The 57,671-nt window shown below is 37.6% G+C and carries 51 protein-coding genes and 1 pseudogene (1 of these 52 running past the window's edge); 14 read left to right on the forward strand and 38 right to left on the reverse strand.

The genetic code is table 11. The features are described 5' to 3' along the window. Positions 1-789: 789 nt before the first annotated feature. Together V7164_RS25665 and V7164_RS25670 are read left to right on the forward strand one after the other, a co-directional pair. A pseudogene (locus tag V7164_RS25665) lies at positions 790-999 on the forward strand (HAMP domain-containing protein); the annotation flags it as partial. Positions 1,000-1,083: 84 nt separating this feature from the next. Continuing rightward, positions 1,084-1,941 carry a methyl-accepting chemotaxis protein gene (locus tag V7164_RS25670; RefSeq protein ID WP_438824707.1) on the forward strand — a complete coding sequence of 286 codons (858 nt, stop codon included), beginning with the start codon at positions 1,084-1,086 and terminating at the stop codon, positions 1,939-1,941. Positions 1,942-2,055: 114 nt separating this feature from the next. Here V7164_RS25670 and V7164_RS08235 read toward each other — a convergent pair whose 3' ends face one another. The 4 genes from V7164_RS08235 to V7164_RS08250 all read right to left on the reverse strand — a co-directional run bounded on the left by V7164_RS08235 (position 2,056) and on the right by V7164_RS08250 (position 6,849). Then, entirely contained in the window at positions 2,056-2,697 is a 642-nt protein-coding gene (locus tag V7164_RS08235; RefSeq protein ID WP_335344934.1) for an NAD(P)-dependent oxidoreductase, read from the reverse strand. A gap of 138 nt (positions 2,698-2,835) precedes the next feature. Continuing rightward, on the reverse strand, positions 2,836-3,264 hold the full coding sequence (locus V7164_RS08240; RefSeq protein ID WP_335344935.1) for an Rrf2 family transcriptional regulator: 429 nt from the start codon (positions 3,262-3,264) through the stop codon (positions 2,836-2,838). A gap of 85 nt (positions 3,265-3,349) precedes the next feature. After that, positions 3,350-5,299 (reverse strand): FUSC family protein, encoded by a 1,950-nt coding sequence (locus V7164_RS08245; protein WP_335344936.1) that lies wholly within the window; start codon positions 5,297-5,299, stop codon positions 3,350-3,352. A gap of 188 nt (positions 5,300-5,487) precedes the next feature. After that, on the reverse strand, positions 5,488-6,849 hold the full coding sequence (locus V7164_RS08250) for an FAD-binding oxidoreductase (protein WP_335344937.1): 1,362 nt from the start codon (positions 6,847-6,849) through the stop codon (positions 5,488-5,490). A gap of 222 nt (positions 6,850-7,071) precedes the next feature. On the opposite strand from V7164_RS08250, the gene V7164_RS08255 reads away from it, so the two are divergent. The 6 genes from V7164_RS08255 (at position 7,072) to V7164_RS08280 (ending at position 13,511) form a co-directional block, all read left to right on the forward strand. Further along, on the forward strand, positions 7,072-7,740 hold the full coding sequence (locus tag V7164_RS08255; protein ID WP_335353859.1) for a GntR family transcriptional regulator: 669 nt from the start codon (positions 7,072-7,074) through the stop codon (positions 7,738-7,740). After that, positions 7,737-8,753, forward strand: coding sequence for a TRAP transporter substrate-binding protein (locus tag V7164_RS08260; protein WP_335344939.1), 1,017 nt, complete (start codon positions 7,737-7,739; stop codon positions 8,751-8,753). The genes V7164_RS08255 and V7164_RS08260 overlap by 4 nt, the downstream gene beginning before the upstream one ends. Positions 8,754-8,813: 60 nt before the next feature. Further along, positions 8,814-9,308: a TRAP transporter small permease gene (locus tag V7164_RS08265; RefSeq protein WP_335344940.1), complete on the forward strand. Its 495-nt coding sequence runs from the start codon at positions 8,814-8,816 to the stop codon at positions 9,306-9,308. Continuing rightward, on the forward strand, positions 9,305-10,588 hold the full coding sequence (locus tag V7164_RS08270) for a TRAP transporter large permease (protein WP_335344941.1): 1,284 nt from the start codon (positions 9,305-9,307) through the stop codon (positions 10,586-10,588). The genes V7164_RS08265 and V7164_RS08270 overlap by 4 nt, the downstream gene beginning before the upstream one ends. 67 nt (positions 10,589-10,655) lie before the next feature. Continuing rightward, positions 10,656-11,840 (forward strand): aminotransferase class I/II-fold pyridoxal phosphate-dependent enzyme, encoded by a 1,185-nt coding sequence (locus V7164_RS08275; RefSeq protein WP_335344942.1) that lies wholly within the window; start codon positions 10,656-10,658, stop codon positions 11,838-11,840. 30 nt (positions 11,841-11,870) lie between these two features. After that, entirely contained in the window at positions 11,871-13,511 is a 1,641-nt protein-coding gene (locus V7164_RS08280) for a M20/M25/M40 family metallo-hydrolase (RefSeq protein ID WP_335353860.1), read from the forward strand. Between the two features lie 68 nt (positions 13,512-13,579). Here the strand turns inward: V7164_RS08280 and V7164_RS08285 are convergent, their stop codons facing one another. The 3 genes from V7164_RS08285 to V7164_RS08295 all read right to left on the reverse strand — a co-directional run bounded on the left by V7164_RS08285 (position 13,580) and on the right by V7164_RS08295 (position 17,201). Further along, positions 13,580-15,244: a peptide ABC transporter substrate-binding protein gene (locus V7164_RS08285; protein ID WP_335344944.1), complete on the reverse strand. Its 1,665-nt coding sequence runs from the start codon at positions 15,242-15,244 to the stop codon at positions 13,580-13,582. Between the two features lie 392 nt (positions 15,245-15,636). Then, a complete protein-coding gene (locus V7164_RS08290; RefSeq protein ID WP_335344945.1) occupies positions 15,637-16,668 on the reverse strand; it encodes a S66 family peptidase in 1,032 nt (343 codons plus the stop codon). Positions 16,669-16,691: 23 nt separating this feature from the next. After that, entirely contained in the window at positions 16,692-17,201 is a 510-nt protein-coding gene (locus tag V7164_RS08295) for a DUF1648 domain-containing protein (RefSeq protein ID WP_335353861.1), read from the reverse strand. A gap of 157 nt (positions 17,202-17,358) precedes the next feature. Here V7164_RS08295 and guaD point away from each other — a divergent pair, with 157 nt between their 5' ends. Further along, a complete protein-coding gene (gene guaD / locus V7164_RS08300; RefSeq protein WP_335344947.1) occupies positions 17,359-18,729 on the forward strand; it encodes a guanine deaminase in 1,371 nt (456 codons plus the stop codon). A gap of 130 nt (positions 18,730-18,859) precedes the next feature. Here the strand turns inward: guaD and V7164_RS08305 are convergent, their stop codons facing one another. The 9 genes from V7164_RS08305 to V7164_RS08345 form a co-directional block, all read right to left on the reverse strand. Next, positions 18,860-20,017, reverse strand: coding sequence for an FAD-dependent monooxygenase (locus V7164_RS08305; RefSeq protein WP_335353862.1), 1,158 nt, complete (start codon positions 20,015-20,017; stop codon positions 18,860-18,862). Positions 20,018-20,296: 279 nt separating this feature from the next. Next, positions 20,297-22,048: an ABC transporter ATP-binding protein gene (locus tag V7164_RS08310; protein ID WP_335344949.1), complete on the reverse strand. Its 1,752-nt coding sequence runs from the start codon at positions 22,046-22,048 to the stop codon at positions 20,297-20,299. Further along, complete coding sequence (locus V7164_RS08315) at positions 22,045-23,787, reverse strand: ABC transporter ATP-binding protein (RefSeq protein WP_335344950.1); 1,743 nt, start codon at positions 23,785-23,787, stop codon at positions 22,045-22,047. Before V7164_RS08315 ends, V7164_RS08310 begins: the two co-directional genes overlap by 4 nt. 407 nt (positions 23,788-24,194) lie before the next feature. Continuing rightward, positions 24,195-25,295 carry a DUF2812 domain-containing protein gene (locus V7164_RS08320; RefSeq protein WP_335344951.1) on the reverse strand — a complete coding sequence of 367 codons (1,101 nt, stop codon included), beginning with the start codon at positions 25,293-25,295 and terminating at the stop codon, positions 24,195-24,197. Then, the gene (locus V7164_RS08325; protein WP_438824093.1) at positions 25,292-25,585 is read right to left on the reverse strand and encodes a PadR family transcriptional regulator; all 294 of its coding nucleotides are present in this window, start codon (positions 25,583-25,585) and stop codon (positions 25,292-25,294) included. The genes V7164_RS08320 and V7164_RS08325 overlap by 4 nt, the downstream gene beginning before the upstream one ends. Positions 25,586-25,978: 393 nt before the next feature. Continuing rightward, positions 25,979-27,319 carry a DUF4179 domain-containing protein gene (locus tag V7164_RS08330; protein WP_335344952.1) on the reverse strand — a complete coding sequence of 447 codons (1,341 nt, stop codon included), beginning with the start codon at positions 27,317-27,319 and terminating at the stop codon, positions 25,979-25,981. Continuing rightward, on the reverse strand, positions 27,294-27,821 hold the full coding sequence (locus V7164_RS08335) for a sigma-70 family RNA polymerase sigma factor (protein ID WP_335344953.1): 528 nt from the start codon (positions 27,819-27,821) through the stop codon (positions 27,294-27,296). Before V7164_RS08335 ends, V7164_RS08330 begins: the two co-directional genes overlap by 26 nt. Positions 27,822-28,046: 225 nt before the next feature. Next, positions 28,047-28,922 (reverse strand): DMT family transporter, encoded by an 876-nt coding sequence (locus V7164_RS08340; RefSeq protein ID WP_335344954.1) that lies wholly within the window; start codon positions 28,920-28,922, stop codon positions 28,047-28,049. Positions 28,923-29,079: 157 nt separating this feature from the next. Next, entirely contained in the window at positions 29,080-29,601 is a 522-nt protein-coding gene (locus V7164_RS08345; RefSeq protein WP_335353889.1) for a CBO0543 family protein, read from the reverse strand. 398 nt (positions 29,602-29,999) lie between these two features. On the opposite strand from V7164_RS08345, the gene V7164_RS08350 reads away from it, so the two are divergent. After that, positions 30,000-31,442: a spore germination protein gene (locus V7164_RS08350; protein ID WP_438824708.1), complete on the forward strand. Its 1,443-nt coding sequence runs from the start codon at positions 30,000-30,002 to the stop codon at positions 31,440-31,442. Positions 31,443-31,523: 81 nt separating this feature from the next. Continuing rightward, complete coding sequence (locus V7164_RS08355; RefSeq protein WP_335344955.1) at positions 31,524-32,621, forward strand: GerAB/ArcD/ProY family transporter; 1,098 nt, start codon at positions 31,524-31,526, stop codon at positions 32,619-32,621. A gap of 78 nt (positions 32,622-32,699) precedes the next feature. On the opposite strand, the gene V7164_RS08360 is transcribed toward V7164_RS08355, so the two are convergent. After that, a complete protein-coding gene (locus tag V7164_RS08360; RefSeq protein ID WP_335344956.1) occupies positions 32,700-33,794 on the reverse strand; it encodes a Ger(x)C family spore germination protein in 1,095 nt (364 codons plus the stop codon). 180 nt (positions 33,795-33,974) lie between these two features. Between V7164_RS08360 and V7164_RS08365 the strand changes: the two genes are divergently transcribed. Next, on the forward strand, positions 33,975-35,009 hold the full coding sequence (locus V7164_RS08365) for a DUF3231 family protein (RefSeq protein ID WP_335344957.1): 1,035 nt from the start codon (positions 33,975-33,977) through the stop codon (positions 35,007-35,009). 193 nt (positions 35,010-35,202) lie between these two features. Here V7164_RS08365 and V7164_RS08370 read toward each other — a convergent pair whose 3' ends face one another. Beyond that, entirely contained in the window at positions 35,203-35,859 is a 657-nt protein-coding gene (locus V7164_RS08370) for a nitroreductase family protein (RefSeq protein WP_335344958.1), read from the reverse strand. A gap of 182 nt (positions 35,860-36,041) precedes the next feature. After that, positions 36,042-36,251 carry a hypothetical protein gene (locus tag V7164_RS08375; protein ID WP_335344959.1) on the reverse strand — a complete coding sequence of 70 codons (210 nt, stop codon included), beginning with the start codon at positions 36,249-36,251 and terminating at the stop codon, positions 36,042-36,044. A gap of 292 nt (positions 36,252-36,543) precedes the next feature. Between V7164_RS08375 and V7164_RS08380 the strand changes: the two genes are divergently transcribed. Then, entirely contained in the window at positions 36,544-37,302 is a 759-nt protein-coding gene (locus V7164_RS08380; protein WP_335344960.1) for an SDR family NAD(P)-dependent oxidoreductase, read from the forward strand. A gap of 195 nt (positions 37,303-37,497) precedes the next feature. Here V7164_RS08380 and V7164_RS08385 read toward each other — a convergent pair whose 3' ends face one another. The 5 genes from V7164_RS08385 to V7164_RS08405 all read right to left on the reverse strand — a co-directional run bounded on the left by V7164_RS08385 (position 37,498) and on the right by V7164_RS08405 (position 42,651). Continuing rightward, positions 37,498-38,142: a DUF2238 domain-containing protein gene (locus V7164_RS08385; RefSeq protein WP_335344961.1), complete on the reverse strand. Its 645-nt coding sequence runs from the start codon at positions 38,140-38,142 to the stop codon at positions 37,498-37,500. Between the two features lie 244 nt (positions 38,143-38,386). Further along, a complete protein-coding gene (locus V7164_RS08390) occupies positions 38,387-39,952 on the reverse strand; it encodes a Vga family ABC-F type ribosomal protection protein (RefSeq protein ID WP_335353864.1) in 1,566 nt (521 codons plus the stop codon). Positions 39,953-40,455: 503 nt separating this feature from the next. Beyond that, the gene (locus tag V7164_RS08395; RefSeq protein WP_335344963.1) at positions 40,456-41,004 is read right to left on the reverse strand and encodes a PadR family transcriptional regulator; all 549 of its coding nucleotides are present in this window, start codon (positions 41,002-41,004) and stop codon (positions 40,456-40,458) included. An 88-nt stretch (positions 41,005-41,092) separates the two neighbouring features. Further along, complete coding sequence (locus tag V7164_RS08400; protein ID WP_335344964.1) at positions 41,093-41,698, reverse strand: L-2-amino-thiazoline-4-carboxylic acid hydrolase; 606 nt, start codon at positions 41,696-41,698, stop codon at positions 41,093-41,095. A gap of 86 nt (positions 41,699-41,784) precedes the next feature. Continuing rightward, positions 41,785-42,651 (reverse strand): LysR family transcriptional regulator, encoded by an 867-nt coding sequence (locus V7164_RS08405; RefSeq protein ID WP_335344965.1) that lies wholly within the window; start codon positions 42,649-42,651, stop codon positions 41,785-41,787. Between the two features lie 120 nt (positions 42,652-42,771). Here V7164_RS08405 and V7164_RS08410 point away from each other — a divergent pair, with 120 nt between their 5' ends. Then, positions 42,772-43,653: a DMT family transporter gene (locus V7164_RS08410; protein WP_335344966.1), complete on the forward strand. Its 882-nt coding sequence runs from the start codon at positions 42,772-42,774 to the stop codon at positions 43,651-43,653. A 116-nt stretch (positions 43,654-43,769) separates the two neighbouring features. Here V7164_RS08410 and V7164_RS08415 read toward each other — a convergent pair whose 3' ends face one another. From V7164_RS08415 to V7164_RS08480, 14 genes are all read right to left on the reverse strand, one after another. Beyond that, on the reverse strand, positions 43,770-45,104 hold the full coding sequence (locus tag V7164_RS08415; protein ID WP_335344967.1) for a DUF418 domain-containing protein: 1,335 nt from the start codon (positions 45,102-45,104) through the stop codon (positions 43,770-43,772). Positions 45,105-45,456: 352 nt separating this feature from the next. Then, complete coding sequence (locus V7164_RS08420) at positions 45,457-46,881, reverse strand: M20 family metallopeptidase (protein ID WP_335344968.1); 1,425 nt, start codon at positions 46,879-46,881, stop codon at positions 45,457-45,459. A 28-nt stretch (positions 46,882-46,909) separates the two neighbouring features. Then, positions 46,910-48,139 carry an MFS transporter gene (locus V7164_RS08425; RefSeq protein ID WP_335353865.1) on the reverse strand — a complete coding sequence of 410 codons (1,230 nt, stop codon included), beginning with the start codon at positions 48,137-48,139 and terminating at the stop codon, positions 46,910-46,912. A gap of 202 nt (positions 48,140-48,341) precedes the next feature. Further along, a complete protein-coding gene (locus V7164_RS08430; protein ID WP_335353866.1) occupies positions 48,342-49,649 on the reverse strand; it encodes a sensor domain-containing diguanylate cyclase in 1,308 nt (435 codons plus the stop codon). 79 nt (positions 49,650-49,728) lie between these two features. After that, positions 49,729-50,331 carry an alpha/beta hydrolase gene (locus V7164_RS08435; protein WP_335353867.1) on the reverse strand — a complete coding sequence of 201 codons (603 nt, stop codon included), beginning with the start codon at positions 50,329-50,331 and terminating at the stop codon, positions 49,729-49,731. 14 nt (positions 50,332-50,345) lie between these two features. Further along, positions 50,346-50,954, reverse strand: coding sequence for a flavin reductase family protein (locus V7164_RS08440; RefSeq protein WP_335353868.1), 609 nt, complete (start codon positions 50,952-50,954; stop codon positions 50,346-50,348). A 21-nt stretch (positions 50,955-50,975) separates the two neighbouring features. Continuing rightward, complete coding sequence (locus V7164_RS08445; RefSeq protein WP_335353869.1) at positions 50,976-51,914, reverse strand: ring-cleaving dioxygenase; 939 nt, start codon at positions 51,912-51,914, stop codon at positions 50,976-50,978. Positions 51,915-51,999: 85 nt separating this feature from the next. Next, entirely contained in the window at positions 52,000-52,422 is a 423-nt protein-coding gene (locus V7164_RS08450; protein ID WP_335353870.1) for a MarR family winged helix-turn-helix transcriptional regulator, read from the reverse strand. A 165-nt stretch (positions 52,423-52,587) separates the two neighbouring features. Further along, positions 52,588-53,142 carry an NADPH-dependent FMN reductase gene (locus tag V7164_RS08455; protein WP_335353871.1) on the reverse strand — a complete coding sequence of 185 codons (555 nt, stop codon included), beginning with the start codon at positions 53,140-53,142 and terminating at the stop codon, positions 52,588-52,590. A gap of 28 nt (positions 53,143-53,170) precedes the next feature. Then, positions 53,171-53,437, reverse strand: coding sequence for a hypothetical protein (locus V7164_RS08460; protein ID WP_335353872.1), 267 nt, complete (start codon positions 53,435-53,437; stop codon positions 53,171-53,173). A 1-nt stretch (position 53,438) separates the two neighbouring features. Continuing rightward, complete coding sequence (locus V7164_RS08465; RefSeq protein WP_335353873.1) at positions 53,439-54,146, reverse strand: pirin family protein; 708 nt, start codon at positions 54,144-54,146, stop codon at positions 53,439-53,441. A gap of 71 nt (positions 54,147-54,217) precedes the next feature. Continuing rightward, positions 54,218-55,507 carry a glutamyl-tRNA reductase gene (gene hemA / locus V7164_RS08470; protein WP_335353874.1) on the reverse strand — a complete coding sequence of 430 codons (1,290 nt, stop codon included), beginning with the start codon at positions 55,505-55,507 and terminating at the stop codon, positions 54,218-54,220. Positions 55,508-55,975: 468 nt separating this feature from the next. Continuing rightward, positions 55,976-57,247, reverse strand: coding sequence for a hypothetical protein (locus V7164_RS08475; RefSeq protein WP_335353875.1), 1,272 nt, complete (start codon positions 57,245-57,247; stop codon positions 55,976-55,978). Between the two features lie 170 nt (positions 57,248-57,417). Beyond that, positions 57,418-57,671 carry the 3' end of a YitT family protein gene (locus V7164_RS08480; protein WP_335353876.1) on the reverse strand. The gene runs 619 nt beyond the window's last position, so only the last 254 of its 873 coding nucleotides appear in the window; its start codon lies beyond the right edge, outside the window; the stop codon is at positions 57,418-57,420.

Genomic DNA, 57,671 nt, shown 5'->3' on the forward strand with positions numbered 1-57,671 from the left:
TGCTTGGACTTTTTAAACCAATTTCTTGGTGAAATGTCCATCCAGACTCTCGCCTTAATAGATTAATAACAAAACAGTCCCCGCCCCCATTTATATCCTATTTTTGCAAACCACATTTTTCACCAATTCTCCATAATTTGTATTAAAAATCACTGCCGAATTCAGAAAACTTGATGTAAGATAAAATATAGGTAATTTTTCCTATATGTTCATAAAAGATTAAATGAAATGGGGAATATTGTGAAAAAATCTATTCTTACAAGATTAATCTCGCTAGTTTCCATCGTAGTACTTATTAGCCTAGTGATCATCTCCTTTACTACGTATCAAATGACATATTTTAAGGTTAAAGAAGCAGCCGGTATTGAGTTAATTGGTTGTGCTAATATCACAACTGGTCTGCTGTCGAATGAGGATATTAATAGTTTGCATGCATTAAGTGATTCCGAGGTTAACGAACTTAATCAGAAAATTAGTTGGACGGTTGCTCATAAGCCAATTTTTGAGAACCAATCACTTCTATCACTTGACGGCACAGTCCTTGTTGCTGATCAAAATCTCCAAACTCAAGGTGTTAATGTTGGCGATAAAATTCCGATTGATCCCCGTATTCTTACACAATTAAAAGAGAAGGGAGATCCAATCTACTCTGATGTTTATGAATTTGCCGGAATAAAGCGCTTGACTGGATATGCTCCTATTTTTAAAAACCATGACCCTACTAATGAGTTAATTGCCATTAGTGCAATTGACTTTAATGCTGAGATTCTAGCAGATAGAACGTGGAGTATGGTGGCAACTACGATTATTGTCGGTGTCATTTCCCTTTTAATTGCAGGATTAATCATTATCCTATTTGTCAGAAAAACGATTCTCCCATTGAAAAAGCTAACTTCATACACAAAAAGGATTTCTGAAGGGGATTTGACCCTCGATATGCAAGACTTGAATGCCACAGGTGAAATACATGAACTATCTGAGAATTTTAATCAAATGGTAGAGAGCTTGAAGGCGAGCTTGCATCTTTCTTCGAACAGTTCTAAAGAAATCGCTGCGTCTTCTGAAGAGTTGACTGTCAATGTAATGGGAGTAACCCAAATTGTAGATGATGTTTCGAATACCCTGCAGAACGTTGCAGATTCAGTTAAGAATCAAGCTGCTAATCTTACAAGAGTGAAGAATACCTTTGGAAATATCACTCAAAACACAGGTTCAATGACCGAAAAAATTAGCAGAACTGCATCTCATTCTCAGCAAGTATTGCAAAAAGCAGCCGAAGGGAACACACTTATCAAAGACTCTGTTCATCATATGAAAAACATCCAAGAGAAAACGAACAATCTTAATATTGTAATGGAAGAGCTCAACCATATGTCCGCAAGAGTCAGGGAAATTCTTAAAATGATTACGAATATATCCAAGCAAACGAATCTTCTTGCCTTAAATGCATCGATTGAATCAGCAAGGGCCGGGGAACAAGGAAAGGGTTTTGCGGTTGTCGCGAATGAAATTAGAAGCTTAGCAGAAGAAACCTCTAATAGCATTTCAAATATAGCGAATATCATAGTTGAAATCGAAGGAAAAACAAATGAAGCCGTTTCTTTAACGAATGATGGGAATGAAACAGTGAAAGACGGCATGATAAAGGTGGAAAATGCCGGGCAAACATTCTTGCAAATCCATGAATCTATCAAAACGAATACACACGAGTTTGATCAAATTTTTCAGGGGATTATTAGAATTAATGATGACATTCAGAACGCCAATTTAGATGTAAAGAGCATAGAGAAGATTACCTCGGATGTTTCCGATTGCATGCAGACAGTCTCTGCTTCATCACAGCAACAGACTGCATCCATGGAAGAAATCAACTCAGCGATCCAAATATTAGCTTCCATGGCTACAGAAATGGAATCCATTGCAAACAAGTTTAAATTATAACCTTTCCTAGGGCCTGTCCTTTAATGCGCCTGGCTCCACAATAATATCAATATCTAGATATTGCATCGTGGTGCCTGGCAACTTTGCTTATTTTCTATTAAAAAAAGCCCGATTTTACTCTCCCTCAGATACAACCGTAAAACGCTCATTGATATGAGCTGGATTTTCAATTTCATCTACAATCGCAATTGCATAATCTGCATAGCTCACATAGCTATCCCCTTTTGAATTAACAATGAGATTGTCTTTTCCTTTTTGGTAAGTACCTGTTCTTTTACCTTCCGGGTTAAAAAATGCGGCTGGGCTAAGGAAAGTCCATTTAATGCCTGCTGCGTTTTGCAGATCTTCCAGATTTTTGCCTTGATTAAAGGCTGTTGCGTAATATTCTTTCGGGAATTCGGGAGTATCGATCAATCTGATTTTTTGATCTTCATCTACAAATAGGCTTCCTGCTCCGCCTACTACAATTAATCTTGTTTCTGGAGCTCCCTTCATCGCTTCTATTAATGCTTTTCCTGCCTCAACATGAAGATGCTCTTGTCCTGGTACCGCACCAAACGCATTCACGACTGCATCAAACTGACTTACATCTCCTGCCTTCAATTCGAATACATCTTTTTCAAGAACAGCTGCATTTGTATTTGTTAATTTTGAAGCGTTTCTTACAATCGCTGTAACTTCATGCCCTCTATCCAATGCTTCTTGTAAAATAAGACTTCCTGCTTTTCCTGTAGCTCCAATTACGCCAATTTTCATCTGAAAAAACCTCCTAAAATTATGTTTATTATTTTCACCACAAGGTAGGTCGGCTATGCATCCATACCAATAGATGGTTTTGCACACGTTGTAACCAAGGTAGTTACAACGTGTGTAAAAATAAAAAAATTAGATGTTTCACCCAATTTTTTCATTTAAAATCGTTACAATATCCATCATCGTTACTTCTTTTAATACTAATTCCATTGCCTCTTGAGCCTTCAATAAAATCAATTCAAGAACCAATTGAATGTTAGCCCCAACAGGACAACTTGGATTCGGACTGTCGTGGAATTGGAATAACTCGCCTTCTTCGACAACTTCGACAGCATGATACACATCAAGGAGGGTAATATCTTGTAAAGGTTTTTGAAGCTCAGCACCACCTGTACCTCGGCGAACTTGAATGAGGCCTGCTCGTTTAAGTTTCCCCATTACTCTTCGTATGACTACTGGGTTTGTATTCACACTTTCAGCAATCCATTCAGACGTACAAAGTGTACTCTTTTCAATAGATACGAGAGACAAAATATGAACAGCTACAGTAAATCGGCTGCTAATTTTCATTTCCTTCAACCTCCTGATGTAACCATTATAGTTACATCAAATATTTAATGTCAAGATATTTTTGAAAAACTGCCCTGTGTAAGGCTTATTCGGTGATTTTCGAAGGAACAGACCCTTCTGCGGAAACGCGAGAACCGTCCTTATGCTTCAAAAGCTCCAGTGATTCCTGCAAAGAAATAATTTCTTTTTGTATTTTAGAATACCCCTCGATCCATGGGACATGTTTTCTTTCTGCTATTACATCATGTTCAAGCGTATTTGCCATTGTTTCAAACACGAAAAGAAATTGAGCAAGGGATTCATCTGATAGTATAGGACGTTGTGCATTTTTTGAACATAAATCAAGTAATTGTCCTAACTGTTCCATTGAAAAAATGGCAGGTGATAGATACTCTAACCACTTTTTATTAGCTGGAATTTCACCTAATGCTGTGGAATAGACGGTCCTTAAATTGACCAAATTAGTTCGCATTTTATTTTGTTCTTTGCTCTCCACATAAATAACTTCATTGTTTTCTGAAAACAAGCTAAATAATAATTGAGACTGGCTGCGAATGGTTTTGGCCATTAAATGAAGAAGTCGACTTGAGGCAGATTGTCTGCCAATTAATAATACTCCTATCAAACCAATGGCGCATCCGATCAGAATATCAATTATTCTCACTGTAGCAAAATAGGAAAGATTATGTATATGAGACGTACTTTCAGCCATCAACAATGCGTTTGGAGTAATGAAAGTAACAGCAAACGCGTAATTTCGCACTATTAATAGCTCTGTACAAAAATGTAATAGTGCAATGAACAAAGCAACGGTCATAGGTGTTGGCTTCAATGAGAGGATGATTACTGCTGCTAAGATACCTAACGTAGTCCCAATTGATCTTTGAATGGCTCGATGGAGTGTACTTATAATTGTAGACCCTAGCATGACTGCTCCACACGATACTGGTATCCAATAGGATCGTTCAAATTCAAATGAGAAAGCAATCATTGCTGCGGCCATTAAGACAAATCCATACTTTAAAGAAGAAAGAAACACAATGGAATGTTTATCAAATGCATCTATAAGAATTCTTTTGAAGGTAGGCTTTATTATTTTTAGTTCCTGATTAATCTTTGAAATAGATTCCTTCATAATGGCATTAGCTTCACAGATTCTTGAGATTAGTTGCTCTACAGCTTGATCACTTTCTTCTGGCTGCAAAATTTCCAAAGGGTTGAGTTTCTTTTTACGATCTAATGAATCAGCCAGTGTTTTCACAGATTCTCCTAATTCTGGCAGGTATTTTGTATTTCCTTCTGCATACATTTCAAGAATATCTGACCACATAACATTCGCTAATTCTTTTAATAAATACAATCTTTTAAAGGAATTGGAGCTCCTCCATGATACATATCCTTTTAGAAGAGTTGCATCTGCGTCTTTCAATGCGGACAAGGTTCTCTCTCTCGCTTCGTTAAATGTTTCTGTATCGATAGAATGAAGAAGTGCTGCTAGTTCGAAATAAATCCGTTTAACTGCTTTTGTTTCTGGTCCATGTGGGTCGAAAAACCAGCCTATCATGGCTACTACCCATGATAGGGATCCTCCTAGTAAAACAAGACCGGCCCGTAAGGCAGCATTAGATGGATCAATGGGCATAACTGATGTCATTGCGAATACAATCACAAAAAATATGGAGGCAGGACCAGGGATTTTAAGCGCACCAAAAATAAAGGTTCCAACCGCCCCAATTCCGCCAAGCAAGATAGCAAATGCAAGTGGCGAAGATGCCGTAAGTGTACCCAATCCAATAGAAGCTGAAAGTCCTAGCAGAACAAAAAATACTTTTTTTGCTCTTTGCGGATACGGTTCATTGAGGACATAAAGATAAGAAAAACCTCCTACTCCAGCCAGTAAACCAAACTGGAAATTCCCCAATAATATTCCAATGACGACAGGCAAAGATGCACTTAGCCCAGCAGAAATAGCCCTCGTCCAAGGAAAAGGACTCTTCTTAATTGTAAACGCACCTTTTATCATGTCTTTTTTCATTCGGTTTCCTTCTTTCCACCCATCAGTTATTGCGGATTGAAATTGAATTACAGTCTTACCTAATATGCGATGAATCCTCGTCTCTCATACTCAACAAAAAACGAACCCAATACAAACTTGGATTCGTTTCTCCTAACATTCTTTATTTTTTTAAGAAAGCAGTTTTAACCTCCGATAGGTCACTACATTCAATCTAATAGGAATATCTTCCCCGGATTTAATAAACCTTCTGGATCAAGCATTTTCTTCATCTGTTTCATAATAATAACGGCATTTCCATGCTCAGCCTCTTGAAATTTCATCTTACCAAGCCCTACACCGTGTTCCCCCGTACAAGTTCCGCCAACCTCAATAGCTTTTAAAGCAAGTGCTTCATTCGTATATTCAGCCTTTTCCTTTTCACCAGATACCTTCGGATCATAAATAACCATCGTATGGAAGTTTCCATCCCCCACATGTCCCAAGATACCTCCCGTTAATCCACTTTCATCGATTAGCTGTCTAGCATACACGACAAGCTCTGGCAGCCGTGAAATTGGTACGCAGACATCCGCTCCCGTATTGGCCATTCCTTTAATATGCCGGTATGCATAAGCCATTTCATGCCTAGCCTTCCAAAGCTCCATCCGTTCCTTCGATCCGCTTGCCGCTTCCCAATTTCTACATCCGAGCTCACTCATTAATTGTTCCGTTACCTTCGCCTCTTCCTCCACCGCTCCCTTGGTGCCGGCGAATTCAAAAAACAAAGAATGGCTAACCGGGAATTGATAGCCACCATATGCATTGACCTGAGAAATACTTTCTGCATCCACCAGCTCCATACGCATGACCGGAATCCCGCTGAGTAAAACTGACTTTGCCGCTTCCGCGCATTCCTCAGGTGTGTCAAATGTACAGCGAGCAGCCAATGTGTGTTCTGGAATGCCATGGAGCCTTAATGTGATTTCCGTGATTATGCCTAAGGTTCCCTCAGACCCCGCAAACAGTCCTGTCAAATGATAACCAGAAGATGACTTTTTTGCATGAGATCCAGTATGAATGACTGCCCCATCAGCCAAGACAACCTCTAAATCTAGCAACTGATCACGCATTGAACCGTAACGAACGGCCGTTGTCCCACTCGCATTATTTGCAACCATTCCGCCTATAGTTGCATCTGCACCTGGGTCAATCGGAAACATTAATCCATGCCGGTTTACTACTTTATTTAATTCCAAACGCGTGATTCCCGGCTGAACAGTAATTAATAAATCCTCTGGTGAAAAATGAGTGACCTTATTCATATTGCTAAAGTTAATTGAAATCCCCTTTTTGATAGGGATCGCTTGACCTTCAAGTCCCGATCCAGCTCCATAAGGGGTTACAGGGATTTTATGCTCGCGGGCTATCCCTGTAATGGCCTCAACATCTTCACGGCTCTCTGGAAAACAAACTACATCAGGCTCTACTGGTGTATGAAATGATTCATCATGACTATGACGGAATAGTTCTGTTTCACTTTGGCTAACCTTTTCCCTGCCAAGACGTTCGATGAGTTTTTGGATAAACATAAGGAAAACCCCCTCTAATAATTAATTCCTCAAAAACTTTCAACTTTTCTATTAATCTATTATATGCGTAATCCCTCCTGAATTGTATCTCTTTTCAGATCATTTAGTTAACTGACCATAATAACTCTTCAAAATTATTTAAATATTTCTATTTACAAATAGATTATAATAATTTAATATTCCTGTATACAGTATACTGAATACCGAAAGGAGGAGTGATCTTTGAGAAGAATCATCCATAATGTTTCATTGGCTGACCAAGCCTACAATTTATTAAAGAAGGACATTAGCTCCGCTGTACTTGCACCAGAACAGGAATTACCAGAGGAAAAGCTGGCAGCAGACCTTGGCATTAGTCGCACCCCGCTACGGGAAGCGTTAAAGCGCCTAGCTGCAGAAGGCCTAATCGTTTTACAAAAGGGACGTCCTGCCACTGTCGCTACTTTTACAAAGGAAGATTCTTTGGAATATATGGAACTGAGGTCAGTGCTAGAAATTCATAATATCGAAAAAATTATGCCCCTTTTAGATCAACATCTATTCGATGAATTAAAGGAAAATTTAGAACATCAATTAGAAGCTGTCCAACAAAATCATTATCACAATTTCATTGATTTAGACCGTGAATTCCATTTAATTCTTGCTTCTAGAAACGGAAATTCGAAATTCCAGGAAATGATTCATCAAATGAACACAGGAGTCAACCGCGCATTCCTCTTATTATCTAACACACTTCATGTAAGCGCATACGAAGCCTACGAAGAACATGTAAAGCTAGTTGAGGCACTAGAATCTAAGAAGGTTTCATTAGCGAAGGAAAAAATGCTTGAACATCTGCAAAAAGTTGAAAAGCGATTCTTAAGTAATTTCCAAAAGGAGGAAAATAAATGAAGAAATTATTGGCATTATTACTTATCGGCTTACTCGTCATCACAGGATGTGGACGTCCAAAAGAAATCACTTCAAGCGGTGATGGTGAAAAGAAGGTTCATACTCTTCGTATTGCTTACTTAGTTTCTGAAGAGCAATCTACACATTTAGCTGCAGTTGATTTTAAAGAGAGGCTTGAGAAAGAATCTGATGGACGTTTAAAGGTTGAACTATATCCAAATGGTCAGCTTTATGGTTCTGACCGTGAAGCAATCGAAGCTGTACAGCTCGGCAATATTGAAATGACAATTCCAGCACTAGCCCCACTTGCTTCATTTAACAAAAAATTTATGGTTTTCGATTTGCCATTCCTTTTCAATGATCACGAAGCTGCCTATAAAGCTCTTGATGGTGAACTTGGACAAGAATTATTGAAGGAATTAGAGAAAAATGACTTGAAAGGTCTTGTTTTTGGAGAAAACGGCTTCCGTCATATGTCAAATAATAATGGTCCAATTGAGGCCCCTGAAGACCTAAAGGGCATTAAATTCCGTACTTTAGAAAACCCAGTTCATACGGCTACATTTTCTGCATTCGGAGCTAACGCTTCCCCGTTTGCATTTGGTGAACTTTACACTGCTCTTCAGCAAAAAACTTATGATGCAATGGAAGCACCGATCTCCTTATATTACACAAATAAATTTTACGAAGTACAAAAATACCTGACTATGAGTGGTCACGTATACGCAGCAACTATTTTACTAATGAACAACAACTTTTATAACAGCCTTCCTGAGGATCTTCAGCAATTAGTGATGAAAACATCTGAAGAATTCCGTGACGAACAGCGTCTGCTAGCACAAAAACAGGATGTAGAGTTTTTAGAAAAACTGAAAGAAAGTGGAATGGAAGTTAATGAATTAAGTTCTGAGCAGCGTGAACAATTCCGTGAAGCTGCAAAAGCGGTCTATGACAAACACGTACCTGAAATCGGTGAGGAATTAGTTAATAAGGCATTAGAAGCAAATAAGTAATAACATTCGAGGAATCAAGATTAAGTTCTTGATTCCTCATTATTAAAGGATGTGTAAAGCATGGCAAAAAAATTTGCTCGATTCGAAGAAGTTGTTTTAGTATGGACACTTGTCCTAATGGTGGCACTCATTTTCGGTCAGGTAGTCGGTCGTTATTTATTTCAATCAGCACCAAGCTGGACAGAAGAGCTCGCCCGATATATTCATATTTTCCAAGTATGGATCGGTGCAAGCTATGCTGTTAAGCTTCGCCAGCATATACGAGTGGAAGCATTTATTACACGCTTAAAAGGGACGCCTCGGAAAGTTTTCGAAGGATTAGGCGTATTAATTTGGTTTTTTATTTCGTTATTTTTAGCTGTATTTGGTACAAAGTTAGTTTTAATCAGTTTCCAGCATGGCCAGGTAACTCCAGCTTTGCAGGTACCAATTTGGATTGCCTTTCTAGCCATACCACTTGGAGGCTCCGGAATGGCAATTCGATTAATTCAGCAATTAATTGAAATTTGGAAAGGCAACTATGAGAAAGAGGAAAGTGAGGAGATTATCGGATGACGGTTGCATTATTATTCGGAACATTATTCATTTGCTTGCTCATCGGGGTGCCAATCGCTATTTCGTTAGGTGTATCAGCCCTCGTGGCCATTTATTTTGGCTCAACCTTGCCACTTGATATTATTACCCAAAAAGCATTCACATCACTCGATTCATTCCCGCTTCTTGCCATCCCCTTTTTCATGCTCGCCGGGATTCTAATGGGGAAAGGCGGGGTATCCAAACGCCTTCTTGATTTAGCTACAACTATGGTTGGCTGGATGACTGGCGGTTTATCGATGGTGACGATCGTTGCTTGTATGTTCTTTGCGGCAATTTCAGGATCTGGTCCTGCAACCGTGGCAGCAATTGGCGGATTTATGATACCAGCTATGATTGCCAAAAAGTATGATGGCGGTTATGCTGCGGCGGTTTCAGCATCTGCAGGTTCTATCGGCGTTATTATTCCACCGAGTATCCCATTTGTCCTTTACGGTGTTATTGGAAGTGTATCGGTCGGAAGCCTATTCCTAGCTGGGATTATTCCAGGTCTGCTTATTGGGATTGGATTAATGATTACATCCTATTTCATTTCGAAGAAAAAAGGCTATAAGCCTGAACAAGTGCAGAAATTTGATTTCAAAAGTGTTTTGAAGGCTACAAATGATGCGAAGTGGGCTCTATTAATCCCTGTCATCATTTTGGGAGGTATTTACGGAGGGATCTTTTCACCAACAGAAGCCGCTGTTGTAGCTGTAGTCTACGCGCTTATCATCGGAATGTTTGTTTATAAAGAATTGGATTGGAAGAGTGTTTTCGAAAGCTTTCGTGAAGCCGTGGTTATTAATGCAACAACGATGATTATCATTGGTTTATCTGTATCATTTGCCTATTTTATGACCCTTGAACAAATTCCAAATGATATTTCTACCTTTTTAACTGAATTATCAACAAACCCATATATTATTTTAATTGCCATCAACATTTTATTATTAATAGTAGGGATGTTTATTGACACAATTTCGGCATTAGTTGTATTAACACCTATTCTATTACCTATTGTTATTGCAGTAGGGGTTGACCCAATTCATTTTGGAGTTATACTTGTCGCAAACCTGGCCATTGGCTTCATCACACCTCCGCTTGGCGTCAACCTATTCGTTGCTTCAAGTGTTGGGAAAGTTAAGTTCGAACGTATTGTCCATGCCATTATCCCATTCATGGTGTCCATGATTATCTGTCTATTGGTCATTACATTTATTCCAGCCCTATCATTATGGCTGCCAGGATTATTTAAATAATATCAGTTTGCTTTAATATTTCATCTATTAAATAGAGCGATAGATTACCCCAAGAAAGGTGAAAAGCATGTCATTATCTATTAATCACAGAGCAAAGGAATTGGAGGCCCCAGGAATCCGCCAATTTGCTAACCAACTCATACATTTTCCGGAGGCTATTAACTTAACAATTGGACAGCCAGACTTCCCTACTCCAGAAGCTGTCAAAGAAGCAGGGATCAAAGCCATTACAAATAATCAAACCGCCTATTCTCATAATGCTGGACTATTGGAATTAAGACAGGCAACCGCTTCATTTTTCAAGGATAGGTATGGGTTCTCCTATGATCCAGAAACTGAAATCATTATTACTAACGGGGCAAGCGAAGGAATAGATTCTGTTTTTCGAACCATTCTTGAAGAAGGTGACGAGGTCATCATACCTGCTCCCATCTATTCTGGATATGAGCCAATTATTGAACTTTGCGGGGCTAAGGTAGTTTATTTAAATACTTCTGACACTGGATTTCTGCCCTCATTAGAACGTCTGGAGGCTTTAGTTACATCAAAAACAAAAGCCATTCTATTAAACTATCCATCAAATCCAATCGGCATTACAATTGCACCCGATTTAATGGAAAATTTAGTTAGTCTATTAGAAAGGCTTGACATTTATATCGTTTCAGATGAAATTTATAGTGAAAACACATTTGCAGGAAAGCATCGATCACTTGCATCCTATCCACAGATTCGTGAACGTTTATTCTTAATCCATGGCTTGTCAAAATCTCATTCCATGACTGGCTGGCGGATCGGTTTTGTATTAGGGCCCAAGAGGCTAATGCAGCATGTGATTAATGTACATTTATACAACTCCATTTGTGCATCATTACCAGGTCAATATGCGGGAATCGAGGCATTGACAGCCTGCCGAGAGGTTCCCTCCATTATGAATATTGAATATATAAAGCGTCGGGATTTTGTATATGAACGTCTTCTCAGTATGGGACTAGACGTTGTCAAGCCAAACGGGGCCTTCTATATTTTCCCATCGATCAAAAAGTTTGGGCTTCCCTCTTTTGAGTTTGCAACAAAATTATTGCATGAGGGCGGTGTTGCAGTTGTTCCGGGCAGCACGTTTACAGAATATGGGGAAGGCTATATTCGCATTTCCTATGCCTATGCAATGCCAATGCTAGAAAAAGGAATGCAAAGGCTCGAGGAATTTTTGGCCAAATTAGAAAGTGAACCCGCTGCCACAAAATCTTGCTAGTTTCATTATAGAACAAAAGGAGCTATTAAAATGAGTCATGTAAAATGGGGTACACCTGAATCATTACGTGCATTACTTTGCGAGCTTGTTAGCTGGCAAAGTCGAACACTTACTGAAGGAGAATGCAAATTTGCCTACAATCTAAATGCGAAGTTAATGGAGCTAGATTACTTTAAATTAAACCCTTCCTACATTGGCCTACATGATGCAGGACTAGGACGTAATGCCGTTACTGCTTTATATAAAAACCCTGAAGTATCGGAAACTATCGTTCTCATCAGTCATTTTGATACGGTCCACACGGAAGAATACGGTGATTTAGAACCATTAGCTTTCCAGCCAGAGCAACTAACAAGAGTATTAATGGATCGACTAGATGAGCTGCCGGAAGAAGCCCGTACTGATCTTGAGTCAGGAGAATACTTATTCGGCCGTGGAACAATGGACATGAAAACAGGACTTGCTCTTCATATGGCCCTAATTGAAAAAGCCAGCCTCGAAAAATGGCCAATCAATCTGTTGCTCGTGACAGCTCCGGATGAAGAGGTAAACTCAGCTGGAATGCGCGCTGCCGTTCCGGAGCTAGTACGTTTACGTGATGAACACCAATTAAACTACAAATTATTCTTGAACAGTGAGCCTTCCTTTTCCCAGGAGCCGGGAGATCCAAACTATTATATTTATTCTGGATCAATTGGGAAAATTATGCCTGCAGCTCTTTTCTACGGGAAAGAAACCCATGTTGGGGAACCGATGAGCGGGATGACTGCCAACTTTATGGCATCCTTTCTTACACAGCAGATGGAATGGAATCCAATTTTTCGTGAGTTTGACCTAAACGAAAAAACACCATTACCTGTTTCACTTCAACAAAAGGATTTGAAAATGGAGTATTCGACCCAAACTCCATACCGCGCTGCAGCTCTTTATAACGTTTTTCTCATGAAGCGCACGGCAGCTGAAGTAATGGATATTTTTACAGAGGTAGCTGAGAAGGCTGCTTTAGCCTGTACTGCCGCTTACACAGAAATATGCACGCGCGAAGGTGTAAAGCCTGTCGGAAAAGTGAAGGTAATGCGCTATGAGGAGCTGCTCCAATATGCAGAAAAGAAATTGGGGACTGAGTTAATATCGAAGATTAAATCTAATGCCCTAACGAACGCAAATTGGGATGACCGCGAAAAGTCGATTCGCATTGTCGATTCACTTATGATTCAGTGTCAAGAGCTTGGGCCAACTATCGTTCTTTTATATGCGCCGCCTTATTACCCAGCTGTTAATACTTCCCATGATCCACTCGTCATTAAAGCCGTTAATTTAATGAAAAAGACAGGCATCGAAAAGTTCAATTTAGAAGTGAATCAAATCCATTACTTTAATGGAATTTGCGACCTAAGCTATGTATCCTATCAGGATAATGCTGAGGGCTGGACTGCTTTCGAACGAAATACACCCGTATGGGGAGACACTTATAGCATTCCGTTTATTGAAATGGAGCAATTGCAGGCCCCAGTTTTAAATGTGGGCCCTTTTGGAAAAGACGCCCACAAACGAACAGAGAGACTCCATATCGAAAGTGCTTTTATACAGCTTCCGATTATGCTAGAAACACTTGTCCGCAGCCTGTTTCCAGGATTGGTAACAGATTCTAACGAAAGACAAATTGTTTAAACTTATATAGAAAAGGATTACTTCGCCAAATATTTTTGACAAAGTAATCCTTTTTCGATTAAACAAACTTATTCAAAATAAGCCCACTTGTATTGAACATCACCAAGTCCCGAAATATGAACACCTTTTAAGTTTTCAACTTGTACCCAGTTTTGAGTGTAGAAGTAGATAGGTGCGACTGCCATTTCTTCCATAAAGACTGCTTCTGCATCTTTTAATAATTGTTGACGTTTCGCAGGATCGCCTTCAAGAGCAGATTTAGCAAGTAAATCTTGGAATTCTTTATTTTCCCAACCAGTATTATTATTACCGCCATCTGCATCACGATACATTTCTAAGAAATTGATCGCATCGTTAAAGTCACCTAACCAGCCTAAACGTCCAACTTGGAAATCAAGTGAATGTAATTTATCTAAGTATACTGCCCACTCTGCATTATCAAGTGTAACTTCAACACCTAGATTTTGTTTCCACATATCTTGGACCGCCTGTGCAATCTTTTGATGTGCTTCAGATGTATTGTAAGAAAGCGTTATAGCTGGTAGCTCAGAAGCATCTTTGTATCCAAGCTCTTCTAAGCCTTTTTGTAAAAACTCTTTTGCTTTTTCAACATCATTGTCCGGGAAGTAACCCTTTTCATTTTCAGGGAACATGGATGGAGGTACAATCGCCATCGCTGGAAGCTGTTCACCTTGAGTAATGTTGTCAATGATTTCTTGACGGTTGATTGCATGAGTAAATGCTTTACGGATATTTACATTATTAAATGGTTCAACTGTTGTATTGAACTTGTAGTTGTATACACCAGCAATAGCTTGAGTCGTTAAACGCCCTTGATCTTTTAGAGCCTGCATGGCATCTGTAGGCAGATTACCTGTAGGCGATCCCGCCCAGTCAAGCTCCCCATTATCAAACATAGATAATTCCGTATTAGGATCATTAACCATGATCATTTCGATTGTTTCTAATTTTCCAGCGCCGGCATCCCAATAATTTTCATTCTTTTTCAGGATGATTTTATCACTATGAGCCCATTCAGTCATAACGAAAGGTCCGTTAGATGTATAGTTTTCACCAGCATCGTTAGCCCAATTTGGGTTAGCTTCAGCTACTTTGCTATTAATTGGATAATAAGTATAAAACGCTGTTAGCTCTGTGAAATATGGAGTCGGATTTTCCAATGTGACTTCAAGCGTTTTCTCATCTAATGCTTTAACACCAACTTCATCTAGTGATCCGCCAGCAGTATTTGCAGCTTCTGCACCTTTAACATAATAAAGCTGGTATGCATATTCAGATTGGTTATTCGGGTCTAGCGCCCATTTCCAAGCATATTCAAAGTCATTTGCTGTTACAGGATCACCATTTGTCCACTGTGCATCACGGATAGTAAAAGTATAAACCTTTTGGTCTTCTGAAACTTCAATTTTTTCTGCTGCCGCTTCTACAGGCTTTCCTTCTTGGTTAATACGTGTTAAACCTTCGAATGTTTGATTCAATACTGCACCAGAAGTCGTGTCCTTCGCTAAAGCAGGATGTAAAGAAGGTGGTTCCGTATTAATATTTATTCTTAAATTCTGCGGTACTTCAGCCTTTTCTTCTTGCTTTTCTCCACCATTTTCGTTGTTTTTTGGTGTTTCTGTGGTGGTTGTTTTCTTGTCACCGCCGCAAGCTGCTAAAAACATACTGAGAACTAGCAGCATGCTAATAAAGATTAAATTCTTCTTATTCACTGTATGACCCCCTTATGAATGTTCCACCATCACTCTTCTATAACCCCATTCTATTTTTAATCTATACTAACTTTTTTGTTTCTTAATCGGGGTAATATATCGAAAAGTCTGCGTGTTAAGATAATTATAAATTTTATAGAATAATAGAGCAAGTTATATTTTTCTGTATAATCTTCTTTTTCATTTTTAACGGACAAAAAAGCAAGCTAGTGGATTCTCACACAAACATGGGAATAATCCTGAAAGACTTCACCTAGCCTTATCATTTCTTACTCCCGAATAGATTTTCTATACTAAGGGTATATAGGACATGTCTAGTCCCTTGTCCCGCTTTTTGATAAAAAAATAACCCCCTTGAGAATGAATGAATCTCAAGGAGGTCATTTATCTTTTTACTCTGCTCCACTATCCAAAATAGCAAAAGTCCCCATCTCACAATGAATCTCCGCCATCGCACCATAAGGCAAAATAAACTTTGGTTCTGTATGCCCAAAATTCATGTTGTAGAGAATCGGCATATGCTCTAATTTAGTTTCTTTCATGACCTTAAGAATCTCAACTTTATATTCCTCGTAATATGTTTCATCTTGTGGCTTCCCAAAAATAATTCCATTTGCCCTTTGCAAAATGCCTTGTGCTGCGTAGTTACGCAGCCAGTACCTTACCAAATCTGGTTTTGGCTTATCCTCTGATGTTTCGAAAAATAGAATACTATTATCCCAATATTTCTGATCCGGCCAAATGGCAGTTCCTTTCGCAAACTCCAATACTTCCATACAGCCGCCAATTAGACGCCCCTGTACCACACCTGTCCCCTGCAGGACTTCATAACCAGAATTCGGCTGCATTTTCCGCCGCTTGTTTTTATTTGATTCCAACCACTCCAAACGCTCACTAGTCCAATTTTCCGCTGGCTGAATGTTTCCAATTACTTCATTTGAAAAGAGGATTCGTTTGACCATTTCAATGGTATATGGATCCATTTCTACATTCTCAGCAAAGTCCGTTAATATCGCAGGACCGTAATAGGAGGAAACCCCCGCCTTATGGCAGATCAAATGTGAAATCGTCACATCTGAATAACCAACAAAAATCTTTGGATTCTCCTTAATCACATCAAAGTCTATGTAAGGAAGAAGGCGAATGCTGTCTTCCCCGCCAATATTCGCGAATATCCCTTTAATGTTCTTATCCTTAAAAGCAGTCATTAAATCTTCTGCACGTGCCTGCGGATGATGGTATAAATAATCTGAACCTTTTAAACTATTAGGCATAGGAACTACCTTTAAACCAAACACTTCCTCTAATCTTTTCACACCCTGCTCATAGCGCCATTTAAGCTCGGGATCTCCTGCCCCTCCCCATGAAGGGCTGATTGTTGCTACAAGATCTCCGGGCTGTAATTTTTTTGGTTTGTTTAACATGTAAATACCTACTTTCCAAACTGTTATTTAATCTTTCTCATCCTCATAATCCCCATCACAATGGGAATACCTATCCCGAATAGCGTTATCGGTAAAATCCATTTCCCAAATCCTCCGCTTCCCCAGCCAATCGCTATTGAAATTGATTCGAATAAGATGATGGCAAAGAGCACAAGGCAAATGTTTTTTATTTGATTCACAATTTTTCGGCTTTGCAGGTAAAACTGTTCTGCATTGGATTCATTCAATCGTTCCGGATAATTATGAGATTCTGGAAATCGCTCCAAAACCTGCATCAAAACGATAATGAATACACCTATAATAGGTAACAAAAACAGTTCCCATTTTGATCCCCAACGGTCTATTTCACCAAGACCATTAAAGTGGGCAGGCACTTTTTCCGGAAGCTCACTCCAAATGGAAATAAGTAGAATAACCGAACCCAAATAGCATAAATATCCAACAACATCCCAAACCCATTCGCCCGCTGTCTTCGGAATCTTTAATTTTGGCCGTTTCCATGAATTTATCATACTCCCCCCTAACATATAGAATAAAAGCTAATACTCATGATACTTCTTCATACGTTTTATAAAACGCCTTAGTTTCATCATAAATGCGAATTAGACTTTACAAATGATATCCCTTATAATAATCGAATATTAAATCTAAACAATAGGATGTATATGAATGAATAAATATTTGCAGGTTTTCAAAGGAACTGCTTTTTCCAGCCAGTCATCTAAAGAAGTCCAAATTCTAAAAGACTATCTTTTCTGTATTAATTCAGACGGAATGATTGAAAAAATGGCTTCTCCGGAAGATGGCGATTATCAATCCTTACTGGATGAGTATCAAGGCAAAGAGAACTTCCTTTGCTTAGCTGACGGTCAGTATTTCTTGCCTGGTTTCGTTGATTTGCATGTTCACGCTCCGCAATGGGCACAGTCTGGAACAGCTTTAGACATTCCACTTTATGATTGGCTTAACACTTATACCTTCCCGGTTGAATCCAAATTTGCAGATTTAGATTTTGCAAATGAAGTGTACCAGGATGTGGTCAGTACCCTACTAGCAAACGGGACAACAACTGCACTTTATTTTGCCACTGTTCATAAAGAAGCCAGTTTCTTATTAGCAAAAATATGTGCTGAAAAAGGACAGCGCGGTTTAGTTGGGAAAGTAGTCATGGATGACCCTGAACAAAATCCTGAATATTACCGTGATGCTGATACGAAGACCGCCCTAGCTGATACAGAGGAATTTATTTTAGCAGTCAAGGAATTAGCAAAATCAACAAAACAGGGTGTTTATCCAGTTGTAACACCGCGCTTTATTCCTAGCTGCACAGATGAGGCTTTGAAAGGCTTAGGGGAATTAGCAGAAAAATATGATACCTATGTTCAATCTCACTGCAGCGAAAGTGATTGGGAGCATGGTTATGTGAAGGAACGTTATAATAAGAACGATGCGTTTGCCTTACACGACTTTGGTCTGCTGCGTGAAAAGTCTGTTATGGCGCATTGTAACTTCCTAGATGATAATGATGCTGATTTATTCGCAGAAACAGGCACGGCTATCGGCCATTGTCCAATCTCAAATGCTTATTTTGCCAATAGTGTCATTCCTATTGCTCATTTGCATTCAAAGGGCGTTGATATTGGTTTAGGCTCCGACATTTCAGGCGGTTTCTCACCTAGTCTTTTCGATAATGCCAGACAAGCTGTGATGTCATCTAGAATGTTAGAGGATGGTGTGAATACGAAGCTTCCGGCTGAAAAACGAGGTGTGCCGAACTCACGCATCACTATTAATGAAGCATTTTATCTGGCAACTGCTGGAGGCGGAGAAAGCTTAAGCTTACCAATTGGCCGCCTAGCAGAAAATTATTCTTGGGATGCGCAAATCATCGATACCTCATTACCTTCGGCAAAATTACCGATTTTCGATGCGAATGAAGATCTTATGGATGTCTTCCAGAAAATCATGTACCTGACTCGACCAGAAAACATTCGAGAAGTGTGGGTTCAAGGAGAGAAGGTTCATTCACGCAGTAAATAATGTATATCATACAATCTTGAGAAGTCCCTCGTAAATTCAGTGCACGATAAAAAAACATTTCAAATTAAAAATGATCTCATAGAAAATATAATTTCTAGAGGTCATTTTATTTTATTACAGTGTTTGTTTTTTAAACTTTATACCCAACGACCCAATTCAGGCGCTCCAAAAAATGTCTAGGTGGTATGGCTTTAAGCATTTTATTGCGAATGCTGATTATCAACGGATTTTCCAACTGCATGAGCCTTCCCATTCGTCTTGAATGATGGACGACTTTTGAGGTTCGAGTTACCCGTTTTTGTTCGTAATCTATTAATGCATTTGAAATACCTGCATTTTTCTCAAGACAACGCGCCAATACAATCGCATCCTCCATCGCTTGAGCACCACCTTGGCCAAGATTTGGCAGCATAGGATGAGCAGCATCTCCAAGGAGAGTCACTCGTCCTTTACTCCAACATGAAAGTGGCTTTTGATCAAAAATATCGTGATGAAGGATTTCTGACTCCTCCGTTGCTTCTATTACTGCTTCAACCGGCTTATACCATCCTCGAAAATGCCTTAGGGCAACTTGCTTCCTTTCTCCTATTGGGATCTGGATCTCTTGAGGAGAATTGATAGCTGCGAACCAAAATACTCGCCCTTCTCCAATTTGAGAGAACCCAAACCTTTTTCCTGATCCCCATGCTTCAAACCCTCCGCCCTGTTCGAATAAATATCGTTCATCCTCGAAGCTGCAAATCCCCCTCAGAGCTGTATATCCTGAATATCGAGGTTTTTCAAAGCCAAAAAGCTGAGCTCGAACAGTAGAGTGAATTCCGTCCGCCCCTATAAGTAAGTCTCCTTCTTCTTCAGTACCATCGGCAAATATGGCCGTCACTTTTTCATCACTTTGTTTAATTTCTAGCAACTTTTTGTTAAGCAATACATTTGTGCCTATAAGCAGACCTTTAAGCAGAATAGATTGCAGCATCGCTCGATGAATAAGATAACTGTACGTTCCATATCGCTTTGCTTGCTCATGAGTGGGCAAATTAAGTAAAAGCTTCCCGTCCCAATTACGTATTTCCGCTTTTCCCACGGGAGCTCCTAACGAACGAACCTCTTTAACTATTTCTAATTGCTCTAGTACATTCAAAGCATTGGGGGCTAAAACAATACCCGCTCCGGCTTCCGACAACTCGCTCGCCTTATCAAATATCTTTACGTGCCAGCCTACTTTTTGTAATGAAATTGCTGAACATAATCCACCAATACCGGCACCAATTATGATTGCCTTCTTCCCCATGTATCTTCACCCCAATCGGCGGACACCAGTTCCTTTATTTGTACAAAATGGGTTAATTCCTTATGTTTACGGACACAGGTACCTTTATATTGTAAAAAAGCAGTAATTACCTCGTGGTTTTTCGTAAATAGCGCACACTGTGTCCGCATAGCTCTTAAATTAGGCTCATTAAATGAAAATAACGAATTTATTGACCTCATTATTAAAATTAACGCTCAAGGTTGAGCGTTAATTTTTTGCGTTAAAGCGCATTTAATGTTTTTTCTACCTTAACGGAACCTAGCCAACACTCACTTTATTATGCAGTGACTTAGCCTGCATTTGATACATTTGGTCATAGATGCCGCCCTGTGCAAGCAGTTCATCGTGGGTGCCTTGTTCTTTAATTACGCCTCGTTCTAACACAAGAATCCGATCAGCATTTTTAATAGTTGAAAGACGGTGTGCAATAATAAATGTTGTTCGTCCTTTTTTCAGAACATCCATTGCATGTTGGATAATTTCTTCTGTTTCTGTATCGATATTCGATGTAGCTTCATCCAATATTAAAATCGCAGGGTCAAATGCGAGGGCCCGTGCAAAGGAAATGAGCTGACGCTGTCCAGAGGAAAGGGTGCTGCCTTTTTCAATAACAGGCTCATCAATCCCTTTTTCCAAATGACCTAGTACACGTTCGGCACCAACTGCTTTCAAGGCTTCTTCTACTTTTTTCCGTGTGATTTTTGGATCATTCAAGCTCACGTTTGAAGCAATTGTTCCTGTGAATAAATATGGATCCTGTAATACAATACCCATATGTTCACGGATGGTCTGTCTAGGTACAGCTGTTATGTCTACACCATCGATATAAATCTTCCCTTTTGACGGATCATAGAAGCGGAACAGCAAGTTCATTATTGAGCTTTTTCCAGATCCTGTATGACCTACAAGTGCCACCGTTTCGCCGCGCTTCGCTTCAAAAGATAATTCCTTCAGCACGTAATCTTGATCTTTATAAGCAAATGTCACATCCTCGAATACGACATGCCCTTCATATCTTGGCATCATTTCCTGAGATACTTTTTCACCCTTTATATCCAAAACTTCAAAGACCCGATTTCCTGCAACAAGCGAACGTTCTAGCTGCGAAAACTGATTCACCACATTTGTAATAGGGTTAAATAATCTCGTTAAATAATCAACGAATGCATATAAAGTTCCCGCAGACACCATTTCTGCTGCCGTAATGGATCTGGTGCCAAAATATACAATGAAAATGGTAAACATGATAAGCCGTATGACATTCACTAGGTTAAAGGATGTTGCTGAATCCAAAAACAATAATTTTCGCTGATAAGCATAATGCTCTTCATTCATTTCATCGAATTCCTTCGTCATTTGCTGCTCACGGCGAAAAGCTTGAATAATCGTCATCCCTTGAATGGATTCATTAATCATCGCATTAATGTCAGCAATCTTCGTCCGAATAACACCATTGTATTGCTTCGCATATTTTCTGTACAAAATCATCCACATATAAATAAATGGAATCATGATTAAAGCAATCATCGCCATTTTCCAATTTAAGATAAACAACGCAATATAGACACCTGCAATTGAAATAAAGCTGGTCGCGAAATTAGAAAGTACTTGCACATATAAATTTCTTACTGCCTCTGTATCATTTGTGACACGTGCGACAATTTTCCCAGCTGGCAGGTTGTCAAAATACTGTATTGGCAATGTTTGTATATGCCCAAACACATCCTTGCGCAATTTTTGGACAACCCGGTTTGCGCCCATTTGCAAATAAATATACATAAAATAGCGTAATATCGCTGTGGCGATCGCTAAACTAAGATATAAGCAAAGCAGCCAGGCAATTGGCTTTATTTCTATAATTCCCATTGTCATATGCTCATCGATAATTTTCTTAGCGATGAACGGGCCCGCAAGATCAGCAAAGACCGCAACCGATAAGAAAAATAACCCGATGAAAATGGTCCGCTTAAAAAGCATCGCATATTTCGTTAATCGTTTACTCGTACTCATGCCCCGCCTCCTTCTAGCTGTTGACGGTCAAATTGTTCCTTATACCAGCCATTTTGTCCAAGAAGCTCTTCATGTGTTCCCTGCTCAATAATTTGCCCTTCTTCTAGTACAATAATCTGATCTGCATGCTGCACGCTGGATAGACGATGTGTTGTAATAATGGTAGTCTTGCCATTTCGTTCATTTTGAATGTTTTTAATAATACTAGCTTCTGTTTTAGCATCGACTGCTGACAGAGAATCATCAAGGATTAAGATTTCAGGATCTTTAATGAGCGCACGCGCAATGGACACACGCTGCTTCTGTCCGCCAGATAAGGAAACCCCTTTTTCGCCAACTAATGTTTCAAGCCCGCTTGGCAGGTTTTCTAAGTCTTTTTTAAAGTATGCAAGGTGAATGGCCTTTTCCAAATCAGCCTCTGTTGCATCCTCTTTCCCAAATAAAATATTTTCCCGAATCGTCCGTGAAAATAAGACATGATCCTGCGGGACATACCCGATCCAATCAAGAATCTGATCTTTTGTTTGGGACGCGATGTCGATTCCGCCAATTTGTAATTGCCCTTCATCAAGTGGATATTCACGCAGTAATTGTCTTAGGAATGTTGTTTTACCCGCCCCTGTTTTTCCCACAATTCCAAGCGTTTCTCCCTTTTTAAGAGACAACGAGATTTTCTGTAAGTTTTTCACCTGGCTCGTTGGATATTGAAACATGAGGTCATCAAAGCCAATGGCACTTGGAGCCGCAACAGCTATCGGTACCTTCGTGTCTTGAACATCCGCCTCATAGTTAAGCGTCTCCTGTACACGATCAAGTGAAGCATTCCCCTGCTGCATCACATTGATTAGCTCGCCAATCGCGAAAATCGGCCAAACCGCGAGACCTAAATAAACGTTAAATGTGACGAGCTGGCCGACTGTCATTTCTCCATTTGAAACAAGAACCGCGCCATAGCCGAGTGCCACAACATAGCTAATACCTGTTCCAATTTTCGTGATTGGACCAAATAATGCGTTTATTTTCGCCGTATGCATATTTTTTTCGTATACTTCTTCACTCTTGTCGGCAAAGTAGACTTCATCTTTTGTCTCCTGCACGTAGGCACGAATGACGCGCACTCCAGCAACAGATTCTAGGACATTATCATTCAGTTCCCCAAATGCATCCTGTGCTTTCATATATCGTTCATGAACAAGCTTCCCAAAATACTGAATGAGCACCGCCATAATCGGCACTGGCAGCATGGCGAAGAGTGTTAATTTCCATGAAATCATGAAACCCATTGCCAAAATAATAGCACCTAAATATAGAGTAGAATCAATGAGTGTCATTATCCCGAAGCCAGCCGTTTGCGCCACGGAATTTAAATCATTTGTCGCACGCGCCATCAAGTCGCCTGTACGGTTTTTTTCATAAAAGGTTGGCGTCATTTTAAGAAATTGCAGCATTAACTTACGGCGCATAACTCTTTCGAGATTAATCGCCCCTTCAAATAAGCGGTACTGCCAAAAAAAGTTCAAGAAATAGCCACCAATAATAATCGCAATGAATATGAGAATATATTGTCCCAATATTGCTTTTGTCATATCACCAGCAGTCAAAATATCAATAATGGAGCCAAGTAAATATGGCGGCACCACCTCAAGGACACTAGCAATAATTAATAAGATAACGGCAATTGTATATTGTCTCCAATACTTACCGAAAAACCAACTTAACTTCCCTAAAACATCAAACATCGATCAAACCCTCTTTCTCTTTCAGGTTATGAACATGGCTACCCACTATCTAGAGATTCCTTTCTGAAAATCAGTCTTTTTTGTTTGCTTCTCATTGTCATCTACTCCTCTTTAATAGGTCACTAAAAAATTCCAACAAAAAAGATGCATACCCTAAAAAGAGCATGCATCTCCAAAAAGGTATAGAAGTTCCTCCATACCCTTCTATGCTTCAGGAATTCACAATTACACAGAGAATAGGCGTGGACAATGTATGAAATTTTTCATCTTGAAGCTCACTTTAATCATTCTCATTGTCCTTACCTCCTTCGCTAAATTGTTTAGTGTTCTTGAAGATTACCATCTTTTTCATATAATTGTCAACTGTCAGACAAGTTGATTTTTGTTATTTAAACAATCATAAGGAATCAGCCATTTAGCATTTTTAATTCTTTCCGATAACCTGCAATAATTTTTGTCAATAACACAATCCACATGACCGTTAATAATAGTAAGGCTACTTTTAAAAACCCACTAAAAGACCATTCAAAAAATGAATCTGGCTTCGAAATAACATTTACATACAAACTTTGGATGCAAATAAACAATAAGAATACACCCATACCTACATTCATTGTAAAGGCCTTCTTCATGTAGCGCCGCTTCTCCTGTAGATCATAAGTAAAAGCTGGTACCTCTTCCCAATCACTGTAGGATCTCGCCCAAATTGAATAGTTGAGCCATGTAATATTTGACGTAAACTTTAGCTTCCAGCCCATTTCCTTGTGGAGCGCGAAATAATTTGCATTCACTTTCGGTTCAAAGCTCACTTCGTAAATAATCTTTTGAGATTTCGTTTTACGGAATGTAAAAACTGCTCCGAAAACTGATTCTAACTCCAGCCCCTCACTAGCCATTTTTTCCAGCCATTCCTTCGTTTGGAACGGTTGATACATCCAACCAAGATATAATTTACGCACTCTTTGCCCCATACCTTTTTTTTCAATCGTCATATCCATTACACTTAACTCAAACCTACGATAGGCACGGAAAACAAAAACAGTTAATCCAATCAAGAAAAGTAATATGATCACTGGAACGGCAATCGATAATACCCCAATTTGCCCTTTCGTTATGCTAAAAATTGTCCCAAAAACGAGGAGTGCGGGCACCTGAATTGAAAGCATAAACATAGTTATCAGCAAAAATAGGTAGGCATGCATTCTTGTATGTTTTAAAATAGCATCCCGTGCAGGATAAGCCTCTATTTCAGAAATTTCATTTTTCAGTATTTGCCACTTTCCTGATGAGGCTGCTAATTCCCAACCTGCACTTGTAAGTCCATGTGCCAATTCTCCTCTTCCATAATGTACTGCATATGTGGCCTTCTTGCCCTGCCCCTCCTGAAATCTAAACTTTCGGGACCAATGATTAAAATTCACAAGTCGATAGCCCTCATTGGACATTTGAGTAAGCCAGCGTTCCGTCTGATCAATCCGATAACTCCAAAGCCATTTCATTTTTTTCATATGAAATCCTCCTCAAAGCGTAAAACGTTTACATGTAATTCCTTTAAACGTGCCATTTCAGCCTTCATAACCGACCTACCAAGTTGCGTCACTTCATAAACCGTTTTTCTTTTATCATCAGCAAAAACAGTAATTAATTCATCCTTTTGCATTTTTGTTAAGGTTCCATAAATGGTGCCCGATCCAAGCCTAATTCGCCCTTTTGTCAGTTCTTCAACACGCTTAATAATCCCGTAGCCATGAAGAGGTTCTGTAAGAGTCAATAATATATAAAAGGCAGTTTCGGACATTGGTACATATTTTTTGATTAGCTTTTCCACCTCTATACCTCCGTATATCGGAACTCGATATGCCACACCGTGTCATATCATATTTTGACTATATCATGTCGTGACATATTATTTCAATACTAAAAAACTCATAAAAAAAAGAATTCGCTTTGAAATAATATTCAAAATGAATTCTCAGATATGCAGCTTCCAAATAATTATTATCACTATATACTTCTCGTAGATTAGATGGTACCGTTTTGAATAAAGATTAGCCTTTTTCACCAGTCGGGGGGATCATTACAGAGTAGGTGCCTAAACCTATTTTTTAAAAATTATATGCTCAGGCACTATCTCACAACAATTAAAGATGAATCATATGAATATATAATTCATAGTGAATATCCCCAAAATTTATTCATTTAAATCAATATCAATTTGCAAATCTGAAAATACTTTATAAGCAGAATCAATCATATTGAATTCAAGTGGTTCTTCTTGACTAACTTTTGGATAGGTTACTTCTATATGGTTAGGCAGTTGTTTAAAGCTAATAGCCTCGTACAGTTGATCGGTCTTTTGATTTATGATTCTCGGGAAAACAGGCTGTAATGGGTCCATCTCATAATGGACAACGGTCCCTGCGGTATTCTCTATGATGTTTAATACTTTTATTTTTGAATCTAAGTTTAAAATGGCTCCCTTCATAAAAGGTGCTGTAACACTATCCCACATATAGGCTTTTCCATTGCTGGATGGTATCTCTTTTCCTTTATACGTTGAGATATAGGGAACAATTTTATAAGAATGGACATTAATACTTCTAGGCACTTCAACTTTCTCGTTTAAGATTCTTTCTGAAACAATTTGGTCATAAGCATTTTTATTGCTGCTTGTGCTTCTAACCGCCTTTTCTAGATACATAACCCCGTCAGGTCCAATCGCAACCAATGACAAATCAAGATAACTGTTGTCAGGCATCGCTTCCTGCAGCTTCATTTCTATTTTAGTGTTCAAAAGCAAAAAGGATGGAGTTAGTTGAACCTCTTTGACAGCAAATGAATTTCCAAGCTCATCCTCTTTTACAATTGGACTAGTCTTTTCAATGTATTCACTATCTTTCTGCAAGGTGAAAGCAAAGGACCAATCTCCCTCTACATCGTTAATCTTTTTAATACGAATTTCAAGCTCTGAAGTGATAGGGAATTCCTTCGAATTATAAAACTTTAAAATATCTCCCTTTTCTATCAGATCCTTCGTATTCATTCCGCTAAAATAAGAATTCCCATCTGAACGGTCATTCACGAATAGTTCTAATTCAATGTCAGATGTATCATATTTCTTCCTCATTTGATCACTAAACTCTACGTGGTAGGATATGGCTAATTGATGATTGTCCAAATACGCCTCTTCCAGCATGACCTTTATATTTTGATCTTCCGCTGCTAATGATAGTTTTTTTACTTTCCCCTCCTTAACCATCAGTTTTAATCCTTCATCCCCGTTGTTATATAAAATGTTTTCCGCATGTTGGCCAGTTGAAGTTCCTGTCATGAATGAATTTAATAATATACCTCCAATAGCTATAATGAGAACGGAGGCAATACTAGCTAGTATCCTCTGGCTTCTTAAAAATGACTGTTTTTTACCGCTTCTCCCCATTATTAAAGCTTCTTGGACTGTTTTGTTTAGCTGATCTGATGGCACAGGCATATTATTTACCATCTTCCTAATATCTTCTTGAAGCTTCTCCATACGTGACTCCTCCTTTTTCAAGCATTCCTTTTACCTGATAAAGTGTCCTATGTAATTGAGACTTGATGGTTCCTTCTGGTTTATCCAGTATTTCTGAAATATCCGAAATAGAATATCCGTAGTAAAAGCGAAGAAGCAACAATGTTTTTTGCTGTGGCTTTAGCATCTCAAAAACTTGTTCAATATCCATCGCCATAATGGCAGCATTCTCCTCATTTAGACCAGTTTCAACCCAGTCTGGTTCAAGCAAAATAACATCCTTAGATTTTCTAATAAAATCAATTGCCGTATTTATTAGTATCCTAGTCATCCATGTTGAAAAATAATGAATATCCTGCAATTTATGAAAGGATTTATATCCCTTAATAATGGCTTCCTGCACAATATCAAGGGCATCCTGTTCATTTTTTACATATGAATAGGCAACTTTATAAAGTTTTTCCTGCTCATGCTTAATTAATTTTTCAAAGGAATGGCTAGAGAATGATTTAAAAATGGACACAATTTCCCTCCTTTTTGTTTCATTATCAATATGACAACAGCGCGCTCAGTTTTAATTAGACGTCCTACCTATTAGACATTGACTTAAACAGAATCGTTCCATTTATTTGTAAAATAATAAAAAGAGCATGTCATATAGAAACACGCTCTTCTCTTTAAAGTGTATTATAAAATTATTTTATTGAGCAGTAGGTATACAGCTCTTAATCCTATTCTGAATAACAGGTTATTTTACCAAAGCCCGCTTTTTACGGAACACTGGCTTCACTTCAGCAAATAATATAGCGAGCATGATTAACACAGCACCGATGATCATACGGCCTGTCAGTATTTCATGTAAAAAGATAACCGATAAGACCATTCCGAAAAAGGATTCAGTCGATAGAATAATAGCCGCCTTTGTCGCCGTAGTATATTGATGGGCGATATTTTGAAAAAGGTAAGCAATCGTTGTTGAGAATATCGCTAAATACACAATTGAATATATAGCTTCATTTTCTAGCGTTGTCGGTATATCCCCATGAATGAACACTGCCACAACACTTAATAAAGATGCTGTTATGAACTGTACAATCGTTAGTGATATAGCATCTTCCTTTTGAACAAAAAGATTCGTATAAAATATATCAAAAGCAAATGCAACTGCACATGCGAGAGATAATGCATCACCAATATTAATGGTCATAGTACCTTGCAATGACAAAAATCCAATACCAACGATGGCTATACAAGAGCCGACCATTTCATAACGATCAATTCTGCGTTTATATAAGAGATAAGCAATAATTGGAACTATGACAACATTAACGGCTGTTAAAAAGGCATTTTTGGATGGGGTGGTATATTCTAAACCAACCGTTTGCAAGGCAAAGCCGATAAATAAAAAAGTTCCTAAAAGGACGCCTTTCCATATGATAGACTTCGTAAACCCTTTGAATTTATATCCAAATAAGATCATTAGAATGAGGGTTGCGATCACAAATCTGCCTGCCATCACCTGATAAGCTGTTAAATATTCTAGTGCAATCGCAGTTACAACAAACCCGCTGCCCCAGACAATCGCTGTAAAGAGCAGCATTCCATCCCCAATATATCGTTTCATCTTCTTTCTCCTCCTGACTAAAAACAATAATACCATGAGAAGAAATATATGAAGCTGATTAATTTTCTAAACTTACGAAATAATTTTTGTACGGGCTCTAAACTACCTATTGAGTCAAAATCATTTTATGTATTAAACATTGCTTGAGGAGCTTTGTTTACCTAAACACTTTACTAGGAACATCAAATACTTGCCATAGAAGGAAAATAAAAAGAAATGAAAAGAACCACGCCAATAGTGGACGGGTATGATGGATTCTAAGTATTAAAAACATAACAATAGTGAACATGGTTGACCAATATAAATTCCAGCCATTAAAGTATGTAAACTGGTTAAGCTTAACATCGATTAATTCATTTATAAAATAAATCAACACCCAGCCTATCACATATAGGAATTGTTTTATCTTATTTCTATCTGGGAATTTAGATAGGTAAATAAGGATCGTGGCTGGATATTTAATTAAAATTGCGGCTAAAGTTATATGGGTACTGGTTAAGCCGAAATATTTATCCAAACCCTGAGGAACATATTTCCACATTGGATAAAAGTCTGATAATAGATAAAGATAAAGAAAGTCACCTAAAGCATAAAATAATATGGTCGGATAATACTTCTTCCAATTCTTCATATCACCCCATTTAACCAATGCCAGAATCCACAATAAGCCATAAAACACATTCAACTCTACACACCCTCTGTACATTCAATTCCCTTTTTTTGTATAAAAAAAGACTGCCCCTAATTTTAGCCACACCCAGATGGAATGTTGCCTTTCTTTTCCTAATAATATGGACAATTTCACTATTTCTATCCTGCTTGGCTTCGTTTAAGAGGGTTTATTTTATTTAATAATGAGAAGCCTTTTTGGATATCCTTAAGCATAGTAAATATTACAAATCATGCAGAAAATTGAAGAAGACTGTCGATATCTTGATAGAAAACCTGATGAAAGCATAAGCAAAATGATGATCTTCTATAATGCGGTTTCATGGGGAGGAGCTTCATAAATTGTTTAATTGGCTAAAATGGTCAAAAAAGAAATCGCCTGATAAGCAGAACGTTAACAGATTTACTATGGAAGATTTAATTAACACCTTAAAACCATCAAAGGATTTCCAAAGGTTTGAGTTTGAAACAAAAGGCGAACGATGCTGGATAAGTTATATTAAGACAATGGTGAATCCGGATTTCATTCATCGTGATGTGTTTCCATATTTAACGGAGAATTCCTTTAATAGCCTGGATGAGATTAAAAAGCTGCTGCCAATCGAACAAATTCTCATAACGGATGATGTAAAGGAAATTCAATCGAAAATCATGAATGGCTCCATCATCATCCAGATGAATGAACATGATGCGCGCTGTCTATCGATTTCTGCTGTTACAGTGGAAAGAAGACAAGTAACAATGCCAGAGGTAGAGTTTACGGTCGTTGGGCCTAAAGAAGCCTTTGTGGAATCTCTTGATACGAATATTAACCTAATAAGAAAAAGGCTTCTGCTCCCGCAATTACAAATACGCGAAATCGAAGTCGGGAAAGTTTCAAAAACAAGAGTAGCGATCATATATATTGACGGAATCGCGAATCAGGAAAATATCAATACGATGTTACAGCGTATTTCTGATATTGAATATGACCATATTATTGACAGTTCATATATTACTCAAATGATTTCAGATAATAAAAATTCGCCTTTTCCGCAAATGCTTGATACAGAACGTCCTGATCGTGTGAGTGCAGTCCTGACTGAAGGGAAAATTGCTATTTTGGCTGATGGATCCCCGCATGCCCTTTATTCACCCATTACGATCGTTGAATTTTTTTCTGCATTCGAAGATTATTTTCAAGTTTGGTATATTGCATCGAGCTTTCGTTTAATTCGTTTGTTTGCTGTTACATTTTCGGTATTTTCAACCCCATTTTATGTTGCCATTTGTACGTATCATTATGAAATGATTCCGTTGGATTTATTGGCTACTTTAATTACATCCAGGGCAGACGTTCCTTTTCCGCCTTTTCTCGAAGTGATTATTTTGGAATTAGTCATCGAACTATTGCGTGAAGCAGGAGCAAGGCTGCCGAGCAAGGTCGGTCAAACGATCGGTATCGTTGGTGGTATTGTTATTGGAACCGCCTCCGTTGATGCTGGATTAACTAGCAGTGTATTACTGATTATTATCGCACTGGCTGCACTAGCCTCATTTACTACACCCGTTTATCAAATGAGCAACACAATCCGTTTGATCCGCTTTCCATTTCTAGTGTTTGCGCAAATCTGGGGTTTAATCGGAATCGCGGTTTTCTTTGCCTTTATGGTAGGTCACCTGCTCAATTTGACATCTTTAGGAAGGCCTTTTATTGAGCCTATTTTTCCGCCTCGACTTTCAGATTTAAAAGATGCTTTTTTCAGAATGCCTTTCAATCGCCAGGCTAAACGGCCTATGTATCAGCGACCGGAAGATCCTATGCGCGCAAATCCAACTCGTCTTAATGAAAAAAATGATAATGAAAATTAACAATTTAAGAGTGGGCCGCTGCTTTGTTTTATTTGATCGAAAGAATGGATAAGGCCCGCTCCTACAGAAACTGGTGACGTGATGCGAAATCTAATAAAAGAAAATCTTCTAGTTTCCCCCTTTCTTGTCTTCTATATCATTAATGCAATGCAATTAGGTGTAGGGGTTCTTGACTTAGCCAAAATTAGCCGCCAAGCTGAACAAGATATGTGGATTTCCATTATTCTGTCAGGGATGAGCATCCATGTCCTAGTTTGGATCTTATATAGAATCTTGAATAATGGGAAAGGCGATATCATCGCTATCCACCGGGAGCTGTTTGGAAAATGGGTTGGGGGAATACTTAGTTTGATATTTACATTGTATATATTAATGCTAGGATTAACCGTCTTACGTGTTTATGTCGAAATCATCCAATTGTGGGTGTTCCCAGAAATATCAGTATGGTTTTTTTGCCTAGTTGTTCTTTTGGTTGTAGGCTATTTTGTCATTAATGGGTTCCGAGTTATAACAGGTATTTGCTTTTTAAGTACGCTTTACATGCTCCCTCTGCTATTGTCCTTTCTTTTTCCGCTGAAATTTGCCCATTTCGGCAATTTATTTCCGATTATGGATCATAGTATTTCAGATATTTTGGTTTCAGCAAAAGTTGGGACCCTCAGCATGACCGGGTTTGAATTGTTACTAATATTCTATCCCTTTATAAAGCATCCTGAAAAATCACAAAAATGGGCTCATTTTGCTGTCATATTTACTACGTTTATTTTTGTTTACATCGCCATCATTACTATCGTTTATTATCATCAAGATCAGCTGAAGCATATTGTTTGGAGTACCATTATGTTTTGGAAAATCATTGAATTGCCAGGTATTGAACGGTTTGAACATTTTGGAATAGCAGCTTGGTTATTTATCGTTTTGCCAATTATTTGTTTGACAATATGGAGTGCACACCGAGGCCTTATTCAGATATTTCCAGTCAACAAAAGGTTCCTTTTAGTTGTCATTTTGTTCGTTTTAGTAGTAGCTGTGGGGATGATTGAAAAACGGACAAGCATTGAAAAATTAAGAAGCATAGCTGGTGACGCTGGTTTTTACTTTATTTATGGTTACATTCCTTTCCTATTTATCGCACAGAAAATTATTTATAAGCTGAAAGGGGCAAAACAAAAACAATAATATTATCCCAAGATAAACAAAAAAACAAAAGAATCACCGTTCTATCGTGCGGTTCTTTTGTTTTTTTACAATATTTTATTAATGATGATCAGATATACCTGTTTCCAGAAAATCAATTTTAATATTTAATTCAACAGGGGCATCAGAAAATAATTCCTGCCACTTTTTTAATTCCCATCCCCTTGTTTGACTTCTAGCTCTATCTGCTATTCCTAAAGGATCAATCCCCTTTTCTCTAAACTGGTTAATTAATTCTAATCCTTTCTCCTCTAAATCCTTTCCTAACAACCTCTCAAATTTTTTCACGTCCATTTCTGTCAATAACTCAATGTTCGAGTTCACTTCATCTATTAGAGCATTCATTTTTACATTAATCTTAATATTGGGGTGTGTCATTCCATTTGTAATCGTATAATCCACCTTGGATTTTAAGCTTTCCATCGAAATATACATATCCTTATCTGGAAAGGAGGCAGCATAACTTCCTCTATTCATATTCTCGTATAACATTTTAAAAACGAACAGTTTTTCGGCTCCAATTTTATCAACATATTTATCTTTTTGGAAGAAAGCAAGCCCCGATAGCTGGACATTTTCTCCATGTCTTTTTAGCATTGGCATGAAAGCATCTTGCCCTTTTGAATAATAGGCATACATAAATTCATGAAAATTCGATGTTGGTAAATTTCCTTTTTTACTATGTGTAATAAGGTCTTTGATATAACGTGAAGTCGTCTGATCCATTATTTCATATTTTCCGTCTAACAACTTTTTCGCTTCCCCTTCAACTATACAAAAGTCAACCTGCCTCCCAATGGATGGATGTCTTTTTATTCCATCCAAAGACGTGCCAATCCCTCTCTTTGCCAAATCCTCTCCGAATAAACCAATCAGGGTTTTTCCGCTTGCGACAGCTTTCGGCAATTCTCTTTCGGCATTCCAAACAGCACCATACCCAGTAAAATTTGCAGCGCTGATAGTTTTACCTGTAAAAGAGCCTTTCTCTTGCGGACTAAACATGATAACGCCTAATGTTAATTCGTATTTTTTGTCATCAGCCGCATCATATCCAATACTTTCAATGATTTGAATTTTTTCAATCGTTTTAGTCTGTATGCATCCTCCGAGAATGAAAACAAAACAGAAAATAGGGATGAAAACTTTTTTTACCATTATGTATCTCCTTATCAAGAGAGTAATTTTACAAGAGGATGGGTACAAGAATATCTTTACTTATATTATATTTTGCCAAATAAATATGAAATTATTTTTTTCCAAGATCAAGTCCACAAAATAGAATAAGGATTTAAAGCGAGAGGGAATGCTAAATAAAAAAATGGATGTGATTATGCGATGGAACCGGTCAAACAATATAAAACAGCCGAAACACCAGCAAATCAAAATGAAAAATTAACATCAGCAGAAATGGGGAAACTATGGGCAGTATATATGGGGAATAGTATGTCAAAATGTGTGATTAGCTACTTTCTTCAACATGTAGAGGATCAAGATATAAAAAAATTATTGGACAATGCATTGAACTTAGTTCATGAATTTTTAAACACGATAGAGGACATTTTTGAAAAGGATAACTTTCCGATTCCAGCTGGGTTTACTGATAAGGATGTAAACCTTGATGCACCGAGGCTTTTCGAAGATGAATTCTACGTACATTATATAAATTATGTAGGGAAAGCTGGAATGAGCATATATAATGTCGCCATTCCTTTAGTGTTCAGAAAGGATGTAAATGACTTTTTTCTCTATTGCATGAATTCTACGATTGAGTTACTCGAACAAGTTAAAAGCATATTATTGAATAAAGGCTTCATTAGGAAACCACCCTATATTCCAATACCTGAGAAAGTAAAATTTATCGATAAAGATTTTCTAAATGGCTTTTTTGGAGATATCAGACCTATGCACGCATTAGAAATTGCCCATCTTTACGATAATATCGAGAATAACGTAACTAGCAAAGCGATACTCTTAAGCTTTTGTCAAACGGCAAAATCAAAAAATGTTCGGGAATTGTTTAAGAGAGGGGAAGATATTACAAATAAAGTAATTGAACACTATATAGAAAAATTGCATAAGGAAAACTTGCCATCACCATCCTATTTGGACCATTTAGTCACTACATCAATCGTTGCTCCTTTTTCAGATAAATTAATGTTATTTCATAAAGTAGATATGTTTTCCATGAAAATTCGAGCAGTAGGAAATTCCTTAGCTGTTAATGGCAGACATGATATCGCACTGATGTACACTAAATCATTAGCAAATATCTCCTTGTTTGTAGAATCAGCCGCCAAACTTATGATTGAAAATGGATGGATGGAGCAGCCTCCAGAAGCAGCAAACAGAGAAGATTTGACCTCTAAATAAGGGCAGCCAGTAGGGGTACAGCCCTTGAAAAAAAAGCTTTTGTTACAAAAAACACCCGTAATCGTTAGTTGTGTCTAACAATTACGGGGCAGTTCATTTTGTTATGGGACATGGGGGCAGGTTTCTTATCATACATCATTTTTAATTGGAAAGTGTTCCCTCTCCACACATTCCCCTGATGATTATGTTTTGCTTATTTCGATGGCATTTCGTTAAAGAACGCAACATCCTCAACAGGAAGACGTGTTGTTGGATGTCCAGGTTTCGCTGCTTTTCCGATCGCAATCAGCATGACCGGCACATACTGTTTGGAAATTCCGAATGCTTCAACGAACTTCGCTTTATCGTATCCACCCATCGGAACCGTATCGTAGCCTTTGGATCGGGCGACAAGCATTAGCTGCATCGAGATGAGGCCGCCATCCGTATATACGATTTGACGCGCCACTTCAGGGGGCAAGGTAGAGTACATTCCGGTCGTACGCTCGATAAATGATTTAGCCGTATCCTCCGGCATATAACCTGCTTCAACAGCCTGTCCATAAATTTTTTCGGATTTCTTGTAGCTTTCCACATCTCCAAGCACAGCAATAACGGCAGAAGCCTCGACTACCTGTTGTTGGTTAAACGCGATTGGCAGAAGCTTTTCCTTTAACTCCGGCTTATCAATGACTAGAAAACGCCATGGCTGCAGGTTTGATGATGATGGAGCCAATGTTGCCAGCTCCAATATCTCCGTCATTTCTTTGCGTGAGATTCGCACTGTTGGATCATATGAACGAACAGAACGGCGTTCCTGAATAACATCGAGGAACATTTGCTGTTCGGGTACATAGATAGTTTGTGACATAATAATTCCTCCTAGTAATGATCAATTACTTCATCTCTACTACGAACGCTTCAAGAAAACTCTTATATCTTAAAGGTTTTTAACCCTTTTATGAACGTGATAAAAGATCGTTCTATTTCTATTGTTCGCATCTTACCAGTTTACATTACTAAAAAGTGAAACGAATTGTCAAAAAAAAGGTTTTAGCCATTTGCATAATCTGAACCTGCGATAAACACCCCTTCTTCTTCCCTCTGAAGTTCAGCCAGATACTCCGTTAATTGCTTCTTTTTCAACATGGCCCATGTTCGTGAGAGTGGATCGGCCATCCAGTCATGGCCTGTGCTCTCCATCACCTCGATGTCCGGAATAAATTTGCGAAGCTCTTTCTCTACCTCTGTTTGATTTTCCATATCCAGTTTCGTTGAGTCGCAGCCGAAACCAACAATGAAGGATGCTCCTTATGGCTGTAATTAATTCATAGAGTGAGGCAGGCGGGCAGATTCTTTTCTACTTAGTTGAAAAAGGGAAAATCAAAAAAACAAATAATTTATCATTTAATGAATGATTGATGACTAGAATAGAATGAAGTTATTGAAATTCTTAAAGATTTTATAAGAAATAATTGAACCCAGTATAAAAAGGTTTAATGAGTAGTGAAATATCAGCATTATTATAAAGAATAGTATTATAGGGGGTGAAAGTATGAAGACATTATTCATAACAGGCGGAAATAATGGCATTGGCTATTTCATGGCTAAACAATGGCTTGAGAATGGAAACTGTGTTGCAGTGCTTGATATTAATTGCGATAACATTGATAAACTTAAAGATACCTTTCCCAAAACCCTGTTAAGTTTTAAATGTGATGTACATGACATTGAGTCAGTAAAAATGGCGGTTTATCAAACAAAATCCCAATTTGGCAGCATAAATTATGCTGTCCATAATGCATGCTTATGTTTATTCAAAAGTTTTGAAGAGCACAATAGAGAAAATTTCGATAGAGTTATGAATGTGAATTTTCATGGTGCTATAAATTTGACAGAGGCGTTATTACCTATTATGAAAGAGCAAAGATGCGGCAGGATATGCTTTACAAGTTCAGTTGTAGGCGTTACCGGATTTTATAATATAAGTTCATACGCATGCAGTAAAGGGGCAATAGAATCCTTAGCTAAATGCTTGAGAATGGAATATGCTGATAGCGGTGTGACATTTCATATCATGCATCCGCCATTAACAAATACAAAATCATCCTCACCACTTCCAATTCCAACAGATTTTAAAGCATCACCTGAAAAAGTTGGAAAAGGTTTTATTAAACACATAGACAGTAAGAAATTCATCATTACCCCCTCCTTGGCCGATGCTGTGTCAGTAAAATTCAGTTACCTTTTTTCATTGTCAATGGGAAGAATGCTTGTAAAATTGACTAAAAAAGCCATAAAAAATGTGAGTTAATGTTATTATTAGTTATAAGAAACAGCATCTAATAAAAATACAACGCTAACAGTTATATTTTGCTTTATCATCTTCACCGTTGACCACCACTTTTCGTAAAGAGCAACTAATTAGTTTTATAGCATATAAAATTAGGATGTATTAAAATCGAGTGGAAAAGCTCGATGACCCCATTTCCACTTGTAAAGAGCACAGTCATCTTTTATTTCCGAAATTCCTTTTTTCTAACAACTTGTTATGGAGTTTTGAAAAAATAAGTAGTGCGAGTATTGAACCAACAAAAGCTAATGACATATCCCACTGCGCGTCCCAAATATCGCCCTGCATTCCCAAAAATTCCTTAGGTTCATTTCCTCTTGTTTTTATTTTTGTAGATAACCATTCGATAATTTCATATAAGGCACCGATTGCAAGTGAGAAACTTAGTACAATAGCAACTAACCACGACCCTCTCGTTAATGGAGTCTTTCTTATTAAAACTTCTCTGATCACAATAGCAAATAAACCCTTTAAGAAATGTCCCAACCGATCATAGTTATTCCGTTTTAAATCAAAGTGATCCTTTATCCAATTAAAAAGAGGAACCTCTGCGTAAGTATAATGACCTCCAATGAACGTCAAAATCGAAAGTATAGCAATAATGATATAGGATAGTGTAGTGAGACGAAACTTATTATAGGCTGCAATTACAACGATTAATACGACAAGTGCAGGTAATACTTCCATTATCCATATCAAATACCCAGCAGGCCGGATAACTGACCAAATAAAAACAGCCGTAACAATCAGCAGCAATATTATATGAATAATTGTACTTTTATCTCTTACCACTTTTACCATTCCTTACTGTCATGTAATATTAAGGCGAAAAACCCTTTCCTCCAACCGCTTATGGATAGTTTTTGCTCTTTTTAACCTTAGTATTAATAACATTTCGATATTAATGCAAAAAACTACTTCCCCTATCTCCCTTTTAAAGCGTTCTTCATACTGAAAAAATTCCATTATCGCTCCACTATAGGAAAGAGGGGCAGGCTTCTTGTCCCGATACTATTAGCGAGACGAGGAACCTAACCCCTTTTTCCTAGTTTAAATTCTGTTTTTCTTTTAAAAGTTTTTGAAACTCCATTTCTAATTCTTCCGATGGCTCGATGCTTAAGCGACTTAATACTTCAGAAATTCTCGTTTCGAGCACGAGCCGCTGATCTTCTTCGACATTTCGAAATTTTTGAGGTTCATCATGTAGATACTGTTGATAGGTTCCTTCGAACAATTCAACCTTCTCATCTCGGATCGCTAAAATTCGTGTTGCAAGATTTTCGATAAATCGCCGGTCATGGGAAACGAAAATGATCGTCCCTTCATACTCTTTTAGGAGAGATTCCAATGCTTCTACGGCTTCTGTATCAAGAAAATTAGTTGGTTCATCTAAAATTAACGTATTAATATCACTTAAAAATAACTTGGCCAGCGCAACTTTTACCCGCTCACCGCCACTTAAAACATCTACATGTTTATACACATCGTCTCTAAAGAAATGAATTCTTGCAAGGACCGTTCGAATGAGTGTTTCATCCTGTTTTGAAGTCGACTGGACATTCTCTAAAATTGACCTTTCTGCGTCTATAATATTTAAATTTTGGCTAAAGTACCCTATTTTCACAGATGGAGAAGGAGTAATGCCATTATCTAGATTGATAAGTTTTTTAACTAAGGTTGTTTTTCCACACCCGTTTGGACCAATGATTGCTACTTTTTCGCCTCCACGAACATAAAAACTTGTTTGATTCCAAAGAACACGTTCGCCGATAACGCCTGACACATCTTGTGCTCGTAAGATAATCCGGTCTTTGATCGCTTCTGCATTAGGCAGGTTCATTTTAAGTGGTGGGCGTTCCTTCACTTTTTCTACCTTTTCTAGTTTTTCTAATCTTGTTTCAATGGCTTTCGCTGTTTTTTGCAGCTTCTTTTGTTTTTTCGCAAAGTATGGCTTTGCACCAGTAATTCTTGCTTCTGATTTACTTACCTTTTTCGGAGCCTTTGTTGCTTTATCAGCCTTTTTCTCTTTTAAGAGTAGGGCCTCTTCTAATTGTTTCTTCTTTTTTTCATATTTTTCGTATGCTAATTTCTCCTGTTGTTGCTCTAATTCTTTTTCCGCCACATAATCGCTATAATTACCGCTATATTCTTTTATTTTTCCTCCATCGACTTCCCAAATCTTTGTGCAAAGAGCATCTAGAAATGCGCGGTCATGCGAAACAATGATAAATGCGCCTCGCCATTGAATTAGTTTCTTTTCTACCCATTCAATATGATCTGTATCCAAATTTGTCGTTGGTTCATCCGCAATTAAAAGATCTGGGTCTTTAAGAAAGGCTTCCTTAATATATGCTTGAGTTACTTCCCCGCCGCTTTTCGTTGTATCTGTTCGTTTTAACTGTGGGATCAGTTCACATTGCGAATAATGATGGACAGTCCCTTCCTCCGAAGATATCTTTCCAGCTAGAATTTTCAGTAAGGTCGTTTTACCACTTCCATTCCGGCCAACTAATCCGATTCGATCGTTCTGATGAATTTGCAATTGCTCAATATCTATTAATAAACGATCCTGTACAAAGTACTTTAAATTAAGAGCTTCTAATAAAAGCATATTAACATCTCCTTATGAACAAAGTCTGGAGACACAAAATGCCTCCTATTTCATTCAGAATAGGAGGCATTGGCAAACTTATAGATGCACGTCAAAAAGAGTATACAGAAGCCATTACTCTTCCGGGTCCACTATAGAAATCCAATCCTATTCTGAAAAACGACAATTGAGGGGAACAGAAATAAGCAGATAAGATCCGCTAAAAAAATACCCTTCAATTGTTTGCTTTCGTAAATAGGATTAGAACTTCATTGAGTTGGTTCACCCTTCCGTTGCTTGTAATTTAATTCCACTTTAAATGGTATTTTATGAATTGTCAACCGCTTAGATGTTTGAGTGCCAACTTTACTTGAAATGTCAGATCCTGCATTTCTGCTGGTCAAAGATAAAAAGATTGACGGGATTACCGAATTGCGTGATGAATCCGACCGTAACGGTTAAGAGCAGGAAACTCTGTTCTTGGCGTACCCTTTTCCCAGATTATTGGACAGAGCTCCTTCCTCCTAATCCTTGCTGTTCCTCATTGCCTTCAATATTTTATTTAAAAAGTCTATTTGGAGTTTGTAATGATCTAGCATATTTTGAAAAGTGATCTTCGTTAATTCACTCACTTCAATAAACTGAGACTTTGTCGTTTGCCCTGCTTCAAGTTTATCCATCTTTGAGGAGAGCTCTTCAATTTGTGCTGCTATTGCTTCAGCAATCAAATCTGGTTCTGCCTGGTGATTCGGCAAATTTAGCATAGATAGTCCCGTATATAAATGGACCGGCAGAAAAACGGAAGTCTCACGAAAAGATTCCACTAAAAGCTTCTTATATTCTTGTTCTCCATCATCCGTTATTTCATAAATAGCTTTCGAACGATGACCTGTTGTTTCAACTTTAGTTACTTTGACGAGTCCTTCCTTATCCATTTTCTTTAAGGCGTGATAAATTGAACCTGGGAGAATTCCAGCCCATTCGTCCACTGCACTCACTTGTAAAAGTTGTTGCATCTCATAGCCTGACATAGGTTTAATCCTTAGTAATCCAAGTACCATTAGTCGTGTCATAACCACCACTCCAACATTAAATATTCAACGTTAAGTATTGTGGTAAAAATATAACACTATTCAATAGTGATGTAAAGAGAAGCGCAATTTATTCATCTATTTGATCAAATTTGAAAAAGCAGTACGAATCTCCCTTAGACAGTAGCTTCGGTCGCGAAAACGTCACACCATGCTTTTTAGAATGGAGAAGGTCTCCCCAAATATCATCCATACTGCAAAAAATAGGCATTACCTCAATGGCATTATTTGAGCGGAAAAAGTCAAAGTAGAAGCATTTCTTTATATGCAAATGATAGGACTGTTCTGTATCTTTTTCGATATGGTGAGTAAAATGATGATCTCCATAATGCTTTATTTGTTTAAGTTTAGATATTTTCACAATTCGTTTAAAAGGCTTACGATCCAAAAGCAAATACAATTTCATAAAAAATTGCTGCTTACTTTTTGTTCTTTCTATTAAACAATAGCGGATAATTTCTTCCCAATTCTCAAAATGATACTTCTTCAATACTCTATACGAAGCAAGTACCGTTGAGGTAAAAATTAAGTTGAGTTCAGTAGGTTTATCCGTTGCCCAACTCTTATTTTCTTCAAGAACAGTTAGATACAAATCGTGCGCTTCCTTTGACTTCTCTTTTCCAATCTTTTCTTGTAACCCCTTAAAATATCCCTTTTCAATAATTTTATTAATCATGTTATTACCTCCTTGTTAATTAATGTTGAATAGTCAACGTTGAATATAAAATAACATGTTAGTTCTAGTTTGTAAAGCCTAATTAATTACTGGGTAGTGTATTTTCCAATAATAAAGTCAATAAAATATCTGCTTGCTATTGGCAGTACCCTTTTGTCCTTGTATGCCAGACTAATGGTACGAGCAAAAGTGGGGGAGATTGATTTCGTAATAATATTATACGGGCATCTCTCTAAGACAAGCTTCGGTAAAATGGAGATACCTAGGCCTTGTTCAACCATGGACATAATGGAATAATCATCATGTACACGGTATTGTATATTAGGTTCAAAGTTGTTTTGTTTAAAAACAGTTAATGGCTCACTTATTTCTCCCTCATCTAAAAGGATATAAGGTCCATTCGTTAATTCTTTCAATGTTACATTATTGTGAGCAGCTAAAGGGTGTTCTGTTGGCAATACAGCAAGCATTTCATCTTCTTGCAAATCAATAGTAGTTAAATTCGATACTGCCTTCGGATTCACAAAGCCAAAGTCTGCACTTCCATCTTTGATCCAATTAGCGATATCCGTATAATCACCTTGAAGTAATTCGAAATAAACAGCTGGATACTGTTTTTTGAAATCCTTTATCAATCCCGGCAGCCACTGACATGCAACACTAGAAAATGTGCCAATTCGAATAAGCCCGCTTTCCAGCCCTTCCATTTCTTTTTGCTTTTCCTGCAGCTCCCTGTGCGAGTTACAAATATTCCTAATATACGGCAAAAACTCCTCACCATCAGGCGTCAGAGTTATACCCGATCGAGAACGTAAAATTAGAATAGTAGAAAGTTCTTCCTCCAATGAATGTACCATTTGGCTAATAGCGGATTGGGTATAGCCTAGCTCTTCTGCCGCTTTAGTAAAACTGCCTGTTTCTATAGCTTTGATAAAAGCATAATACGTATTCATACTCACTACTCCTTGCATTAGAATCATTAATACTTGTATTATAAATATTCGTTTTACTAATGTAAATGCAGGTGATACGATATAGCCAATCTTAAAATAAATACTTGAAAGGTACTTACGATGATGACACAAAAACAAGCTAACTGGATTTTAGCTACTGTATCAATGGCGTGGGGAACATCTTATATTTTTATGAAAATTAGTGTGGATTCCATATCTGCATTTTCAATTATTGCCTTACGTTTTGGCATTGCATTTATCGTTATGATGGCGATATTTTATAAAAAAATAATTCGTGCAGATATTAAAGTATTGACATACAGTGCAATTGTCGGAGCTCTGCTATGTGGTATTTTCGTAGCTCTTTTGTATGGCATGAAGAGTACGACCGCTTCTTCAGCGGGTTTTTTGACAAGTACAACCGTTATTTTAGTGCCCATTTTGCAGACCTTCATCACACGAAATTTGCCTCGAAAAAAAATTGTCTATGGAGTAATAATCGTTTCTATTGGCTTAGCTCTAGTTACGATTGAAGATGGTTTTACTTTTGCGCTGGGCTCGCTTTATTGTTTGATTGCCGCCTTCCTGTATGCGGTCCACATTATTTTAACAAACCTCTTTGCTCGAGAGGTAGACACCCTTCAGCTCGGCATTTATCAGCTCGGATTTACTTGCCTTTATGCAACCATTGGAGTTTTTATATTCGAAACGCCTATTTTACCGACTGGAATGATCGATTGGTTAGCAATACTTGGCCTGGCGCTCATTTGCTCTGCTTTTGGCTTTGTCATGCAATCCATTGCTCAAAAATACACAACTCCTGAAAGCACTGGTTTTCTCTTTTCGCTTGAACCGATTTTTGCAGCCATATTTGCATTCATCTTCCTGCATGAAAATATGGGGATGCAAGGTTATTTTGGTGCTTTGCTCATTTTGGCTGGCGTTTTGATTGCAAACTCTACGTCTAAAAAACAAGTTTTACTAAAGGAGATGAAAGTATAAAATAACTAGAACACTACTATTCAAACAACTTGCAAATAGCCATATGCGCACATGTTCTCGAAAAAAAACGTTCACATGCACACATATGGCTAAATCAACAATAATCACTGTTTCAGCTAATTACTTACATCCCTCTTAAATTGTTGTGCTTTTCCATACGTCATAACTCGCCACAACCATTCGAAAGGACCAAACCGGAACTTTTTTAACCAAAGATGGCTAAAGATGAGTTGTACACAATAAAAGATAAGTGAATATAGGAGTCCCATCGATAACGATATTTGTCCGAACAAACCAAATCCATAAAATACAATGACACCAAAAAAAGTCTGGAATAAATAATTTGTTAACGCCATTTGGCCGACATAGCGAAACGGATTTAATAGACGCTGCCAGATTTGCTTTTCCAACAGAAGTGCAATCGTTACAATATAGAAGATGGATAAAGTAAATCCGCTAAAATGAAGGTAAAAATAGTTTCCTAGACTGTGCATAAATACTACTTCTTCTAGCTTGGAGTAACTGAAAACAATAGCAGCCAGCGGAGGAATACTGAGCAAAAGCGTAATTAACTGTATAATACGGAGTCTACGCTTCAATTCAGCAACCCTGCGGAATAAGTTGATTTTACCTGCATACAGACCAAGTAAAAACATCCCAAGTATATCAGGAATAACAAAAGGTTCATTCATTATTATTTCTTTTAATTCATTAGGAACACGCCATTTCAACAACTCAGGGTACGATAGACTTGTATAGGCCTCAATCTTCTTTTCTCCCTCTTCCATCCTTTCCATTTGCAGCTGTCCCGAAATATTTAACGATTCGTCAAATTGTTCGCCAATATACGCTAATAATGCTGATGCCCCAGTTATAAATTGGAATAGAAAAATAAGGATGAGTCCCCAAATAAGTACCGTTTTTGCCTTCCGATGATAGAACAATAATAGAAAGAATCCTATTAACGCATAAGAATGCAGAATATCGCCTTCCCAAAGAAATACTAGATGCAAAATACCGAATAATAGCAAAGCAAGCAGCCTTTTAGAAAATAGACGGAATACTTTTTCCCCTCTTGCTTCCGCTCGTGTCATAAAAATATAAAATCCAAGTCCAAATAAAAAAGAAAAGATGGTATAGAATTTCGTTTGGATAAACATATCAAACAGCATTCGAATGGTTTTATCCACGCCTGTATAGACCATAAATTCGCTTCCTGTAAAAGACGGCATATTCACTAAAAATATACCTAGTATGGCAAACCCTCTTATAACATCTAAAGTGACAATTCGATCTTTTCCTAATACTGATTCGCTAGACATTGTTTCCCTGCCTCTCTTTATGTACCCTGGCACTCCTCTAAATCGCTGAATCTTCATGATGGCCCAAAGAGTGACAAGAGCCGTTTTTTCTACTTTTATATACGTCCCATGCGATCCAATGGTTCCCAAAATTTCATTTTCCTCACATTATCGTGCTAAAACTTATATTTTCAGTAAAATAAGTCGTCTGCTTACATTTACGGACACTTCGACTCGCATTACCGCTTGAAATGTCCGTCATAACACCAATGACGGACACTTTGGATCTAGTTTTCACTTGAAGTGAATTTTCTTTAATGCTAACAAAGAAGTTCTTTTTTTTTGCATAAGAGGACTGTTGTTCCATTCTTTTTTTCTAGAGATTAAAGGACACTGGATTCTCTGTTGCTACAGTCATGTTCCATCTTTCCTTTCTGCAGAAGCAAAATAAATGATGAGAATTAAGTAAATTCTCATCATAAACCAATTTAATAAACTTATTTTATTTGGCTGCTTTTCGAGGCGGCACCATATTTTCAGGAATTAATGAAACATATGATTCCCCCTCCAAACGTTCTTTCCATTCTGACTTCGCTTTTTCAATGATTTCTGGATTTTGAATGGCATCGATCGCCGTGCAAGCGATAACTTTACCTGCTTGCAGCATGCCTTTGTAGCCAATAGGCATGGCACCTTGTGATACGACTTGCCAAGTATGAAAAGGTGTTCCGAGCGCCCAACATGCTGTCATACATTGCATCGTTGGCACTGCCCAACTAACATCGCCAACATCGGTGGACCCAGATAATGCCCCCTCTTTTCCGAGAGGCGGAATAACATCTGCAATATTTTTATCTTTCAATATCTTAAGGGTTTCTTTATCCAAACCTGCAAGGTCAGCATCAAGTTCTTCTTGAGAAAAAGTAGCTCGAATTTCTTGAGCGAGCTGCTGGTCAAATTCATCATAAGAAGGAACACCAACTGCAGTTAAATGTTTATACATCACATTTGCTAATGTAGTATTCGGTATTAAATTCGATGCAGTACCTTCAAACTCGACTCCCATCGTTGTTTCAGTCATCAGGGCTGCACCTTTAGCAATATTGTAAACACGTTCGTATAAATCCTTTACTTGCCGCTTTTTCGGTGCGCGGATTAAATAGATAACTTCCGCATGAGGTTGTACGACATTCGGGGAAGCTCCACCTGTATCCGTAATCGCATAATGCACTCTCGCTTCCGAAACCATATGCTCCCTTAAATAATTGACACCAACGTTCATCAATTCTACTGCGTCTAGTGCACTTCGGCCTAAGTGAGGAGCAGCCGCAGCATGCGCACTCTTTCCATTAAATTTAAAAGTCACTGAGTAATTGGCAAGACTGCTGACATTCATAATGCTAGGTTTTGTGAATGGATGCCAGGAAAGCGCCAGATCAACGCCATCAAACAATCCAGCACGAGTCATAAACGCTTTTCCAGATCCGCTTTCTTCAGCAGGACAACCATAATACCGAACCGTTCCCAGTAAGCCTGTTTGCTCCATATAATCTTTAATGGCAACTGCAGCAGCAAAAGCCCCGGCTCCTAGCAAGTTATGACCGCATCCATGCCCATGACCGCCTGCAATAACAGGTTCATGTTCAGTAAGGCCCCTTTTCTGGCTCAAGCCTGATAAAGCATCAAATTCTCCTAAAATAGCTACGATTGGTTTACCATCCCCATAGCTTCCAATAAACCCTGTCTGCAGTCCGGCAACCTCTCTCTCAACCTGAAACCCTTCATCTTCCAACGCCTTACATATGTATTCAGATGATTGATGTTCTTCGAAGTAGATTTCCGGGCAATTCCAAATTTTATCGCTTAACTCAATAATTTTCTCACTTTTTTGTTCGATAAGATCAGAAATGAGTGTATGTAATTCCATGAGAAAGACCTCCTTATTGATCACACCTCTATTGCTCGGCCTCATTTTGTTTGAGCAGTTCCCCTTTTTTATCACTTATCGTTAAAAGTGTTACGATACAGACTATGGAGAATCCAATTAACATCCAAAATGCAGCATGAAAGGAACCATTAAATGCATCAACGATAAACCCTATAGCCATTGGTGTGACAAAACCAGCTAGTTGACCACCTGTATTTGCAATTCCCATAGCTGTACCAGTAACTAAAGAAGGCAATTGTTTTAGTATAATTGCTGGCAATAGAATAATCACAAAGGCAATAAATAAATTAACAATCGTTTGATACGTAATAAATGATGCAACACTTGAGGCTGTGAACATTAAATACAGCAGTATCCCAATAAAGGCACATGAAAGACTTCCTGCCAATCTTTCTCGGCCTTTTGGGAGCTTATCGATGATATAACCGCCTATATAAATCCCAGCTAACAATGTTACTCCTGGAATCGTCTGAACCCAGCCAAGAGAAATTAGATCAAGACCGCGCGTCTTCACTAAATAAGTCGGGATCCATGCTGCAAGCCCCCAGTTAACTGCATAAATACAAAAATAGGCGATAATCAAATTCCATATCATAGGTGTTTTAAACAGCGATCTGAAAATACCCTTTTGATTCGAGACTACGGTTTGATTCATTTTATCTTCTGATTTGCTTTCAGGAAGTTTTATATAGTGCCAATAAAGAGCTGCAATAATAGCACCTGCGATTCCAAATATGATAAACGTTGTGCGCCAGCCTATCGTTGTAAGCAGCCCGGCAGATGCGATCGGGATAATAAGCGCAATAATCCCGCTCGAAGACAGCATTACTGACATCGCCCGAGCACGTTCTGCTTTGGGAAACGTAAGGGATATGATTTTTGAGCTAGCAGGCTGGAAGCCACCCTCTCCAATACCAAATAGAAAACGGATTACAACCATAGAGGCTAAGGACCAAGCTGCACCCGTCAATCCAGTAAAGATCGACCACAAAATAACTGCGGTAATGAGAACTTTTCTAGGCCCAAATCGGTCTGCTAGCCATCCCCCAGGCATTTGCATAATCGCATATCCAGCAAAAAAGCTGCTGAGTAAGAGTCCGGTTGAAGATGCGCTCAAATTCAGGTCTTCCGTAATGGACAACACAGCATAATTCATAATATAACGATCCAGGTTGCCTAAAGACCAACCGATAAAAAGTAAAGCTAGAATCCAATTTCTTGTGCGTTTAGAAATCAAATTATTCAACTCCCTTATATGGAAAAACAAATTTTTTAATAAGACACATTTTTGGATTCGATAACCTTTTGTTGAAAAGACTATATATTTTATTTAATAATGTATTTACACAAGTTAACATTCCCATTTTTACATGAATCAATTTATAACGAAAAAAAAGCGGACACAAATTGTGACCGCCCTAAAAACAAAACAACACCCATTAATTGGATGTTGTTTTATTGAGAATTCCGAAAGAAATCCCATCAAACATATACTGATTTCTTTTTTCCTTAGAACGATACAAGGCTTTATCTGCACGATAAATTAGTGTCTGGCAATCCCTTCCGTTCTCTGGAAAAACAGCGATGCCTATGCTAGATGTTATATGAAGCTTTGAACCATTAATTTTGTAAGGTTCTTGAAAAACTGAAATCATATTCTCTGCAACATTGACAATCTCTATTACCTCTTTGATGCCCTTCAGTAAAACAAGAAATTCATCTCCGCCTACACGACAAAGAACATCAAATTCTCGCACACAAGACTTTATTCTTTCAGCAAATTCTTGTAGTAATTGATCTCCAACGTCATGGCCATAGGTATCGTTAATTAATTTAAACTTATCAATGTCGATATACATAATAGCGATTTTTTCCTCAGCTATTTTTGCTGATTCAATGGATTCTGTCACTATTTCTGTGAAAATCCTTCTGTTTTTTAATCCAGTTAACGGGTCATGATAGGCTAGATATTCTAATTGTGATTCATATCTTTTCTTTTCGGTGACATCCCGAAACACAATTTGAATATCTGGCTGGTCCCTTCTTCCGATTGGTATTACCTTAACTTCTGCCCAAAACTCTTTACCATCTTGTCGTACAAAATGATCGACAATCGCCTTTGGACTGTTCCGAATATTTTTATTATAAACGTCATCAAATAATTTTTGGATTTTTTCTTTTCCTTCGCTTGTCACAAAATCCCAAATGGAATAGCCTAAAATATCTTCTAACCTGATTACACCGAAAAATTCCATCCCCGATGAATTTACAAATCTTATTTTATTATTACATTGTTTTACGATTGCATCGGGTAAATATTCGACAAGCGTTCGATAACAATATTCACTTTCTTCAAGCTTTTTTTGTATTTCCATTTGCTCCGTAAAATTTTTATACATCCCAATTGCAAGAATCCTCTTATTATTAACAGACCAATAGGATGCTAAAATATCCAACATTGCACCATCTTTATCTCTTCTTTTCACAATCATATAAGGGAAGTTCTGACCATCTTTTAATTGGCTTATAAGTGCTTGGTGCTCCTCTTTTGTCATATTGGCTATGAACGGAGGAAACGGATTACCGTTTAGTTCCTCCGTATTCCAGCCAAGCATGTTTTGAAAGGCTGGATTGGCGTCAATTACTGATCCATCATAATTAAGAGCAAAAATAGCATCTGTTGAATTACTCCAAATAAGATCCAATATATTATTAGTCATTAAAGGTTGATATACCGAGTTCATCATGACCACCCAAATTCTAATGCATAGGTTGATTTATATTATTAATTGCAATCTTCTTACTTCCCAAAACCATGAACTGCCATTATAAAGTTAGATACCATTTGCCAGCTGCTCTAACTTCCTCAGCTGTCAATTGATGGCCTCTATTTTCCCAATGAAGTTCAACTTTTGCATTTGCCTTTTCTAATAGTGATTGAAGTTCTTGAGATTCGGCTGGTGAACAAATTGGATCATTTGTTCCAGCTGCAATAAACACAGATTTTCCGGATAAATCAGGAAGATCCACTCCTCTTCTAGGTACCATAGGGTGATGAAGAATGGCAGCCTTCAAAGCATGTTGATAGTGAAATAATAAACTCGCAGCAATATTCGCTCCATTTGAGTAGCCAATGGCAATAATATTGTCTCGGTCAAAACCATATTTTTCTGCTGCTTCATCGAGAAACTCATTTAATTCTTTTGTGCGGAAAATGAGATCTTCTTCATCAAAAACCCCTTCAGCTAATCTTCTGAAAAATCGAGGCATTCCATTTTCTAAAACATTCCCTCTCACACTTAATACAGAGGCTTCATCATCAATCATTTCGGCAAGGGGCAGTAGATCTAATTCATTTCCTCCCGTCCCATGAAGCATTAAAAAAGTTGGTTTATTCGGATCTTTTCCTTTATTAAATATATGTTTCATTCGTTATCCTCCTACTATTTAGGTCTTTCGATTTCAAAAATTTCCCCGATTTTCGCATAATGATTTCCTGCCAATCGGCTTACAGCAGCCAACCCTTTTGAATCGATTCTTCCATTTTCATAAATATCATTTTCTATATGAAACTGAACCACTTTTCCGATGATAAAATCACAGCCAGGCAAATCTTTATCTCCCAATTCCAAGGAATGCTCGAGTATACATTCCATTCGAATTTTTGCTTGCTTAACACCTGGAACAGAAATTTTCACACTGTCGATTTGTGTAAATTCTGCTAGCTCAACTTCACTCTCATGAGGAGGCAGACTGGCAGCCGTTTTATTTACCTTTTCAACATTTTGTTCATCGACAATATGCACGACAAATTCCTTTTTCTCAAGAATGTTTTTGGCAGTATCCTTCTGTCTCCCTGCGGAACGTTGTATCGATAAAGAAATCATGGGTGGATTCGAGGATACAATATTAAAATAACTAAAAGGGGCACCATTTAATGTGCCCTCTTCAGACAAAGTTGTAACAAAAGCAATGGGCCTTGGAATAATGCTACCAATTAGAAATTTATAATTTTCTCTTTCCGTATTTGTATTAGGATCAATGGAAAGCATAGGAATCATTCCTTCACGAAATTAATTTAATTCTCTCACCTTAATCGGTATCAAACTGCGTTCAAGCTGTTCTCTATATTGTTCATACTGTGCAGGCAACATTAACTGCTCTCCCATTGTATCTTGTGATTCATCATGGGCGAAACCTGGAGGATCTGTTGCAATTTCAAATAAGATTTCTCCGTATTCTCTAAAATAAATGGCATTAAAATAATTTCTATCCTGAACTGGAGTGACACCATAACCATTTGCTGCCACATACTTCTGCCATTCTAATTGATCATTGTCATCATTCGCTCTCCATGCGATGTGATGAACGGTTCCAACACCCATTTGGCCCCTTCCAGTAGGAGTTGCCTTCACGTCAATAATATTTCCAATATCAGCTAATGAACGGAAGCGGATAAAGTCTCCTTCTTTCCCGATAAGCTCAAGTCCCATTACTTTCTCTAACAGTTCTGCAGTTTTGTCTGGCTGAGCGGATAATAACATGGCACCTCCGAAGCCTTTGATTGCTACTTCTGGAGTTACCCCTCCAAAGGTCCAAGTATTGACTTCCCCTTCTTCCCGCTCCACAATTTCCAAGCGAAGCCCATGTGGATCATCGAATTCCAGATATTGCTCACCAAACCGTTCTGATTTAGTGAAAGAAATATTAAACTTCTCTAATCTCTCTTCCCAGAAACTCATAGCCCCTTTAGGAACAACATAAGAAGTAACGCCTACTTGACCATCGCCAATCCTTCCTTGATAAGCATTAGCCCATGGAAAAAAAGTAATAATTGTACCCGGCTTCCCGCCTTCATCGCCAAAATATAGATGGTAAGTGCCCGGATCATCAAAGTTAACCGTTTGTTTCACTAAACGCAAGCCCAAAACTCCTGCATAGAAATCTATATTCTCTTGGGGATGCCCTACGATTGCAGTAATATGGTGAATACCCATTGTTTTTTTATTCATTTATTTTCACTCCTATTTTATAAAACTATTTAGGCTAAAATTTAGTATCTCAATATCGAGATATATTATCAAAAAAAATCTAAGTTTATACTCTATTCCTTACCTTTTTCAAAAGATGCACTAATGTCTCTGCCTCTTCAGAATTTAGTGAATCAAAAAGACCATCAACTAACTCTTGATATTTAGGCATGATTTCCTTCATCAATTCATTTCCCTCATCAGTTAATAACACATGTATCGCTCGGCGATCGTCTGGACAGGCCGTTCTGCTCAGTAAACCTTTTTGTTCTAACTTGTCTAAACAATAGGTCATTGAGCTGCTTGAGATTAAAATGCGCTTTCCAATTTGCTGAATGGTTTGTTTCCCTTTTTGGTATAGTACCTCTAAAACGGAAAATTCCGTTATACTTAATTTATTTTGTGCCATTTCTTCTTTTATTTGATCATGAATTTCTTTGGATGTTTGCATTAATATCAGAAAGGGCAAATTCGTGCATGTTCTCTCCATTAGTTTACCCCCAATAATCTCAACAAATTTATTTATCTTGAATTCAAGATAATAGTAATACTTATTTTTACTTTTGTCAACAACCCTATTATTTTTCACAAAATCGTATTTGATAAAAAAGACCCAACCCTGAAATTGGATTGAGTCCATAAGATTTGATTATCTTTAGCTTTGATATCTCTTAATTAAATCAACAAACGCATCTGCAAACGATTTTAAAAATTTGATTGTTCCTTCATCTTTAACATTTCCATTTTCATCAAATAATGCTGCAACATTCCCAATATATGCTTCAGGTTGTTGAACTAGTGGCATATTCAAGAAAACAAGAGATTGGCGTAAATGGTGATTTGCGCCAAATGCACTTAAATTACCAGGAGATTGGCTGATAATCGCAGCCGGTTTACCATTCCATACGCTTTCTCCATATGGACGAGAACCTACGTCAAGGGCATTCTTTAAAACAGCTGGTACAGAACGGTTATATTCTGGCGTTATAAATAAAACGGCATCAATTTCCTTCATTTTATTACGGAATGAAGTATACTCCGCTGGAACGTTGTTTTCATCATCGAAATCCTGATTATATAAAGCTAAATTCCCAATCTCTATTATTTCAGCTTCATATCCTGAAGGGAATAAAGATGCAACATTTGCTGCTAGTTTTTTTGAAAAAGATTCTTTTCTAAGACTGCCTAGTAAGATAGCGATTTTTGTCATTTTTCATGTTCCTCTCTCTTTGTTATTTCTATACTGGATAAACTGTTTTATGGTCTGCAGTAATAATTATTTGATTCTTGTTATACTCAATATTTGCATCTGAAGAATAGTACCAGGACTTTTGGTTTTGCTCTACATCAAATAAGTTTAATTCCTCTTTAAATTTGATAATCTCGCTTGCCTCTTCTTCGGAAATGGAAAAATTAATACTCCACTTATTACCAGTTGGCTGAATCTTATAGTCATCTGTTTGATAAAAAAGGCGGCTTCCGATCGAATGACGAATTAATAACATATTACTCACCACCTAAATCAATCAATAAAAAGAAGGTTTCTTTAATTGACTTTAAGGTAAGTTGGGGTTGTTCGGTAATTCGTGCGCTATCTCTTTTCCCAACAATCACATCATTGTTTAAAAGAAGTTCTCCTTCAATAACAAACACAAACATTTTTCTATCTTGTTCTTGTTGATAGATAATTTCTTTTCCAGCCTCTAATTTGGATAAGTATAAGATAACATCACTATGAATTTTCGCCACTCCATTAATAGTTTTTGAAGAAACGATAGGTAACAGCTGATTTTTCATAGCATCAACATTATATTCAATATCTTCATAGGATGGGGGCAATTGTTTTTGATTAGGCTTAAACCATAGCTGTAAAAAGCTAGATTCTTCTTCCAAAGAAGCATTCATTTCAGAATGAAGGACACCTGTTCCAGCGGTCATACGCTGAACATTTCCAAATTGTAGGATCCCCGTATTACCTAGACTATCCTCATGTTTAAGCTGGCCCTTCAAAACAATGGATACAATCTCTGCTTCCCTGTGCGGATGGATGCCAAACCCCTTTCCAGCTTGAACGGTATCGTCATTAAAAACACGAAGCGGGCCAAACTGGATATTGGATTCATCATAGTATTCACCAAACGAAAAACTCAAATTGCTCTCTAACCAGTCGTTTTTTACTGAATAACGGGATGTTGCCGGAAATGTTTGAATCATTTTCTTCACCTCAAATATCTCATATTAAAGATAAAATATATATTTCTATAATTTATAAATTTTATATAGCATTAACTTGTTAGGTACGTCTGTTCTTCACGATATTTTTCTACTGATTCCTTAATATTAAACACATTACTAATTACATTTAGCTCCTGGTCTGAATCAGAGTACTCCGCTAATTCTTTAATATAGGATAAAGGCTCTTTTAACATTTGGTTCGCAATACTATTCATGTGCTTTTCTAATACCTTTTTGTCGTGTTCGGATAGATTTGGAAGTTTCCTATACAAGCTTGCCATGGTATCTTTTTTGATCATTGAGACCTTATAAGTAAGTGCAGAGATAATAGGGACTACACCTAATAAATTCACCCAATTAATAAACTCATCCATTTCTCCCTCGATTAGTGACATGATTTTCTTTGCAGCCTTCTTACGTTCTAATAGGTTAATACTCATGATGTCATGGAGATCATCAATATTGTAAAGAGTAACATTCTTTATTTCATTGGTATCAGGATTAATACTTCGAGGAACAGATAAGTCTATAAATAATTGAGACTTACTTGTGTTAATCATTTCTGGGTTAATGATAAAACTCTCTGCAGACGCAGCACTAATGATAATATCTGTTCCTATCATTTTAATTGGCAGCTCTTCTATCGGCATTGGTTCAGCATCGTATTGTTCTGCCAATACCTTTGCCTTCTCAAAAGTTCTATTCATGATTGTAATTTTATTTTTCCCATTACTTTTAATATTTTTCAGAAGCAATTCTGCCATTTCACCGGCACCGATAATAAGGATGGATAGGTCTTGAAATCCTGCAAAGAACTTTTTTGCTACATCCACAGCTGCATAACCGACTGAAACAGCCCTACTGCCAATCTCTGTTTCTGTGTGAGCCCGCTTTCCTAGGGTGACTGCTTTTTTAAAAGTATGATTAAAGACAGTCCCAGTTGTCCTTTCCTGTTGCGCAAGCAAAAAACTCGTTCGAACTTGTCCTAAGATTTGGGTTTCGCCTAACACCTTTGAAGTTAAACCACATGTAACTTCAAATAAATGTTTAATGGCTAGCTCGTGTATATAGAAAAACAAATAAGGTAAAAATTCTTTTTTCTCAATTTGAAACCATTCGGAAAGAAAATCTTCAAGTTGAGTCTTACCCATTTCAAGCTCATCAACCACAGCATAAATTTCAGTTCGATTACACGTGGACAAAATAACATTTTCAATAATTCCATTTTTCCTTTTCAGTGCTTTCATTGCCTTACCGAGTTGAGAAGAATGAAATGAAAATTTCTCCCTAATTTGCACGGGTGCTGTTTCATGGCTGAGACCGACAGCAACTATATACATGTGAACATACTCCTTTTAAGATTACATTAATCTGTTCAACAATTTCACATTGAACTTTCTGTTTAACATATCTCAAAATAAACTATCTTGAATTAAAGATAATTTATTACAAAATTGTTTATCTGTCAAGATATTACTTCTTCGTCTATTATTTTGTGATAATCATGTGAAGTTTTTTATTCTTGATTCCATCTAGTTTTAATCGGGCAATAACCTAACCGTAAGAACGTTGACTAGTGTGGCACTGCACCTAATGTTATTCTATCTGAGCTTAGCGGACATCAGTTCCTTTATTTGTGTCAAAATAGGTTAATTCCAAATGTTTGTGGACATTGATTCCGCTATTTTGTATAAATATAGCGATTTCCTGTGTTTTTTCGTAAATAAAGTACTCAGTGTCCGGTAAGCCCCTAAATTATAGTCATTTAATAAAAATAGCGGATTTAATGTCCTCCTCAACTAATAAAACTATAAGTCATCTAATGAAATGACTTCACCGCTTCCTGCATTTACTCCATGCTGACAATCAATTTTTCCGCATAAAACATATTGTTTTTGCTTAAAGTCATATACATAATAAGGTTTGAGCTCAAACAAATCCTTAATTTTTTCAAATGCTTCATCTTGTGTGATCGTTACTTTATCAGGTGCTTGAAATTGATCATAAATCTCCAACATTGGTTTGTTATCCATATAATTTACTACTTGAAGGCTCTTCGCATCTATCATAATCATCAGCTTTCTTTGAAAGACAAGATTATCCCGGTGGTTAGCCCTTAATATTGCATGAATATATCCTTTGTCACGATGTAGAGTTTTAAGTATCCATCTTCCAGTATCTTTCGGATATTCTTGTCTTAATAACTTCTCGACAGCCATCACACATTGCTCTTGTTCTACCTTTGTGATTGGGAATGAAAAAGGACTTGGCTCGCATGAAAATGCTTGTTCAGCTGTGATATCTTCAATCCAACTAATCTCTTTTCTTATAAATGGTTCATTGATTGGTTTATCCCAAGAAATAGTTTTATCTATTTTCAAAAACGACCTTACATCCGCTATTATTTCAAATGGAATCGTAGACGTTCCATTATTCGTAACATAAATCTCTTCAACTGCATAAACAGGAGATATTTTCTTTTGTTCAAATGAAGGAAATTCAATCAATTTCAACTGTTCCTTTGCTATATTCTCCACCTTTTCAAGTGAAAGGGCATAAGCTTCTTCTTTAACCATTTCTTTAGAAGGAAATTGGCCATGAACAGAGAACGAGGTAAGTTTCCCTTCCGAATTAAATTTAACATCAATAAATCCAGAAGGAGACACTGCTGCACCTTCAAAGCATTCTTTAAATTGAAGCTCTCCTTCGCCCTCTTTATGTAATTGAAATTGCTTCCCATATGTTAATCCAGTTTCTCGTTCAATCCATTTTATTATTGTGTCTGTATCCAGGTTGGGAAATGTAATCCCACCCTTTGCAAATGTCTTCCCCATTACGAAAATAGCACTCTCAAACTTACGAGTATTCACATTTATCTCAATTACTGCTGTGCCTTCAGGGTTTGAATCATTATCCTCTTGTTCAGTTACATCATTAGGAAACCATTCCATACAAAGTATATAAACCGTTTCATTGAAGATGTTGACGTTTCGAGAAAGGCTATGGTGTTGTAAGTAGTAATGATCTAAACCAAACTTTATCTTTGTGAAATCAATTAACTCTTGTATTCTTTTATCCACTTACATATCCCCTCTGTTCATTTAATTCCTGAATTATATTAGAAAGAAGTAATAGGAACGTCACTTCCCCGATTAAGTCTTTCTGATTTATAACATCCTTTTTCACTCGCCTAACAAGGTTGTTTTTCTAAAATCAGATAATTAGAACAGTGCCTGTGGATTGCGCTTTTTTAATGAATATCACGCTTTATGAAGCTGCCACCCTGCACTTCTGATACATCGTATATCGCTACAAAGGATTTTGGGTCAATTTCATTTATGATTTCTTTCATTTTGCTTTCTTCCAAACGGTTAATGATACAAGTGATTTCCTTGAATTGCTCATTTGAATAACTGCCAAGTGTCAGCGTATACGTTGCTCCACGGCCCAATCTCTCACGTATGGTTTTAACCATCAATTCAGGTTCAGTAGTGATAATTTTAA

The organism is Bacillus sp. JJ1474 (assembly GCF_036965225.1).
GTDB lineage: Bacteria > Bacillota > Bacilli > Bacillales > Cytobacillaceae > Cytobacillus.

Excerpts from the sequence above, each read along its gene's own strand:
- V7164_RS25670 (WP_438824707.1), top strand. The coding sequence starts at position 1,084 with ATGGGAGTAACCCAAATTGTAGATGATGTTTCGAATACCCTGCAGAAC.
- V7164_RS08235 (WP_335344934.1), bottom strand. The coding sequence starts at position 2,697 with ATGAAAATTGGCGTAATTGGAGCTACAGGAAAAGCAGGAAGTCTTATT.
- V7164_RS08240 (WP_335344935.1), bottom strand. The coding sequence starts at position 3,264 with ATGAAAATTAGCAGCCGATTTACTGTAGCTGTTCATATTTTGTCTCTC.
- V7164_RS08245 (WP_335344936.1), bottom strand. The coding sequence starts at position 5,299 with ATGAAAAAAGACATGATAAAAGGTGCGTTTACAATTAAGAAGAGTCCT.
- V7164_RS08250 (WP_335344937.1), bottom strand. The coding sequence starts at position 6,849 with ATGTTTATCCAAAAACTCATCGAACGTCTTGGCAGGGAAAAGGTTAGC.
- V7164_RS08260 (WP_335344939.1), top strand. The coding sequence starts at position 7,737 with ATGAAGAAATTATTGGCATTATTACTTATCGGCTTACTCGTCATCACA.
- V7164_RS08265 (WP_335344940.1), top strand. The coding sequence starts at position 8,814 with ATGGCAAAAAAATTTGCTCGATTCGAAGAAGTTGTTTTAGTATGGACA.
- V7164_RS08270 (WP_335344941.1), top strand. The coding sequence starts at position 9,305 with ATGACGGTTGCATTATTATTCGGAACATTATTCATTTGCTTGCTCATC.
- V7164_RS08275 (WP_335344942.1), top strand. The coding sequence starts at position 10,656 with ATGTCATTATCTATTAATCACAGAGCAAAGGAATTGGAGGCCCCAGGA.
- V7164_RS08280 (WP_335353860.1), top strand. The coding sequence starts at position 11,871 with ATGAGTCATGTAAAATGGGGTACACCTGAATCATTACGTGCATTACTT.
- V7164_RS08290 (WP_335344945.1), bottom strand. The coding sequence starts at position 16,668 with ATGTTAAACAAACCAAAAAAATTACAGCCCGGAGATCTTGTAGCAACA.
- V7164_RS08295 (WP_335353861.1), bottom strand. The coding sequence starts at position 17,201 with ATGATAAATTCATGGAAACGGCCAAAATTAAAGATTCCGAAGACAGCG.
- guaD (WP_335344947.1), top strand. The coding sequence starts at position 17,359 with ATGAATAAATATTTGCAGGTTTTCAAAGGAACTGCTTTTTCCAGCCAG.
- V7164_RS08305 (WP_335353862.1), bottom strand. The coding sequence starts at position 20,017 with ATGGGGAAGAAGGCAATCATAATTGGTGCCGGTATTGGTGGATTATGT.
- V7164_RS08310 (WP_335344949.1), bottom strand. The coding sequence starts at position 22,048 with ATGAGTACGAGTAAACGATTAACGAAATATGCGATGCTTTTTAAGCGG.
- V7164_RS08315 (WP_335344950.1), bottom strand. The coding sequence starts at position 23,787 with ATGTTTGATGTTTTAGGGAAGTTAAGTTGGTTTTTCGGTAAGTATTGG.
- V7164_RS08320 (WP_335344951.1), bottom strand. The coding sequence starts at position 25,295 with ATGAAAAAAATGAAATGGCTTTGGAGTTATCGGATTGATCAGACGGAA.
- V7164_RS08325 (WP_438824093.1), bottom strand. The coding sequence starts at position 25,585 with ATGTCCGAAACTGCCTTTTATATATTATTGACTCTTACAGAACCTCTT.
- V7164_RS08330 (WP_335344952.1), bottom strand. The coding sequence starts at position 27,319 with ATGGAGAAGCTTCAAGAAGATATTAGGAAGATGGTAAATAATATGCCT.
- V7164_RS08340 (WP_335344954.1), bottom strand. The coding sequence starts at position 28,922 with ATGAAACGATATATTGGGGATGGAATGCTGCTCTTTACAGCGATTGTC.
- V7164_RS08350 (WP_438824708.1), top strand. The coding sequence starts at position 30,000 with ATGGAAGATTTAATTAACACCTTAAAACCATCAAAGGATTTCCAAAGG.
- V7164_RS08355 (WP_335344955.1), top strand. The coding sequence starts at position 31,524 with ATGCGAAATCTAATAAAAGAAAATCTTCTAGTTTCCCCCTTTCTTGTC.
- V7164_RS08360 (WP_335344956.1), bottom strand. The coding sequence starts at position 33,794 with ATGGTAAAAAAAGTTTTCATCCCTATTTTCTGTTTTGTTTTCATTCTC.
- V7164_RS08365 (WP_335344957.1), top strand. The coding sequence starts at position 33,975 with ATGGAACCGGTCAAACAATATAAAACAGCCGAAACACCAGCAAATCAA.
- V7164_RS08370 (WP_335344958.1), bottom strand. The coding sequence starts at position 35,859 with ATGTCACAAACTATCTATGTACCCGAACAGCAAATGTTCCTCGATGTT.
- V7164_RS08375 (WP_335344959.1), bottom strand. The coding sequence starts at position 36,251 with ATGGAAAATCAAACAGAGGTAGAGAAAGAGCTTCGCAAATTTATTCCG.
- V7164_RS08380 (WP_335344960.1), top strand. The coding sequence starts at position 36,544 with ATGAAGACATTATTCATAACAGGCGGAAATAATGGCATTGGCTATTTC.
- V7164_RS08385 (WP_335344961.1), bottom strand. The coding sequence starts at position 38,142 with ATGGTAAAAGTGGTAAGAGATAAAAGTACAATTATTCATATAATATTG.
- V7164_RS08390 (WP_335353864.1), bottom strand. The coding sequence starts at position 39,952 with ATGCTTTTATTAGAAGCTCTTAATTTAAAGTACTTTGTACAGGATCGT.
- V7164_RS08395 (WP_335344963.1), bottom strand. The coding sequence starts at position 41,004 with ATGACACGACTAATGGTACTTGGATTACTAAGGATTAAACCTATGTCA.
- V7164_RS08400 (WP_335344964.1), bottom strand. The coding sequence starts at position 41,698 with ATGATTAATAAAATTATTGAAAAGGGATATTTTAAGGGGTTACAAGAA.
- V7164_RS08405 (WP_335344965.1), bottom strand. The coding sequence starts at position 42,651 with ATGAATACGTATTATGCTTTTATCAAAGCTATAGAAACAGGCAGTTTT.
- V7164_RS08410 (WP_335344966.1), top strand. The coding sequence starts at position 42,772 with ATGATGACACAAAAACAAGCTAACTGGATTTTAGCTACTGTATCAATG.
- V7164_RS08420 (WP_335344968.1), bottom strand. The coding sequence starts at position 46,881 with ATGGAATTACATACACTCATTTCTGATCTTATCGAACAAAAAAGTGAG.
- V7164_RS08430 (WP_335353866.1), bottom strand. The coding sequence starts at position 49,649 with ATGATGAACTCGGTATATCAACCTTTAATGACTAATAATATATTGGAT.
- V7164_RS08435 (WP_335353867.1), bottom strand. The coding sequence starts at position 50,331 with ATGAAACATATATTTAATAAAGGAAAAGATCCGAATAAACCAACTTTT.
- V7164_RS08440 (WP_335353868.1), bottom strand. The coding sequence starts at position 50,954 with ATGCTTTCCATTGATCCTAATACAAATACGGAAAGAGAAAATTATAAA.
- V7164_RS08445 (WP_335353869.1), bottom strand. The coding sequence starts at position 51,914 with ATGAATAAAAAAACAATGGGTATTCACCATATTACTGCAATCGTAGGG.
- V7164_RS08450 (WP_335353870.1), bottom strand. The coding sequence starts at position 52,422 with ATGGAGAGAACATGCACGAATTTGCCCTTTCTGATATTAATGCAAACA.
- V7164_RS08455 (WP_335353871.1), bottom strand. The coding sequence starts at position 53,142 with ATGACAAAAATCGCTATCTTACTAGGCAGTCTTAGAAAAGAATCTTTT.
- V7164_RS08460 (WP_335353872.1), bottom strand. The coding sequence starts at position 53,437 with ATGTTATTAATTCGTCATTCGATCGGAAGCCGCCTTTTTTATCAAACA.
- V7164_RS08465 (WP_335353873.1), bottom strand. The coding sequence starts at position 54,146 with ATGATTCAAACATTTCCGGCAACATCCCGTTATTCAGTAAAAAACGAC.
- hemA (WP_335353874.1), bottom strand. The coding sequence starts at position 55,507 with ATGTATATAGTTGCTGTCGGTCTCAGCCATGAAACAGCACCCGTGCAA.